Below are 55253 nucleotides of genomic sequence, written 5' to 3'. Positions count from 1 at the left end.
TTCGCTGGTCACCGACCGCCAGCGGGTCGAGCAGATCCTGAAGAACCTGCTGTCGAACGCGCTCAAGTTCACCGACCAGGGCGAGGTGGCGCTGGTGGTCTCCGCCACGGCCGATGGCGGCGCGGCCTTCGCGGTGTCCGACTCGGGCATCGGCATCGACCCGCAGCAGCACGACCTCATCTTCGAGGCCTTCCGCCAGGCCGACGGCACCACCAGCCGGCGCTATGGCGGCACGGGTTTGGGGCTGTCGATCTCGCGCGACCTCACGCACCTCCTGGGCGGCACGCTCACCGTGCAGAGCGAGCCGGGCAAGGGCAGCACCTTCATCCTGCAGTTGCCGGCCCTGGCACCGCAGGCTTCGGCGCAGCAGGCCGCCGCGCCGCGGACCATGCCAACCTATGCGCCCGGCAACCGAAGCCCGGCGGCTGCGGCCGTGCCCGTTGCACCGCAGGCGCCGGCGCCGCGTGCGGTGGTGCCGGCGCCGCAGTTCGACGACGACCGCGCGCTGCCGCGCGACCAGGTGCGCCGCGTGCTGGTGATCGAGGACGAGCCGCAGTTCGCGCACATCCTCTACGACCTGGCGCACGAGCTGGGCTACCGGTGCCTGGTGGCGCACGGCGCGGCAGACGGCTTCGAGCTGGCCACGCAGTTCGTGCCCGACGCCATCCTGCTGGACATGCGCCTGCCCGACAGCACCGGCCTGGACGTGCTGCAGAAGCTCAAGGATTCGCCGCACACGCGCCACATTCCCATCCACGTGGTCTCGGCCGCCGACAACGCGCAGGCAGCGGCGCTGCACATGGGCGCCATCGGCTTCGCGCTGAAGCCGGCCACGCGCGACGAACTCATGAAGGTGTTCGGCCGGCTCGAAGACAAGCTCACGCAGAAGGTCAAGGTCGTGCTGCTGGTGGAAGACGACGCGCTCCAACGCGAAGCCGTGATCAAGCTGATCGGCGACGACGACATCGAGATCGTCGCCGTCGGCTCCGGCGAAGAGGCGCTGGAGCTGCTGCGCACCCGCGTCTTCGACTGCATGATCACCGACCTGCGGCTGCCCGACATGCAGGGCAGCGACCTGCTCAAGGCGATGGCGGCCGAAGAGATCGTGTCGTTCCCTCCGGTCATCGTCTACACCGGGCGCAACCTCACGCGCGACGAGGAGACGGAACTGCAGCGCTACTCGCGCTCGATCATCATCAAGGGCGCCCGCTCGCCCGAGCGCCTGCTCGACGAGGTGACGCTCTTCCTGCACAAGGTGGAGGCCTCGCTCTCCACCGAGCGCCAGGGCATGCTGAAGACCGCCCGCGGGCGCGACCGCATCTTCGAGGGCCGCACCATCCTCCTGGTGGACGACGACGTGCGCAACATCTTCGCCCTCACCAGCGCGCTGGAGCAGCGCGGCGCCGAGGTGGAGATCGGCCGCAACGGCCGCGAGGCGCTCGAGAAGCTCGACCAGGTGCGCGAGATCGACCTGGTGCTGATGGACGTGATGATGCCGGAGATGGACGGCCTGGAAGCCACGCGGCGCCTGCGTGCCGACCCGCGCTTCGAGAAGATGCCGGTGATCGCCATCACCGCCAAGGCCATGAAGGACGACCGCGACCAGTGCCTGGCCGCCGGCGCCAACGACTACCTGGCCAAGCCCGTCGACCTGGAGCGGCTGTTCTCGCTCTTGCGCGTGTGGATGCCGAAGATGGAGCGCCTGTGACCGCCAAGCCGCCCTCCCCGCCGCCCCCGCCGCTGCAGCCGCTCAGCGATACGGAGATCGAGCTGCGCCTCCTGATGGAGGCCATTTATCTCAAGTACAGCTACGACTTCCGCAACTACACCACGGCCTCGCAGAAGCGGCGCGTGCTCTATGCGCTGGAGCAGCTCGGGCTGCCGAACATCTCGGCGCTGCAGGACAAGGTGCTGCGCGATGCGGCGCTGTTCGGCCGGCTGCTGCAGTTCCTCACGATCCCGGTGAGCGAGATGTTCCGCGACCCGTCGTACTTTCTGGCGCTGCGGGAGCACGTGGTGCCGATCCTGCACACCTATCCGTCGGTCAAGGTGTGGGTGGCGGGCTGCAGCACGGGCGAGGAAGTGTTTTCGCTCGCCATCCTGCTGCGCGAGGAAGGGCTGCTCGAGCGCACGCAGATCTATGCGACCGACATCAACCCGGCCTCGCTCGAGAAGGCGCGCCAGGGCATCTTTCCGCTGGAGGCGATTCGCGGCTACACCACCAACTACCAGCGCGCGGGCGGGCGCAGCTCGTTTTCCGACTACTACACCGCCGCCTACGATGCGGCCCGCTTCGACCCGACGCTCTGCGCCGACGTGATCTTCGCGGACCACAGCCTGGCGACCGACAGCGTGTTCGCCGAGACGCAACTGGTGTCGTGCCGCAACGTGCTCATCTACTTCAACCGGCTGCTGCAGGACCGCGCGCTCGGGCTCTTCCACGAGTCGCTGTCGCACCGCGGCTTTCTCGGGCTGGGGTCCAAGGAGAGCATCGATTTTTCCGCGTACGCGGACCGCTTTGCGCCGCACGCGCGCGCCGAGCGCATCTACCGCAAGGCGACATGACGGCACCTGTTTCCCCTGCACGCCCCCTCACCCGCAAGCGCGTGGACGCCATCGTGCTCGGCGCCTCGGCCGGGGGCATCGATGCGCTGCTGGCGCTGCTGGCGGACCTGCCCGCGAGCTGGCACATTCCGATGACGGTGGTGCTGCACCTGCCCGAGAACCACGACAGCCACCTGGCCGAAATCTTTGCTCAGCGCCTGCCGATCCACGTGCGGGAGGCTGCCGACAAGATGCCGCTCGCGGCCGGCACCCTCTATTTCGCGCCGCCGGGCTACCACCTGTCGGTCGAGCGCGAGCGCTGTTTCTCGCTCAGCTGCGAGGCGCCGGTGCTGTTCTCGCGGCCGTCCATCGACGTGCTGATGGCCTCGGCAGCCGATGCCTATGGCCCCGCGCTGGCCGGTTTCCTGTTGACCGGCGCCAACGACGACGGCGCGGAAGGCCTGTACCGCATCCACCTGGCCGGCGGCCTTACCGCCGTGCAGGACCCGAAAGAAGCCCTGATTTCCATCATGCCCAACGCCGCCATCGCGCGACACGCCCCCGACCACGTGCTACCCCTGCGCGAGCTTCGCGCCCTGCTTCTGCAACTGGAGGCCGCCCATGCTCATTGACGTGCAAAGCAAGCTGCTGATCGTCGATGACCTGCCGGAGAACCTGCTGGCGCTGGAGGCGTTGATCCGCGCACCCGACCGTGTCGTCTACCGCGCGGGCTCCGCCGAGGCGGCGCTCTCGCTGCTGCTGGAGCATGAATTCGCGCTCGCCATCGTCGATGTGCAGATGCCCGGCATGAACGGCTTCGAGCTGGCAGAGATGATGCGCGGCACCGAGCGCACGCGGCACATCCCGATCATCTTCGTGAGCGCGGCGGGGCGCGAGCTGAACTACGCCTTCCAGGGCTACGAGAGCGGCGCGGTCGATTTCCTGCACAAGCCGCTGGACCCCCACGCGGTGGTCAGCAAGGTGAACGTGTTCGTCGACCTGTACCAGCACAGGAAGGCGCTGCGCCACGAAATGGAACTGCTCGCCGCCGCGCACAGGAAGCAGGAAGAACTGGTGCAGCAGCTGCAGCACACCCAGCTCGAGCTGGAGCGCGCGGTGCGCATGCGCGACGACTTCATGTCGATGGTCTCGCACGAGCTGCGCACGCCGCTCAACACGCTCTACCTGGAGGCGCAGTTGCGCCAGCTTCACCTGTCCAAGGGCAACCTGGCCAATTTCTCTCCCGAGCGGCTGCCCGCGATGATCGAACGCGACCAGCGGCAGATCCGCAACATGGTCCGGCTGATCGACGACATGCTCGACGTGACGCGCATGCGGCGTGATGCGCTCTCGATCCAGACCAAGCCGGTCGACCTGGCGGTGCTTGCCCGCGCCGTGGTCGAAAACCTGCGCCAGCAGGCAGAGGCCGCGGGCTCGGTGATCACGCTCCAGGCGCCGGCCGAGTTGCGCGGCGTGTGGGACGAGTTCCGCATCGAACAGGTGCTCACCAACCTCCTGACCAACGCGCTGCGCTACGGCGGCGGCAAGTCGGTCGAGATGGTGGTCGAGCAAGTCGGCGGAAAGGCGCTGGTGAGCGTGCGCGACAACGGCATCGGCATCGCGCCCGAGGACCAGGCGCGCATCTTCGAGCAGTTCGAGCGCACCGAGCACAGCCGCCAGCACGCGGCGGGGCTGGGCCTCGGGCTCTACATCACGCGCAAGATCGTGGATTTGCACGCCGGGCAGATCGGCGTGGAGAGCGCGGCCGGCCAAGGCGCGCGATTCACGGTCGAGCTGCCACTGCAGCACGATGCTGCGGCCCCGGGTTCAGGCGTGGGCTTGGGCGCGTAGGAACACCCCTACGAAGCCCAGGACACAATCCGTTGATACTGCTTCTTTCGACTGACGAGAAAGAAAAATACCTGTGAACGTGCTGATCGTGGATGACAACGAAGCCGCTGCCGACCTGCTGCAGGAACTCCTCACGCTGCAGGACCACACCGCGCGCTGCACCTACACGGCGCAGCAGGCGATGGACGCGGCGGCCGCCGAGCACTTCGATGCCGCGCTGATCGACCTCACGCTGCCCGACTTTCCTGGCACCGAGGTGGCGCGGCGGCTGCGCGCCAGCACCGCCGAAGGCACGCCGCGGCTCCTGGTCGCGATCTCTGGCTTCTCCGCGCAGGACGCGGCGGGCGAATCGGCCAAGGGGCTGTTCGACCATCACCTGCAAAAGCCGATCGACATCGATCAACTTGATCGCATCCTGGCGCAGCCGTCGCGCTAGGCCAGCAGCGCAGCGGCCCAGCGGGCCGGGCGCGGGCCCTTCTTCAGGGCGTCCCGAGCACCATCGTCCAGTAGAACGGATAGGCGTTCCCCGCGCCGCCGCGCACGCAGGCGAGCGCCACGTGTTTGTAGTTCGCGCCAATCAGGTTGCGGCAGTGGCCCTCGCTGCCTTGCCACGAGTTCATGGCCGAGGCGACGCTGTTCTGCCCGGCCGCGATGTTCTCGCCGACACCCGACCACTTGTAGCCCGCGCCGGTCGCGCGGGTGCCCACGGTGCTGCCGTCCGAGCCGGTGTGGTCGAAGAAATTCTTGGCGACCATGTCCCGCGAATGGCGTGCGGCGGCCGCATCGAGTTGTCCGTCCCACGCGAGGGGCGCGGCGGCCGGGAACGAAGTGGCGCCGCAGGTCTGCGCCTGGCTGCGGAACTGGTTGACGCGCGTGAGCGTGTCCTGCACGAAGTCCGGCAGGCCGCAGCTTTCGAGGGCGACGGGGCCCGGCGCGGGAGCGGGTGCGGGCGGCGCGGCGGGTGCAGGGGCAGGCGCAGGCGGCACGCCCAACCCGATCGGTACGCCGCCTCCCCCGCCTCCTCCGCCACCACCCCCGCAGGATGCGAGCAGCAGCGTGGAGAGGATGCCGACACAGAGGCCGTGGCGTTTCGTTGTCATTTGCATCGTTTCCTGTCGTTCCAATGAAAAGAGCATCGACGCGCTGACCCTGGCCGATCCGCCCCGTCGCCGGCCGCCAGCCTAACGCATCGCCTTGAAGCGATAGCGCCGGAACCCGTTCTTCTGCATGAAGCTGATCGGCTCCCAGCCGCGCGCCAGCGCACGGTCGGTGATCTGCGCCATCTGCACGCCGAGGTAGTCCTGCAGCTCGTCGGACACCGAAAGCTCGAACTCCCGCAGCCTTCGGTCCAGCGCGTCGATGGCCGCGACGGCGCCTTCGACGCTGGAGTAAGGGTGCATGGGCGTGAGGTCCGTGCCGCGAACGCGCAACGATGTCTTCCTGGCGCCATCGGACGGAAAGGACACGCGCGTGCCGCCCTCGTTGCCGTTCAAGCCGTTCATCCCTTTCACCCCCTTCATGCCGCTCGCTTCGTTCATCCCATGAACCCCACGTTGCGTGGATACGCAATGCCGCTCGGTGCCGTCATGCCGAAGTTCTTGAGGTTCGGCAGGATGCCGTCGAGCTGGTCGTCCGGCACGCCGAACCAGCGCGCCAGCGTGCCCGCGTACTGGTCGACCGAGGTGGTGGGAATGAGCCGCCCCTGCCCCACGTGCCACTGGTCGATGTCGGAGGCGGTGTTGGTGATGCTCACCGGCGGCGCCGTGCCGTACAGCGCCTTGCCCTTCACCGCACCGCCGACCACGAAGTGGTGGCCGCCCCAGCCGTGGTCGGAGCCGTTGCTGTTGCTCGAGAGCGTGCGGCCGAAGTCGGACGCGGTGAATGCCGTGACCTTGTCGGCCACGCCGAGCACGCCCATCTGGTTGTGGAAGGCGACCAGCGCGTCGGACAGGTTCTTCATCAGCCCCGGCTGGCGCGCGATCAGGTCGTCATGCAGGTCGAAGCCTCCCATCGAGACGAAGAACACCTGCCGCTTGACGCCCAGCGCTTCGCGCCCGCGGATCAGGCGCGCCACCATCTTGAGCTGGTCGGCCAGGTTGTTCTGGGTCGGGAACGTGCCGGACGCGAAGTCGGACTGGATCGCTTCGGTGATCTTGCCCTCGGCCGAGACCGCGCGGCGGATGACTTTGGTGTATTCGTTCTCCAGCGTGTGGCCGCTCTCGCGCTGCGCGATCTGCTGCATCGCGGCCTTTACCGTGGCCGAGCCGTAAAGGTTGCCGCCGACGCCGCTCACCGCGCCGATGCGCACCGCGCCGCCCGTTCCCACCTGGTACTGCAGCGCCTGGTCGCCCGAGAGGAACACCGCATTGCCCGCGACCGACATGCAGGTGAAGAGCGAGCCCCCGTTCGGCGAGAGCGCCAGGTCGCCGAGGTTGCCGCCCCAGCCGACCGTCGAGCCTTCGGGCGAGGACGACTGCCACACCGATTGCTGGTCGTTGTGCGAGAAGAGCTTGGGCGGAACCGGGAAGTCGCGGCGGTTGCTGCTGTTGTATTGCGCGCGCGTCAGCGGCTTGATGAGCGGGCCGACGTTCAGCTGCACCGCCACCTTGCCCTGGTTGTTGAAGAGGTCCGCCAGCCCCGTCATCGACGGATGCAGCGCATACGCGCGCCCGCCGGGAAGTGCCTGCGTCGGCTTGAGCTCGGTCGCGGCGAGCGCGGCGCGCGCGATGGCGATGCCGCCGCCCGCCTCGCCGTTGCCGCCGCGGATCAGGCTGTACTGGCCGTAGCTGTCGGCGTCGTAGGTGACGACGGTGTTCGCATAGTCGTTGCCGCCGAAGAGAAACACGCACACCAGCGCGCGGTAGTCGTCGCCGGGCGCGGCTTGCGCGGCGGCCTCGCCCATGGCGGCAAGGTTGAGCGCGAACGGCAGCGCGGTGCCGGCCATCGCGAGCTGGCCCGTGCGGCGGAGGAACGCGCGGCGAGTGTGCCGCGCGGGATCGATCAGGTACATGGACGAAAGGCTCCCGCGTTGCTTATTTCTGGACGAGGTATTCGGGCGAACCCATCACCAGGAGGATGGCGGCGCAGATGCGATTGAGCTTCGCGCCGTCGTTGCTCGCCGCCGTGAGATTGGGCGTGGCGAGCGCGGTGGTGATGAGGGTGACGGTCGAGGGCAACAGCTGGTTGCCGGTCAACACGAGGTTCAGGCGCCGCACCAGCGCCGCGGGGTCGAGCACCAAGGCCTTCTCGGCCGCATAGCTGGCCATCACGTCCTTGCTGCTGAAGCCGTTGGGCAACACGCCCTGCATGAAGTTGAGATAGCCGCCCACGCTGCTTTCGTTGACCAGCTGGAACTCGGGAGCAACCATCTTGTTGCCGGCGATGGCGGTGGACGGCGGCACGTAGCCGGGCCGGAAGAAGTTGAAGACCGAGGGCGAGCGCAGCGGGCTCTGGCCGAGCCCGTTGCTAGCGTCCGTGAGGATGCCGATCTTCCAGGCATCGGAGGCCGAGGCGATGCCGCAGGTGCGGCCCCACTGCACGAAGCGCAGCATCGGTTCGCGCAGGCGCCCGAAGTTCGGGTCCGACAAGCCGCCCGGGCCGCGCGCGTCGTCGTCCAGCAGGATGGCTGCGAACACGCTCTTCATCTCGCCGCGCACGCCGGCGCCGTTGTTGGCGAAGACATCGGCCACGCGCTTGACGTAGCCCGGGCTCGGGTTGCTCGTCACCAGCCGCTGGATCAGCTGCTTGCCGATGAAGGGGCCGACGTTCGGGTGGTTGAAGAGCGCATCGAGCGCGATCTTCAGCGCCGCCGGGCCGGGCGTGCCCCCGGGCACGGTGGTGCCGAGGAACTTCGCCTCCTGCATGGAATGGTTCGCGGCCACGTAGGCCATGGGGCGCGTGGTCCAGTCCTTGGTGTCGAACGCGCCGCCGCCGTTGGGCGGGGTGAAACCGGTGCGTTCGGCGCCGCGGATGTCGAGCACGTAGCCGGTGAAGACGCGTGCCAGGTTCGTCACGTCGTCCTGCGTGTAGGTGTCCAGCGGCTGGCCGTCGGGGCCGGTCTTCACCGTGCCGTCGGCGTTGAGCTGCGACAGGCCGATCGTCATGAGCTGCATGACTTCGCGCGCGTAGTTCTCGTCGGGCTGGCGGCCCCGGCCGTCTTCCTTCCGGTTGTCGCGCGTATTCAGGTAGAAGCCCATCGCGGGGTTGAGCGTGATGTCTTCCAGCAGCGTGCGGAAGTTGCCGGTGGCGCCCGCGACGAGCGTGTCGAAGTACTGGGCCATCATGGCGTGCGGCCAGTTCGAGCCGATCTCGTTGGCCGAGACCACGAAGATCTCGCTGAGCGCGAGCGCCATGCGCTTGCGCACCGGATCGACCGACACCATCAGCTGGCGCCAGACGGCGGCGTCGATCGCGGTGCTGTCGTAGGGCTTGCTGTCGAGCCATTCCCAGGCCGACTGCGCGCGCGGTGCGCCGAACTGCTCGCTGAGCCAGGGCAGGTAGCCCTTGTTGCGCACGTCGGCGATCTCGGCTTCGGAGGCCGAGAACTGCGCCTGGAGCAAAAAGCGCGCGGCTTCGTCGTCGGTCTTGGCCTGCGGATAGCGGTACGGGCCGGCGTCGGCGCCGCTACCGGCGCCCGGCGGGAGAAAGCCGCCGGCGAATCCGCCTCCGCCCCCGCCGCTTCCGCCGCCGCCCCCGCCGCAGGCCGCAAGCGCGGCCGCGATGGAAAACGTCGCCAGGGCCTTCGCGGGCCCGGACGACGTTTCGCTTCCGGCTGGGTCTGTTGTCGGCGCATCGACGTACGCCAGTTCGTCGGCCACGCTCGCGCAACCGGCTTCGATCCGTTCCACCATGTTTCCTCGCTCCTGCGGCGTTCCGACGCCGGTAGAGCGGATCAAGGCAAGTGCCGTGCCCTGTGGATTTCGGTGGTAAGAATCTTTGACGAGAGTGTCGTCAAGCCCATATTTGTGACTTTATGTGACTTTTTCGTCACTTCAGAAACAAAATTGGCAACTCAAAAGACCTACTTTGGCAGGTCTTCAATTAAGCCGACTGTTAAAGACTTCAGTCCCGCTCGTCGTCCCATTCATCGCCATTGGGCGGACGGTACGGATAACCCGGGCCGTAATAAATGCGTCCGGGCGGCGGGCTGTAAATGGGTGCCGGACGGTAATACACCGGCGGCGGCGGCCGGTAATAGACGGGCGGTGCGGGCTGGTAGTAGATCGGTGCCGGGTAATAAACCGGCGGCGGCGCGTAATACGGCGCCGGATAACCGCCCCCCACATAACCGGGCGTGCCGATCTGCACCGACCAGCTGCCGCGCGCATCGGCGGCACCTGCGGCGAGCAATGCGCCGGCAGCGATCGCGCCGAGGGTTGCCCATTTGAAGACGGAAGGTTGTCGTTTGAAGTTCACAGCGGCTCCAGGGCCAAGGGCGAACAGCGCCCGGGTCGACAAGCAACGCCCGACGCGTCGCGCCGGTGTACTCAGGGGGCCACCTCGCGGCGAGAAAGCATCACCTCCCCGCCGGTCGTGTTGAAGGCGATGGTGGGTGCGCTGAAGTCGCTCAGCGGCGCGCCGAGGCCGATTTCGCCGCGGCCGTGCAGCACGCATTCCTCGCGGCGCAAGGCGATCTCGGTGCTCGGCCCGCCGTTGCCATGAAAGCGCACCCAAGTGCCGTAGGTGCTGATGTCGATGAGCACGCAACTGCCCTGCCGCATCTCGATGCGCGCATGCAGCCGCGAGACGCGCGGATCGTTGACCACGAACTGCGCGTCGTCCACGCGGCCCAGGTGGATCGGCAGTTGCTCACTGCTGAACATGGAGCGCACGTCGAGCCACGAGAGCTCGATCTGCCCGAACGACGAGTCCGGCATCCGCAGCGGCGCCAGCGCGGCCGGCACCGTGAGGAAGGAGGTCACGTCCTCCTGCCAGTCGATGCGATGCACCACCGACATCTCGCTGCGACCGCGGATGTTGATGAGCCCGAGGTCGCGGTGCTGCACCGCGCCTTCGCGCAGCTGCGAGATCACCGCGTCGGTGACCCATATCTGCCCCGGACCGGCCAAGTCGCTCAGCCGCGATGCGAGGTTGACCGCATCGCCGAAGCAGTCGCCTTCCAGCTCGACCACTTCGCCGCTGGCCACGCCGATCTGCAGCGCCATGCGCAACGGCGCGGGCCAGACCTGCAGGCGTTTCTGGTGGTAGCGCTGCAACTCGATCACCGCGTGCGTGGCGGCCGCGCCGCTCGAGAAGATGGCGAACACCCCGTCGCCCAGCGACTTCACCACGCGGCCACCGTGCGCCTGGCAGACGCCGCCGATCCATTGGGTCAGGCGCGTCACCGTTTCGGTGGCTCGCGCATTTCCCATGGCTTCGAAGACCCGGGTGCTCCCCGTGAGGTCCGCGAATACGACTGTGGCATTGACACCCATACTGTTCTGTATCTCGGTAGCGATCGCTGATGGATTATGGGCAGGAAGCCTTGCAGACTCAGGCCGGTGTTTTATTTGACATATGCCCAACCATTACGAGCTGGAAGATGTAGTACTTTTGATATCAAATATCAATACGTGCTTTAAGTGATACGTAAAGTTTGTTGTTTGCAAACAAGAAACAATGTTTCACACCTTGTGTATTGGTTAACTGCAGCTTAAGGTAGCGGCCGTCCTGGCTTCCGGCAATACGCTATTCGTCACATGGTGCTCCTCCGCCGCATTTTTCGTCTGCTGAACGTGCCTGGTTTTGGATCCCGCAAGGCGACTGAAAGCCAATTGGGGCGAATTCGCACGGCCATGCTGTCGGTGCTCCAGGCCCATGGCGGCCATTCCGTCCAGCGCGTCAGCCAGCGCGTTCGCTTCGCGGTCGACGTCGAAGCGCTCTGGTACCTGCGCCAGGACGTGATGACCGCGTTGAGCGCCATCGACGGCGAATCCGCCGCCCGCCGCCAGATGAAATCCATCAACAGCATGTTCAAGGGCGGCCTGCCCGGCTCGATGGGCCCGCGCGCCCATCAGCGCTTCACCAGCAACGACTGAAAGCGAAGCGGCCCGCGACGGCCCCCTCGCCCCTCTTTCCCACCGCTCATCTTTCGCCGGCACCGCGCTCAGTGCGCGTGGTCATGGTCATGATCGTGCGAATGGGCATGCCGGTGTCCCCACACGAGGAACACGTCGCGTCCTTCGGCGGCCATTGCCACCTTCGCGCCCACCGGCAGCAGGACCTTGGTCGGCACGTGGCCGAACGGCAGGCCCATGAGCACGGGCACTTTCTTCAGCGATGCGCGCAGCCGGTCGACCACCGTGTCCAGGCCGAACCCGCGGTCGTAGCCCGGCACCTTGCGAATGCCCGTGAACTGGCCGAACACGATCGCCTTCTGCCTGGCAAGCACGCCGACCATCTTCAACTGGTCGAGCATGCGTTCGATGCGGTAGGGATGCTCGTTGGTGTCCTCGATGAAGAGGATGCCCTTGTCGACTGCCGGAAAGTACGGCGTGCCGAGCAGGCTCGCCAGCACGCAAAGGTTGCCGCCCCAGAGCACGGCGTCTTCCACGGGCTTGAACTTCAGTTCGGCATCGCGCGCCGGCATGCGCCAGCCGGTGCCTTCGCCCTGCCCGCTCAACAGGTCGTCGAAGCAGGCTTCCATGATGTCGTCGGCACCGGCTTCGGCACCGAAGTCCTCGCCGACCGCCGGGCCCGACCAGGTGACGCCGCCGGTCTTGGCGAGCAGTGCGTTCTGCAGCGCGGTGAAGTCGCTGCAGCCTACGAACTCTGTGCCGTGGTTGATCGCCTTGGCCACGGCCTTGTACGGAATCTGGTCGAGGATGCGCGTGAGCCCGTAGCCGCCGCGCGCGATGAGCGCGACGTTCGCGCCGCTCGCAGCGGCCCGCGAAATGGCGGCGAGCCGCGTGGCGTCGTCGCCCGCAAAGCGCTGGTGCACCGAGAGCGCATCGGGGTCGATCTCGACTTCGTGGCCCAGGGCCTGGAGCCTCTTCACGCCGCGCCGGAAGGCGGCCTTGTCGCGGATCGCGCTGGAGGGAGAGTAGATGTAGATGTGTTTGGTCACGAGGCCGAGTATCCCATTGCGTTGCGCGCGAGCCGGCCGATCGCCAGTGCCTGCACGGCGCTCGGGCCGGAAGACGAAGCGATCGGCCCGAGCGCTCGCAGCGCGGCTTCGTAGCCACGGTCGGGGTACGGGGCGCGCCATGCGTCCTTGATGCGTGTCCCGCCATCGGTGGCAACGATCGCGGCCACGAAACGGCTGGCAGCCGAAGCCTGCAGCAACGATGCGAGTTCGGTGGCCGCAGCGCTGTGCACCAGCACCACGGGCTGCAACTGCAACCCTTCGAGCCATTCGAGCAACACATCGCGATGCCACTCGAGCTTGTGCGCAGCTTCGCGCTTGGGCTTGTCGCTCTTGCCGAAGCCGATGAGGTCGGGCACCAGCGTCCGCAATCCTTGTGCGCCGACCAGATGACGAAAGAAGTAGCCCCATTCGCCGGGGCCGTGCAGACAAACGCACGAGGCGATCTGGCCGTCTTCGCCGGGCGCGCGCTCTTCGTCCACGTAGTGCATGCGCCAGCCGTGCTGGCTCGGCAGGTCCTGCACGTAATGCGGGGCAAAGGCGTAGTCATCGAGTGCGGAGAAGCGATCGACTGGCGTGCGCAGCGCATCGTCTCGCAACGGCTCGGCCTGTTCGCGCGCCATGCTGCGCCGCTGCTGGAAGAAGCCCTGCAGCACCGCGGCGCACTCTTGCGCGAGCACGCCGCTCTGCACCTGCGTGCGGTGGTTCAACCTCGGCTCCGCGAAGAGATCGAGCACCGACCCCGCCGCGCCGGTCTTGGGATCGGCCGCGCCGAACACCACCCGCGCGAGCCGCGAATGCAGCATCGCGCCGGCGCACATCGCACAGGGTTCGAGCGTGACGAAGAGCTCGCAGCCATCGAGCCGGTAGTTGCCCAGCGCGGCGGCACCGGCGCGCAGGGCGTTGATCTCGGCGTGGGCGCTCGGGTCGTGCTGCGCCACGGGCGTGTTGCGGCCGGTTGCAATGACTTGGCCGTTCTTCACCAGCACCGCGCCCACCGGCACCTCGCCGGCCTCGGCCGCGTGGCGCGCCTCGGCCAGCGCGAGCGCCATCCAGTGCGCGTCGTCCGGCTTCAGAGGCAACTCAGTTTTCATCCGGCATCTTGCGGGCTTGCGCCGCGGCGTCGAGCGCGTCCTTGACCTGCTGCTGGACCTGCTGGCTCTGCGCGCGCATATCGGCCGGCGCCTCGCCCGGTGCAGGGGCCGCTGCGCCTGGCACCGATGGCAGCGGCGCCGTGGCCGTCGTCAATTGCTTCTTCGCGATCAGCCCAACGATCACGAGCGCCAGCACCAGGCCGAGCAATCCGAACACGCGCATCTCAGCTTCCTTCGGCCACGGGCGCCTCGGCGTTCATGCCGAGCCGGTCCATCCACGCGGCCAGTGCCTGTTCGTCCGGCGTGCCGGCGCCGTACATGGCGCGCATGGCCGCATGCGACTCCTTGCGATGCTGGTTGATCTTGACCTTGCACTGCAGCGCGGTCACTCGCAGTTCGAAGCCGACGATGCCGTTGAGCATCTTGAGCTGGAACTCCTCGCCCAGGTCGCGCCATTGCTGCGCGTAGGCGGGTTCGTGCTCGCCGATGAGCTTCTTGAGCAGCACGTCCTTCTCGGCCGGCTCCTCGATCAACCGGGCCTCGACTGTGCAGTGCACCGCGAGGTAGTTCCACGTCGGCACGCGTGCGAGATCGGGATAGACCTGCGGCGACAGGTACGAATGGGGACCCAGAAAAGTGACGACCGCCTGCGGCCGCGACTGCAGATAGCGCCAATGCGCGTTGGGCTTGGCGCAGTGCCCCCACAACACCAACTGGTCGCCCTCGCCCGCTTCCGCCACCAGCGGCAGGTGCGTGACGAATGGCAGGCCGTCGTTGTCGTTCGAGATCAGGCTGGCGAACGGGTGCGAGCGCATCAACTCCAGCGCGATGGCCGGGTCCTTGGCATTGAACTGCGGGGGCATGTACATAGGGTGTTTTCCTCGTGGCGAACCCCGATTGTCCCCGAGCCGGCCTATCTTGCGCGCGGTGCTTCCAGGAGCTTGACCATCGCGCCGTAGCCGCGCGCCTTGGCCAGTTGCAGCGGCGTGTTGCCCTGCCGGTCGGTGAGCTTCACGCTCGCGCCCGCATCGAGCAGCGCGGCCAGCGTGCGCTGGTGGCGCGGCCCGCCCTCGCCGAGCACGATCGATTCGATCACCGCCGTCCAGTGCAGGTTGTTCACGTGGTCGAGCGGCGCGCCGGCTGCGATCAGGCGGCGCACCACTTCGTCGTGGCCCAGGTGTGCCGCCGCAATGAGTGCGGTGCCGTCGTAGCGGCTGGTCACCTGCCCGGGCCTGGCGTCGAGCGACAGCAGCAGCGCGAGGGTGGCCGCATCGTCCGCGACCGAGGCGATCGTCACCGCGTCGTAGCGGTCGTCTTCGAGCAGGTCGATGTTCGCACCTGCCTTGGCGAGCAGCTTGATCGCCTCGCGTTGCCGCGCATAGGTGGCAACGTGCAGCGGCGTGCGGCCCTTCCCATCGCGGGCATCGAGGTTCGCGCCCGCGGCGACCAGCGCCTTCAACTTCGGCAGGTCGCCATGCCAGGCCGCCTTGTGCAGCCCCTCGTAGGCCAGAACCTCGGCCGCGAGCGGCGGCACCTGGGCCGACACGCCGGCCGATGCGCCCACGCCGAGCGCGCCTGCCAGGATGAGCGTCCAGATACCGCGCTTCATCTAGCTCAGCCCAGCAGGCCCTTGACCTTCTCGATCGCGGCGTTCGCGCACTGGTCGTCCAGGTGGCCGCCCGGCGCGCCGCCCACGCCCACGGCGCCGATCACTTCGTTGCCCGACTTCACCGGCACGCCGCCGCCCAGCAGCAGGAAGCCCGGCAGGTACACGAGGTTCGCGGCGCCGGGGTTTTTCTGCGCGCCTTCCATCATGGCCTGCGTCGCGTTCCTGGCCGATGCCGAGGTCCAGGCCTTGCGCTCGCTCGATGCCAGCGTGTGCGGGCCGGCGTTGTCGGCACGCAGCACGGCTCGCACGGTGCCGGCGCGATCGACCACGGTGGCGGCCACGTTGTAGCCGTTGGCGGCGCAGGCGGCCACGGCTTCGGCAGCGATCTGGTTGGCCAGCGCGAGCGAGATGTTCTTCTCGGTGCGCACTGCGGGCGCGGGCGTCTGGGCTTGAGCGGCCGATGCGGCGAGCAGGACGGCGAGGCAAAGGGTGGAACGCATTTCTTGTTTCTCCAGTGGATGCAGGGTGACTGCGCCGGCCAACACCTGTTGTTGCCGACGGCTGCGCCACTGTAGAAAAAACCGGCCGCCGGAACCATTCGTACGGCTACGTCCGCCGCTCCGTAGAACTACGGAGCGCACCGCTCACGCGTCCGAAGCCACGAGCACCGCATACCGCCGGATCAACTGCGCGAGCGAATCGCAGTCCAGCTTCGCGAACAGGTTGGCCCGGTGCGTCTCCACCGTGCGCGGCGAGAGCGCCAGCGTGCGCGCGATCTCCTTGTTGGTGAGCCCCTGCACGATGAACGCGAGCACCTCGCGCTCGCGCTCCGACAGCTGCGCGACGCGTTCGCGCGCGGCGTTGTCGGCCTGCGAGCGTTCGCGCGTGCGCACATGCTGGCGCACCGCGTGCTGCAGCGCCTCCAGCAACTGCTCGTCATCCACGGGCTTTTCGAGAAACTCGGCCGCGCCGGCCTTGAAGGCGCGGCGGCACATCTCGACCGTGCCGTGGCCGGTCAGCATGATCACCGGCTGGTCCACGCCCTGCGCCATGAGCCGGTCGAGCACGGTGAGCCCGCTGATGCCGGGCATGCGCACGTCCAGCACGATCGCACCGACGCTCGCGCGGTCGAAGCCGTCGATGAAGGCCTGCGGATCGGACCAGCCCTGCACGCGCAGGCCGACCGTGCCGATCAGGAGCGACAGGCTGTCTCGCACGGCCTGGTCGTCGTCGATCAGGTGGATCAGCGGCGACTGCGGTTGATGGGTGGCGGAGAAATTCATGTCGATGTCGCCACCAGCGGCAGCAGCAAGGTGAAGCGCGCGCCGCGCGGTGCCGCATTGGCGGCTGTCAGGCTGCCACCCATGCCGCTCGCCAGCGTCTCGCTGAGGCTCAGGCCCAAGCCCAGTCCACCTTCGCGCGTGCTGAAGAACGGCTCGAAGAGCCGCGGCATCGCCTCGGGCGAAATGCCGCGGCCGTTGTCGGTCACGGTCAGCACGCCCTCCTGCCCATTGCGTCCGACAGACACCACGAGCCGGCGCTCGGCCGCGGGCACGAGGTCCAGCGCCTGGAGCGCGTTCATCAGCAGGTTGTGCACGATCTGCTCCAACGCCACCGCCTCGGCCTGCACGCGCACCGGCGCCTGCGCGCCCGCATCGAACTGCGCGGCGACGCCGCGCTGCGCGAACTCGGGCGCGAGCAGATGCATCGCGCTGCGCACCACCTCCTGCAGCACCAGCGGCTTGACGTCGCCGCCAGCCTCGGGCCGCTCGATCACGCGGCGCAAACGGCCGACCACGCCAGCCGCACGGCGGGCCTGCTCCACGGCCTGCCCCATGGCATCGCGCGCGGTGGCGAGGTCAGGCGGATCGTCGTCGAGCAACCGGCGCGCCGCCTGCGCGTTGGCCAGCACCGCCGTGAGCGGCTGGTTGAGTTCATGCGCCAGCCCCGCCGACAGCTCGCCCAGTGCATTGAGCCGCGCGACCTGGCCGAGCCGCAGCAGCTCCTCGGCACGCCGGCGTGCAACGCGCTGGCGCTGCGCCATCCAGAGGCCGGCCAGCAGCAGCGCCATCGCCGCGGCCCATCCGGCGATGCTGCGCCATGGCAGCTCGCCCCACCCGACCTGGCGCTCGGCCACCAGATCGAACGGCTGGCTCGGCGAGGCCAGCGCCTTGGTGAGACCGAAGCGCCAACCGCCCTCGCCCAGCCGGCCGGGCTGCAGCACCAGTTGCTGCCCGTCGCGCTGCAGGCTCACGCGCACCGGGCTGTGCTGCGGATTCATCGGCCAGTCGCGCCACGGCACGGAGCCGGCCAGGTCGATTTCGAGCGCGTAGCTGGAAGGCGTGGCGCCCATCACGAGCCAGTAGCGGCCCGCGCCAAGGTCGAGCGATGCGAGCTCGGCGCGCTGCTGGCTGCGCGATCGCGCCTCGGCTGCAACCAATGCGCCCGCCGGTTTTTCATCGGGCCACGGCTCGTCGCGCGCGCGGCGCTGCACCTTCAGGATCGACGAATACACGGAGGGCAGACGCTGTTCCGGCTGCCCCGCATCGGCGCCGGGCTCCAGCAGTGCGAGTGTGGCCAGCACCGCGTCGTACTGCACCACCTGCTGGCTCATGAGCCGGTGCGCGATGCGCGCATCGGTCTCGAAGTCCTGGTGCAGTTGCGCAAGCTCCGCGCGTGCCAGCCACACCGCGCCCACGGCCGTGAGGGCCAGCCATGCCAGCCACCAGCCACCCTGCGAGCGCAACCACTGTTTCATGGCGCGGATTGTGCCCGCCGCTGCGACGCGCCTCGATGTTGGTCCAGAATGCGGCCCCAGCATGAGCGAAGTACAGGACTCCCTTTTCCCCGATCTTTCACCCCCGCCGGAGGCGCCCACGGCCCCGCCACCGCCCGAGGCCGAAGCGCCTGCCAAGAAGAAATCCCGTGGCGCCACCGTGGCCCCGATGCCCGCCGATCCGGCGCTCGTCGAACTGGCCGCAGCCCTTCCGCAAGGACTGCGCCTGGGCACCTCGTCGTGGAGCTACCCCGGCTGGGCCAACCTCGTGTGGGACGGCGAATACGCCGAGACCGTGCTCTCGAAGAACGGCCTCCCGGCCCTCGCGCAGCACCCGCTCTTTCGCACCGTGAGCCTGGACCGCAACTTCTACCGCGCCCTCACCGCAAGCCAGTACGCCCGCTACGCGGCCATGGTGCCTGCCGATTTCCGCTTCGTGGTGAAGGCGCCGAGCCTCGTGACCGACGCGACCGTGCGCGATGAAAGCGGCCGAGGCACGCAGGTCAACCCGGTGTTCCTCAACAGCGAGATCGCGATCCAGGAGTTCGTGCAGCCCGCGCTCGACGGCCTGGGCGACCGCATCGGCGCGCTGGTGTTCCAGCTGAGTCCGATTCCGTCGCAGCTGCTGGCCGACCAGCCCGCCCTCCTCACGCGCATCGGCGAAATGCTCGAAGCGCTGCCGGGCCTCAAGCAAGTGGCGCCCGACGCCGTCATCGCCGTCGAGGTGCGCGACCCGCAACTGCTGTGCCCCGCGTTCGCCGAAATGTTGCGCAGCGTGGGCGCGACCTTCTGCATGGGCCTGCACGCGAAGATGCCGCCGATCGAAGACCAGCTGCCGATGCTGCGTGCCCTGTGGCCCGGGCCGCTCGTGTGCCGATGGAACCTGCACCGCCGGCACGGCCGCTTCGGCTATGAGGATGCGGAAAAGCTCTACGGGCCGTTCGACAGGATCGTGGACCCCGATCCCGAGACGCGCGCGGCGCTTGCCAAGGTGATCGCCGGCACCACGCGCGCGGGCCAGAACGCCTTCGTCACCGTGAGCAACAACGCCGAGGGCTGCGCGCCGCTCACGATCGCCTCGCTCGCGCGGGACATCGTCGAGCTTCAGCCGCGATAGGCCTCAGGCGTTGTCGCCCTTGGCGGCGACCGTCATCTCCAGTTCGACGCTCGCGTTCTTGGGCAACTGATACACGCCCACCGCCGTGCGCACATGCACGCCGGCATCGCCGAACACGCGATGCAGCAGGTCGGACGCCGCATCGGCCACTTCGCTCTGCTGCGTGAAATCGGCCGTGCACTGGATGAAGACGCCCACGCGCAGCACCTTCTCCACGCCATCGAGCGAACCGAGTTCGCGGCGCAGCAGCGTGAGGCAGCGCAGTGCGCAGATCTGCGCACCCTCGCGCGCCTTCTCGAGCGACACCGCATCGCCCACGCGGCCGGTGACCACCACCGTGGTGCCCACGCGCGGCACCTGCCCGCTGGTGTAGAGCGTTCGGCCGTCACGCACGATGGGCACGTAGTGCCCGCCCGCAAGCATTTCGCCCGCGAAGCTGTGGCCCAACTCTGCGGCAATCTGATCGGCAATCTGGTCTCGGCTTTGCGCTGTCGTCATATCTGTTCCATGAAACGGGGGGGGCCATTGTCGCCAACCGCGTGCGGAGAAAACAGAAGCAGATCGCCCGATCTCGATGCAGAACAGATGGCCGCTACGCCTCGATCGCCAGGAACACCCGTCCGCCCTCGATCTTCACCGGATAGCTGCGCAGGTCTTCGTTAAGCGGCGCGCACATCGCCTTGCCGGTGCGCACATCGAAGCGCCCCTGGTGCAGCGGGCACTCGATCTCGTGGCCTTCGAGAAACCCGTCGCACAGCCGCGCATGCCCATGCGTGCAGATGTTGTCGGTCGCGTGGATGCCGTCCTCGGTGCCGTAGAGCGCGATGTCGCGGCCCTGCACCTCGATGCCCACCACGTCGTCGGCGGGAACGTCGTCGACCGCCGCGGCGTCGATCCATGTCATCGTGCTCATGTCTTGTTTTCCTTCGCTCGTCAGTTGTCGGGCTTGAGGCCGGCGCGCTGGATCACCGGCTTCCAGCGCACCAGTTCCTCGCCCATGAACTTCGCCAGCGCCTCGGGCGTGCTGCCCACGGGGTCGAAATACGCGGTCTGCAGGCGCTTGACCGTCTCGGGGTCTTTCAGCACCGCGGCAATCTCGCGGCTCATGCGCTGCACCACCTCATTGGGCGTTCCCTTGGGCGCCATGTAGGCGAACCACGGCACGGCCTGGATGTCGGGCAGGCCCGATTCGCGCAGCGTGGGCAGCTCGGGCAACAGCGCCGAGCGTTCGGCCGACGTCACGGCCAGCGCCTTCAGGCGGCCGGCCTTGGCCTGCGGCATCACGGTGACGGGCGGCAGGCAGGCGTACTGCACATCGCCCTGGATGATCGCGGTGACCGCCTGTCCCGAGGATGCATACGGAATGTGCACCGCGAACGAATTCGTCTTGAGCTTGATGAGCTCCACGCCCAGGTGCGAGATCGACCCGTTGCCCGTGGAGGCGAAGTTGAACTTGCCCGGGTTCTGCTTCATCGCCGCGAGCCAGCCCTTGACCGAATCGACGTTCATCGAATTGGAGACCGCGCACACGTTCGGCGTGGTCGCCGCGAGCGAGACCGGCACGAGGTCCTTGAACGGGTCGTACGGCAGGTTCCTGTAGAGCACCGTGTTGTAGACGAGTGGCGCATTCACCGAGAGCAGGAAGGTGTAGCCATCGGGCTGCGACTTGCTCGCCTGGTCGGTACCGGTGTTGCCGCCCGCGCCCGGCTTGTTGTCGACGATGAGCGGCTGGCCGATACGCGCCGCGAGCTTGTCGTTGACGATGCGCGCGAGGATGTCGGGCGACGAGCCGGCCGCGAACGGCACGACGATGCGTACCGGGCGCTGCGGCCACTCCTGCGCATGGGCGCCGGCTGCCAGGGCCACGACCGCGAGAACGATGGCGCGCTTCACGGCTTCGCCTCCACGTCGACCATGCCCTGATGGTCCCGCTGCTCGCGCGCGATGAACCCCGCGATGAGCGCGCGGTACGCCGCCTCGACCACCTCGGGATAGGCCCCCTCCTTCTCGGCCAGCGCCCGCACCTTGTCGATCACCTCCTGCTGGCGCTGCGGCGCCGACACCTGGAAGGCATCGCGCTTGAAACGCGCCGCATCCTTCACGTAGCGGCCGCGCTCGGCCAGGAGCGCGACGATGTTGCGGTCGAGCCGGTCGATGTTCTCGCGCACCTCGGCGAGGTTCTCGCACAGCGGCTGGTAGGTGGGATCTGTGAAGCGGCGCAGCGGGGCGCCGTGTGTCTCGGGTTCTTTTTGCATGTTCGTTGTCTCTCGTTGCTCGATGCTCTGTTCAGGGAATACCGCGGAACCGGCTTTGCCGGCCCGCTGGTATTGCCCCCGGTAGGGGGTTGGAGGCCACACGAAGTGGGCAGCCTGGGGGTGAGCCCTATATCGGGTAAATGATGGAGTTCGGGATCATTTCGCTGTCGAACACGCACAGGCGCGAAGCGAACTTCAGGCCTTCGGGCGTGGGCACGACCCTGTCGATGTAGCGGCCGACGTTGAACACGGTCGAAGGGCCGTCGAGCTTGGTGCGGAACACCGCGTAGTTCGCTTCGCTGTGGATCGCGCCGTCGTCATCGACCGTGTGCACCACCGGCAGCCCGACCACATGCCGCTGGTAATACGGGTCGTGGAACAGCGTCTCCTGGATGCCGTAGACGCGGTCTTCCAGCATGCCGCGGCTCTCGAACGACAGCGTGGCCAGCGGCAGGTTGCGCTCGTGGTTCTCGCGCGGCTGCAGGCGGTAGCTGCATTCCTCGATGAAGAACGCGGGCCACAAATCCCACTTGCCCGAATCGACCGCATGCGCATAGGCCGCATAGAGGCCTGCCAGTTCGAGATAGGCGTCGGCGTCGAGCTTCCTGGTCATGCCGCCTCCATCACTTCGCGCCAGTAGCGGTACATGCCTCGGATCAGCGTCTCGGTCACCATGTGGTCGGTGTTCTCGACCTCCCGGCCACCCAGTTCGGCGAGCGTGCGGTGGTAGGGCTTCTGCTCGAAGCCTTCCTGCGAGAACTCGATCACTTCGCCGTCGTCGGCCGAGACGAAGCCCGCCGGGCCGAACAGGTTGGCCTGCCGCAGGCGGCGCTGCGTCATTTCCTCGGAGTCGTCCTCGAAGCCGAAATGCGTCCACACGAAATCGAAGGCGTCGTGCCCCACCGGCTGGATGTGCCGCGTCGACACGCTGTTGACCTGTTGCTGCAGGATGAGGCTCGGGAACAGCGTCATCATCACGGCGGTCGGTCCGCCCCACCAGGGCTCGGGCACGATGTCCAGGAAGCGCGGGTCTTTCAGTTGCATGCTCTCCTTGAAGCTCGAGACCTGCGTCACCTGCGCGGCCTTGCCCGCGTTGCCGCGCGTGGAAATCATCGCGGCATGGCGGCTGCGCGCATCCATCTTCAGCTCCGACTTGTTGTCGGCGCGCCAGAGCCCGAAGGTCACGAACCAGGTGTGCAGGAGGCCCGGGTGGTACGGGTCCTTGATGTTCTCCTGCATGAGCTTCCAGTTGCCCGGAATGCGCTGCCGGCTGTAGCCGAGGATGGTGAGCTTGCGGCCGTCGAAGAGGCGGTCGAAGTAATGAAGGATGTCAGGGCCGAGAAAATCTTCGAACGATTCGACGTCATGATCGAACGACGCGAACACCACGCCGCCGCGCGAGGCCACCTTGAGCTTGTTGAGCCCGTTCTCCTCGGTCTTGAAGTCCGCGGGCATGCCGCCGTGGACCTTGCCGTCCTGCTTCACGCCGCGGCGGAACGGCACGCCCTGCAGGTCGCCCTTGAGCGTGTAGTTCCACTGGTGATAGGGGCAGACGAATTCCTTCCTGTTGCCATGGCGCTCGCGGCAGAACTGCATGCCGCGGTGCGCGCACACGTTCTCGAACACGTGGATCGCGCCCTTTTCGTCGCGCGACATGACGACCGAGCGCTCGCCGATGGCCGTGCGCTTGAAGTCGCCCGGGTTCGGGATCTCGGCTTCCAGGCCGACGTAGCACCAGTGCTTTTCGTAGAAGAAGCGCTGCAGCTCCTTCTTGTGCAGCGCCTCGTCGGTGTAGGCCATGAAGGGAATGCGGCCGGTCTTGTCGCTTTCCCAGTGCAGTTCGATGGGGAACACGGGTGGCGTGGTCATCGCGGGTCTCCTTTTTTCTTCAGCATTCTTCAGGTGCCTTGCAGGTAGAAGGCATCGGCATGGGTCTCTTCGGGCGCAAGGCCGCGGGCGCGCACGAGCTGCGTGACGGCCTCGACCATCGGCGGCGAACCGCAGAGATAGGCGCGCCAGCCGTCGAGGGGGCCGGGCCAGTCGGCGCGGATGGCGTCGGTGATAAGGCCCAGGCGCTGGCCTTCTCGCGCGGTGCCCGAGACGACCACCACGTGCACCTTCAGGCCCGGGTGCTGCGCCTGCAATTCGCGCAATTCGGCAAGGCCGTACACGTCGGCATCGGAGCGCACGCCCAGGTACAGATGGATCGGCTGCATCAGCCCGCCCGCAATGGCGCCGCGCACGATCGAGAGAATCGGCGCGAGCCCGGTGCCACCCGCCGCGCAAAGCATCGGCCCGCGGTGCCTGGTGCGCAGGTACGCCGTGCCCAGCGGTCCGCTCACGCGTACCGAATCGCCGACGCGCAACTGCTCGAAGACGTGCGCCGTGACCCGCCCGCCCGGCACCCTGCGCACATGGAATTCGAGCTCCGCATCGCGGCTCAATCCGGCCATCGAATACGGCCGTGCGAGATCGGGTGCGAACTGCAGTTGCGCGTACTGCCCGGGGGAGAATTCGAGCGGCTTGTTCGGCTTGAGCCGCAGGCGCCGGATGTCGTGCGTTAGCACGTCGATGCCCGTCACCGTCGCCTTCAGGATGCGCGCCGGGTGCACCACCACCTCGTCGGGCTCGGGGATCTCGATGGCGCAGCTTTCGGTCAGCGTGCTCTGGCAGGCCAGGACGTAGCGCTCGCCCTGCCCGTCGGGCCGGATCGCGTCCTGCCCGCCATCGAGCACCTGGCCAGACACCACCTTGCAGCGGCAGGTGCCGCAGCGCCCCGACATGCAGCTGTACGACACCGGCACATGGTGCTCGCGCAGCACCTCCAGCAGGTTCGCGCCGGGGCGGACCTCGAGGGTGCGGGCAAGGGGGTGAATGTGCAGGTCCATCGTGGGGCTCTCTTTGCACCGGCGTCGTGGCCGGCTTGTCTCTGACGCGGATGATGCGCGGCCGCCGCAGATTGACCAATAGAATCTCGTGAATCGACTCCATCACGGATGTGAATAAAGGTCCGACCCATGCACCTGAAGGACATCGACCTCAACCTGCTCCTGGTGTTCGACCGCATGCTGGCCGAGAAGCGCGTCTCGGCCGTGGCCGAATCGCTCGGGCTCTCGCAGCCCGCCATCAGCAACGCGCTGGCTCGCCTGCGAAAGCTGCTGGGCGATGAACTCTTCCTGCGCACCGCGCGCGGCATGGAGCCCACTCCCTTCGCGCTGCAGCTGGCCGAGCCGGTCGCCTACGCGATGGGTGCGCTGCACACCGCGCTCAACCAGCAGGTGGTGTTCGACCCCGCCACCAGCACCCGCAGCTTCACGCTCGCGATGACCGACATCGGCGAGATCTACTTCACGCCCCGGCTGATGGAGGCGCTGTCGGTCGCCGCGCCGGGCGTGACGATCAGCACGCTGCGCAACAACACCGCGACCAACCTGCGCGACGAGCTGGAGGCCGGGCATGTCGACATCGCCATCGGCCTCCTGCCGCAGCTGAAGGCGGGCGTGTTCCAGCGGCGGCTCTTCCTGCAGCGCTACGTGTGCCTGTTTGCCGGCACGCACCCGCTCGCGCGCAAGCGCAGCGTGTCATTGAAGGACTTCAGCGCCGCCGACCATGTGCTGGTACAGGCCGCCGGCACGGGCCACGGCAAGGCCGACGACGTGATGGCCGCGCAGGGCATCCACCGGCGCATACGCCTGAAGGTGCCGCACTTCGTGGCGATCGGCCACATCCTGCGTTCGAGCGGAATGATCGCGACAGTGCCCGAGCGGCTCGCACAAAGCATTGCCGAGCCCTTCGGCCTTGTGTGGCGCCCTCACCCGGTGGCGCTGCCGCAGATCGCGATCAACCTGTTCTGGCACGCGAAGGTGCACCGCGATCCGGGCAACCAGTGGCTGCGCGGGTTGCTGTTCGACAGCTTCGCGGACAAGGACTGACGGCAGTCTCGCGGTCGCGCGGCCCCGTCAGGCCGCAGCACGCGCGCTCACGCGCACCTTGTCGCGGCGAATGTCGACGCTCCAGTGGTCGTCGCAGCCGTGGATGCCATACATCGCGCGCGGCGGGGAGTTTTTCTAGTCGCTGGCCCTCGTGCGATCGGGCATTTCGGAGCGGCGCGCGAGTTGGTCGACCGCACGCAGCAAGGTCGGCACGCGGTGCTCGCCGTGCATGCGCCAGACCTCGGCGGCTGCGGTGGCGAGTTCGATGCCCACGGCCGTCACGAAGAGCGGCGACGTGCTCCGGCCGCGCAGCACCTCGACCACGTCGCTCGCGCTGCGATACGCCGTTTTTGCAACCCCGACGACGGGCACCTTGCGATCGAGCGCGCCGTGCAGGTGCGCCCCCAGGCCCGGATGCCCCGGCTCCAGCGAGACGTAGCCGTCGACGATGACGATGTCCGCCGGCGGCCCCTCGCGCAGCACGCCGAGCAGGCACGGCAGTTCGCGGCGATAGAACGCGCCGGGCTCGTACCCGGCCACCGCGCGAAAGCCCGCGACGGCCTGCGCTTCCTCGTGTGCCGCCGTCCATCCGCGAAACCAGAGGCCCGCAGCCACGGCGGTGTCGGCGCGGTAGTCGACGTCCAGGCAGACGATCAGCGGCTCGCTCATGCGGGCCACCGCCCGAGCACTTCGTGCACGCCCTCCCCGACGTGGCTGTCGATGAGCGCAAAGGAGCCCGCAGTCCAGCGCACCGGTTCGATCGCATGCTTCCCGATCTTTCGCCGGGTGTACGCGAGGGTCATGTGGGGCGTGAAGCTGCGCTCGGGCTTGAAGCCCGCGTCGGCCAGCGCTTCACCCAGGTGCTGCCTGAAGTCGGCGAGCGCATCGGTGCCCTCTTGGCCGCACAGCACAAAGGCCTTGCTGCTCGCGCAGGTCATGGCGTGATCGAAGACGACCTCGAACGAAGGCGGCGCGACCGCGGCAGCGGCATCGAGCGCGGCCTGCACCTTCTTGCGCGGCACCGTGTCGTAGCCTCCGAGATCGTGCAGCGTGACGTGCAGGCGATGCGGCTCCGCCGGCGTGCCCTTGAGGGCGTGGCGCTCATCGAATTGCGCACCGAGCGCAGCAAGCGAGGCGGCGTCTTCGGCACTCGGAAAGATCGCGAGGAAGAGCGCGTGCGACAGCGGCTCCTTTCGGCGCGCCTTGGTTCGGGGTCGCCGCAGGGGCGGCGGCGGAGGGTCGATTCCGGGAAGAAAAAGCTGTTCTGGCATGCGTCGATCATCGCGCATGCCCTGCCTTCTTGAAGAGCCCGAAGCAAGCGACTCCAGCCCGTTTCAGTTCACGGAGATGTCGTTCAGGTTCACGGTGATGTTGACCAGCGCGACGTTGCCGTACACCTCCACCGTGATGCCGATTTGCGTGGGAACGGACGTCTTGTAGACGGTGAGAGCCCATGTCCCCTCGGCCATGATCTGCGCGCTCCCCAGTGGCGCGGTGCCGTTGAGCCCCCATCGGACGGCGCCGATGGTCACGGCGGTCGTGTTTTCTCGTTCGCTGCCTCCGACGATATTGACGGTCACGCTGGTCATGTCGCTCTCCACAGTGTTCGAAGTGATGGGCTTCCTTGAATCGGCCGGCTGGCCGATCTAGGGAAATCACTGTAGGGACGCACCCGCCCGAAAACCATTACGGGCGATTACAGCGCCTGCACGACGTGGCTGGAGGCGCGCAACGCCACACGCGAGCGACGCTTGGTGGGTGCGCGTCAGGGACTGGACCTGAGCGCACCCGCCGGATCACTCCCACTCGATCGTCGCCGGCGGCTTGCTCGACACGTCGTAGGTCACGCGGTTGATGCCGCGCACCTCGTTGATGATGCGGCCCGACACCTTCTTGAGCAGCGCGTACGGCAGCTCCGCCCAGTCGGCGGTCATGAAGTCGCTGGTCTGCACGGCACGCAGCGCGACGACGTAGTCGTAGGTGCGGCCGTCGCCCATCACGCCGACGCTCTTGACCGGCAGGAACACGGTGAAGGCCTGGCTCGTGAGGTCGTACCAGGTCTTGCCGCTCTCGTCCTTGAAGTTGCGCAGTTCCTCGATGAAGATCGCGTCGGCGCGGCGCAGCAGGTCGGCGTATTCTTTCTTCACTTCTCCCAGGATGCGCACGCCCAGACCCGGGCCGGGGAACGGATGGCGGTACACCATCTCGGGCGGTAGGCCCAGCGCCACGCCGAGTTCGCGTACTTCGTCCTTGAAGAGATCGCGCAGCGGCTCCAGCAGCTTGAGGCCCAGTTGCTCGGGCAGGCCACCCACGTTGTGGTGGCTCTTGATGGTGACGGCCTTCTTGCTCTTGGCGCCGCCCGACTCGATGACGTCGGGGTAGATCGTGCCTTGCGCGAGGAAGGTCGCGCCCTTGTGGCCGCCATCGCCGGCCTTGAGCTTGGCTGCTTCCTGCTTGAACACGGTGACGAATTCGCCGCCGATGATCTTGCGCTTGGCCTCGGGGTCGCTCACGCCGGCGAGCTTGCCGAGGAACAGGTCGCTGGCATCGACGCGAATGACCTTCGCGTGCAGCTTGCCTTCGAACATCTCCATGACCATGTCGCCTTCGTTCAGGCGCAGGAGGCCGTGGTCGACGAACACGCAGGTCAGTTGGTCGCCGATGGCGCGGTGGATGAGCGCGGCGGCCACGCTCGAATCGACACCGCCCGAGAGGCCGAGGATGACCTCTTCGTCGCCCACCTGCTCGCGGATCTTCTCGACGGCTTCGGCGATGTGGTCGCGCATGACCCAGTCGGGCTTCGCCTCGCAGATGCCGAGCACGAAGCGCTCGATGATCGCCTTGCCCTGCACCGTGTGCGTGACTTCGGGGTGGAACTGCAGCGCGTAGTAGCGGCGCGCCTCGTCGGCCATGCCGGCGATGGGGCAGCTGTCGGTACTCGCCATGAGCTTGAAGCCCGGAGGCAATTCGGTGACCTTGTCGCCGTGGCTCATCCACACGTTGAGCATGCCGTGGCCTTCGGGCGTGGTGAAGTCGGCGATGTCCTTCAGGAGCGCCGTGTGGCCATGCGCGCGCACGGCCGCAAAACCGAACTCGCGCTTGTGGCCGCCCTCGACCTTGCCGCCGAGTTGGTGCGCCATGGTCTGCATGCCGTAGCAGATGCCCAGCACCGGCACGCCGAGGTCGAACACGGCCTGCGGGGCCTTGTCGGTGGTTTCTTCGTACACGCTCGCGTGGCTGCCCGAAAGGATCACGCCCTTCAGGTGGCCGTCGGCCGCGTATTCGCGCACCCATTCGTCGGTGACGTCGCAGGGATGCACTTCGCTCAGCACATGGGCCTCCCGCACGCGCCGTGCGATGAGCTGCGTGACTTGCGAGCCGAAGTCGAGGATGAGGATCTTGTCGTGTTGCATGGCGAGAGGACTCAGAGCGTTGATATGTCGAACAGCTTCACGCCCGCCTTGGGCGCTGCCTGGATGAGGTGCTCGTCGAAGGTGGCGAGCGGGAGATTGAGCGACTTGGCGAGCCAGAGATAGCCCGCGTCGTAGATCGAGATGCCGGCGTCGATGGCGACCGCGAGCACGGCCTTGTGCTGGGCGGGCGCGAGTTCGTGCAGCTCGACGCGGTGGCGGATGGCGTCGAGCACGCTCCACAACCCTTCGACCGCGGAAGTCGGAATGCGACCGCTGCGCACGCCGTTGGCCAGGATGTTGGCGCACTCCCATTGCCAGGCGTTGGGCGCCTGCGGCTCGACCTCGTCGCGACGGATCGCGGCATAGAGCTTGCGGGTGTGTTCGCTGGCCTGGTCGGGCAAGAGCCAGGCGGCGGTGACCGAGGCATCCATGACGAAGGCTGTCACGATTGGCGCCCTTCGCTGCGCAATGCCGGAAGAGATAGGCCCGGCTGGATGGTGGCATGCAGCGCGTCGATCTGGCCGAGTTCGCGTGCGATCTGCTCGTCGGTGATGACGGGCTTGCGGCGCACCGGCAGCATGCGCACGACTTCCTTGCCGTGGCGGGTGATGCGAACCTCCTCGCCCTTTTCGACCGAGTCGATCAGGGCAGAGAAGTTGTTCTTGGCTTCAGCGATGCCGATGAATTGCATTTGGGCCAGAAAAATTGAATCTGGCCCGAATTTTAAGCTGAGTCTGGCCCGACTTTCAAGGTCTGGCCAGATTGGGCTTACTCAGCGCGGTAGTTCGGCGCTTCCTTCGTGATCTGCACGTCGTGCACGTGGCTCTCGCGAATGCCGGCCGTGGTGATCTCGACGAACTCGGCCTTGTTCTTCATGTCCTCGATGGTCGCGCAACCGCAGTAGCCCATGCTGGCGCGCACGCCGCCGGCCATCTGGTAGACGATCGAGACAATCGAGCCCTTGTAGGGCACGCGGCCTTCGATGCCCTCGGGCACGAGCTTGTCGGTGTTGGGGTTGCCGGTGGTCGATTCCTGGAAGTACCGGTCGGCGCTGCCCTGTTGCATCGCACCGATGGAGCCCATGCCGCGGTAACTCTTGTAGCTGCGACCCTGGTACAGCACGATTTCGCCTGGCGCCTCTTCGGTGCCGGCGAACATGCTGCCCATCATCACGGTGCTGGCGCCTGCGGCGATGGCCTTGGCGATGTCGCCCGAGTAGCGCACGCCGCCGTCGGAAATCAGCGGAATGCCCGTGCCCTGCAGCGCGGTGGCCACGCTGTCGACCGCCATGATCTGCGGCACGCCCACGCCGGCCACGATGCGGGTGGTGCAGATGGAGCCCGGGCCGATGCCGACCTTGACCGCATCGGCGCCGACGTCGGCCAGCGCACGCGCCGCGTCGCCGGTGGCGATGTTGCCGCCGATCACGTCGACCTGCGGATAGTTCTTCTTGACCCAGCGCACACGCTCGATCACGCCGGCGCTGTGGCCGTGGGCCGTGTCGACCACGATGGCATCGACGCCGGCCTTCACCAGCGCCTCGACGCGCTCCTCGGTGCCGTCGCCCACGCCGACCGCCGCGCCCACGCGCAGGCGCCCGCTCGCGTCGCGCGCGGCGTTGGGGAAGCTGGTCTGCTTGGTGATGTCCTTGACGGTGATGAGGCCCTTGAGCTCCCAGTCGTTGTTGATGACCAGGAGGCGCTCGAGCTTGTACTTGTTGAGCAGCGCCTTGGCATCGGCCAGCGTGGTGCCGTCGGGCACGGTGATGAGCTTGTCGCGCTGCGTCATGATTTCGCTCACGGGCACGTCGTAGCGGGTCTCGAAGCGCAGGTCGCGCCCGGTCACGATGCCCACGACCTTGCCGCCATCGACCACCGGGAAGCCGGAGATGCCCAGCTGGTCGGAGAGCGCCATCACCTGGCGCACCGAGTGCGTCGGCGTGATCACCACCGGGTCGCGCAGAACGCCCGATTCGTAGCGCTTCACGCGGGCCACTTCGGCGGCCTGCTGTTGCGCGGTGAGGTTCTTGTGAACGATCCCGATGCCGCCCTCCTGCGCGATGGCGATCGCGAGGCGGGCTTCCGTCACGGTGTCCATCGCCGCCGAGACGAGCGGCAGGTTCAGCGTGATGTTGCGGGAGAGTTTGGTGGCGAGGGAGGTGTCCTTGGGCAGGACCTGGGAGAACGCTGGCACCAACAACACGTCGTCGAAGGTGAGCGCTTTGCCGAGAAGGCGCATGGGTGAAGCTCCAAAAGACGGATTGTAACGAGGCTCCCAAGGCGTTCGCCGGCCCAGGCTTTTGCGGACCGTTGCAAAAGCACCGAATGAGGATGTTGCAAGAAGTAAGGCGCGGCTAAACTTCGGGCATGAAATTCATGCACTGGCTGCTGGTGGGATGTGTCGTGGCGCTGCCGCTTTCTGCGAGCGCGCAATGGCAATGGATCGACAAGAACGGCAAGAAGGTCTTCAGCGACCAGGCGCCGCCGCCTGACATTCCCGAGAAGAACATCCTGCGCCGCTCGGGCACACCGCCGCCGCGGCCAGGCACTGGCGTTTCTTTGCCGGAAGCTCCCGCTGCCGAGGGGACCGAAGCAGCCGCTGCCAAGCCGCGCGAAAGCGCCGCGGCGCCCAAGCCGAGCGGCGTCGACAAGGAACTCGAAGAAAAAACCAAGAAGGCCGAGGCCGAAGAGAAAGCCAAGCGCGCCGCCGAAGAGGCGAAGGTCGCCAAGGCCAAGGCCGACAACTGCGCCCGTGCCCGCGAAGGCAAGTCCACGCTCGACAGCGGCATCCGCATTGCGAAGGTCAATGCCAAGGGCGAGCGCGAGATCATGGACGACGGCGCCCGCGCCGCCGAACAGAAACGCGTCCAGTCGGTCATCGACAGCGACTGCAAGTAAAACTGGCCGGCGAGCTCAGTAGCCGGCCTTCCCGCCCTTGCGGCGGTTCGCGAAAAGGCCGGCGCCCCGCGCGCCCTGGCGCTTGAATCGCTCGCGGCGCGCGACCTTCGGATCCACCGTTAGCGGGCGGCACAGCTCGATGCGGTCGCCGTCCTTCAGCTCCTGGCTCCACTCGACCGCCCTGCCCCAGATGCCCGGCGTCATGGCATGCCGCCAATCGAGATCGGGAAAGCACTGCGACAACCCGCTCGCCCGCACCGCTTCGCTCAGGGCAATGCCTTCCTCGAGCTGCAGGACCTGCTCGAACACCTCGCGCGCCGCGGGCGAGCAGCTCAGCGTGACCTCGATCATCAGGGGCTGCCGTAGACCTGCTCGGCGCGCTTGACGAAGGCCTCGACCAGGCTCGATGCGATGGTGTCGAACACCGGGCCGACGAGCGCCTGCAACGCGAAGTTGCTGAAGCCGTAGCTCATGTGCAGCTCGACGCGGCAGGCGCGTTCGCCCGCTTCGCCCACGGGAACGAACTTCCAGTTGCCGTCGAGGTTGGAGAAGGGCCCATCGACCAGCTTGAGTTGCACCTCGCGCCCCGGTACATGGGTGTTGCGGGTGGTGAAGCTCTGGTGAAAGCCGCCGAAGGCGAGGCCCACTTCGGCGGTCATTCCCGCCTCGCTCTCTTCGATGACACGGGCCTTGTCGCACCACGGAAGGAACTGCGGATACTTCGCCACATCGGTGACGAGCGCGTACATCTCTTCGGCGCTGTACCAGATGAGGACGGACTTGTTGACTGTTTTCATAGAATCGGTGCAGCGTGCGCGACGGATTGTATTGAAGCCATGCGCCCCCACCTTCCCGAGCCATGGCCACAAAGAAACAAGATACCTCCTCCCGCATCGCCGACAACAAGAAGGCCGCGTACAACTATTTCTTCGAAGAACGCTTCGAGGCCGGCATGGTGCTCGAAGGCTGGGAAGTCAAGTCGCTGCGCGAAGGCAAGGTGCAGCTGACCGACGGCTACGTCGTGATCCGCGACGGCGAACTCTACGTCGTGGGCCTGCAGATCAACCCGCTCAAGAGCGCCTCGACGCACGTCAACCCCGACTCCATCCGAACCAAGAAGCTGCTGCTGCACAAGGAAGAAATCCGCCGGCTGGTGGGGAAGGTCGAGCAAAAGGGCTACACGCTGGTGCCGCTCAACCTGCACTGGAAGGCCGGCAAGGTCAAATGCGACATCGCGCTTGCCAAGGGCAAGGCCGAGCACGACAAGCGCGACACCATCAAGGACCGCGAAGGCAAGCGCGAGGTCGAGCGCGCGATGAAGAGCCGCAGCCGCTAGTTATTTTTTTGCGCGGCATGGAATAAAACGCGCTCTGCAGGCGTTTGTGCGGTGTCATCGGATTTCCGGTGCCATCCAACCTCAGGAGTCTTCCATGTCGCCATTTCGCGCTTCTCGCATTTCCTCCGTCGGCATCGCCGCCGCGCTGCTCGGCAGCCTGCTCGCCCTCCCCGCATTCGCCCAGCCCAAGACTGCCGACGGCGCGCTGGTCGGCGCGAACGGCATGACGCTCTACACCTTCGAGAAAGACACTGCCGGCAACGGCAAGTCGGCCTGCAACGGCGGCTGCGCCACCAACTGGCCGCCCTTCATGGCGGCCGACAGCGACAAGCCGAGCGGCGACTTCACCATCGTCACGCGCGACGACGGCAAGAAGCAATGGGCCGCCAAGGGCTGGCCGCTGTACTACTGGGTGAAGGACACCAAGCCGGGCGACAAGACCGGCGACGGCGTGGGCGGCAACTGGAAGACCGCCAAGCCCTGACCCTGCACGCGCCCTCCATCGATTCATGGACGCCCGCCTGCTGGTCGATCACATCCCGAGCCTGCGCCGCTATGCGCGCGCGCTCACGGGCAACACGTGGGCGGCCGACGACCTGGTGCAGGACACCCTCGAGCGGGCCTGCAGCAAGTGGCGGCTCTGGGTGGTGGGGAGCGACCTGCGCGCATGGCTCTTCACGGTCATGCACAACATCTTCGCGAGCCAGGTGCGGCGCACCCCGCCACCGCACAGCGTGGTGCCGCTCGACGATGCCACGCACGAGCTGCAAGGCGGCATCGACCCGGGGCGCGACCAGGGCGCGAGCCTCGACCTGCAGCGCTGCCTCATGCAACTGCCCGAGGAGCAGCGCGCCGTGCTGCTCCTCGTGACGCTCGAAGACCTGTCCTACGCCGAAGTCGCGAAGGTGCTGGGCATTCCCGCAGGCACCGTGATGTCGCGCCTCTCGCGCGCCCGCGTGCGGCTGCAGGAGCTGCTGGACGGCGCCGCCGCCCCGAACCGCCCCGGCCTGCGCCGCCTGAAGTGAAACCCGCCGCCGCACCATGAACCGCCCCGCCCCGCCCTCCACCGACGTCACCGACGACGAACTGCACGCCCTGGTCGACGGCCAGCTTGCGCCGGACCGCCGCACCGCCGTCGAAGAGGCCCTGGCGCGCGACCCGGCCATGGCCGCAAAGGTGGCGGCCTGGCACACGCAGCGCGATGCCCTGCGCCGCCTGCACGGCGAGTTGCTGGACGAACCCATTCCGGCGCCGCTGACGAGCGCGCTCGAGCGCCATCTGCCCCGGCAGGCGCAGCGCGGCAACTGGGTGCGCTGGAGCGGCATCGCGGCCGGCGTGCTCGTCGCCTTTGCGGCGGGCTGGCTCGGCAACGCGCAATGGTCGGCATCGCGCACGCCATCGACTCAATTGGCCAAGGCACCTGCGATGCGCGAATTCGTGCACGACGCGTCGATCGCCCATGTCGTCTACGCACCCGAGAAAAGGCACCCGGTCGAAGTGGCCGCCTCCGAACAGCAGCACCTCGTGCAGTGGCTCTCGAAGCGCCTGGACCGGCCGCTCAAGGTGCCCGACCTGAGCACCCTGGGCTACACGCTCGTGGGCGGCCGCCTGCTGCCTGGGGAAACCGGTGCGCGTGCCCAGTTCATGTTCGAGGACACCGCGGGCGAGCGCGTCACCCTCTACATCGGCACCCTCGACGCTCGCGCCCCGGATTCGCCGGCCGCGCGCGAAACCGCCTTCCGGTTCACCTCGGAGGGCCCGGTGCCCAGCTTCTACTGGGTCGACCAAGGCTTCGGCTATGCCGTTGCAGGCAGGTTGCCGCGTGATGTTTTGCTGAAACTCGCGACCCTTGCCTACCGCGATTTGTCGTAAGCCCGGCATAAACTGCCGGGTCGCGCAACCACTTGCCTGTTTTCGCGATTTTTCAACTGAAGGAGAAACTGCATGAAATTGCTCAGCGCCTCGATCCTCGCGGCGGCCCTGCTCGCCGGCTGCGGCGGCATGTCCAACAAGACCGCCAGCGCGCCCGACACGCCTACCCGCACTGCCGACGGCGTGCTGGTCGGACCGAACGGCATGACGCTCTACACCTTCACCAAGGACACGTCCGGCGCCGGCACCTCCGCCTGCAACGCCCAGTGCGCTGCCAACTGGCCGCCGCTCCCCGTGGCCGCGACCGCCAAGCCTATCGGCGGCTACACCATCATCATTCGCGAAGACGGCAAGCGCCAATGGGCCTACAAGGGCTGGCCGCTGTACTACTGGGCCAAGGATGCCAAGCCGGGCGACAAGACCGGCGACGGCGTCGGCGGCAACTGGAAGATCGCCCGCCCCTGACCGGCACGATGGTCAGCTGATCGCAAAGGCTCCGGCTCACGCCGGGGCCTTTTTTGTTGGTGCGTGCGCCACGGCAGAATCGCCGCATGAATCCTGCAGCTGCGAATCCGGATGCGTTCCTCGCCCTTCTCTCCCACGGCCTGATCACCGACGCGCAGCACGACGCCGTGCTTGCCCATCCCGAAGCCGCCACGCTTCCGCCGATTCCCGGCCCCGCGCACGCGCTGGCATGGATGTGCGTCAAGGGCCTCGTCACCCAGGAAGAAATCGACGCAGCCGTCGAACGGCTCGAGGAAGCCTCGCCGCCCGTCGCCACCGCCGACGATGCAGCGGACATCGCTTACGACGCCGAGGATCTCGTCGAGATTGGCGACCGCGGCATCACGCAAGAGGCAGTGAACGCGCTCTTCAACTACGGCCTTGTCGATGCCGAGACGCGGGACATGTCCTTCGAGGAAACCCCGCTCGTCGGCAGCGTGCCCGCCGCACCGGCCGCCACGCTGGCCTGGATGGTGATCGACGGCCCGCTCGAGAAGGAATTGTTCGAGGCAACGCGCGCCGAGGTCGCGGCCGAGCCGGCCTTTGCCATGGCGGCAGACCGCGCCCGCATCGTGGCCGAGGCGCAGGAGGAAATCGAGGCCGACGAAAAATCGACCGGTGCGTGGCAGGCTGCTGCGCAGGGAAAGCGCCGCCGTGGCACCTGGCTTTCCCGGCTGGTCACGCTGGCGGTCGTGGGCGGTTTCGGCTGGTACTTCTTCGCACCGGAGGGCGTGCCGGCCTGCAACGCCGACGCCACCCGCAAGACGCTGCAGGGGCTGATGCTCCGCGCGTCGATCGATGCGCGCACCCAGGGCCTGCGCGAAGTCGGCATCCCCACCCTGAGCGGGTTGCGCGAAATCGGCTACCGCAAGGACGAGCGCATCCGTGGCTGCATGGCGACGATGGCCCGGGGCGACGAGACCAAGTCGATCGCGTACACGATCGGCCCGGCCTCTGCCAACGACGACAAGATGACGGTGCGCGGCGCCAACCCGGCCATCGTGGAGGCCCGCTTCGGCAACCTGGATGCCAAAGGCAAGCCGCTCTACAACGCCGAGCCCATCGGGCGCGCGGCCGCGGAGAAGGCCTTCCGCGACGGCGTGACCGCCGTGCAGTCGAGTTCTCCAGCCGCAGCGATGCTTCAGCGCCAGCTCGAACGCCAGCGCGCCCGCCAGCGTTCCACAGCGGGGCTCGTGGTCACCGACGCCGACCGCGAGCGCGAGATCGCCGACTTCGAGCCCGCCGGCCCCTGCCGCGTGCATGAAGACGGTGCGGGCCGGGTCTGTCCGCTGGTCGTCGAATACACCGACAGCCTGCTGGCCACCATCGGCCGCGCGCAGTCGCTGCCGCTGACCGGCGAGTTCACCTTCGTGCAGGACAACGGCACCTGGCGCATGAGCGACGACTTTGCCAAGCGCTTTACCCAAGCGGTGACGGAAGCCCGGCTGATCAGCCTGGGCGTGACGGACGCCGTTGCGGTGCCCGAATAGGTCTTGGGGCGCCTAGTGCGCGCCCGGCACTGCGGTGTCGGCCACCGTCGTGCGGCGCCCGCGCAGCGCGAGCAGCTCGTTGAACACCAGCGCGCCGATGACCAGCGCACCGCCGGTCAACACGCTCGCGGCGGGATCCTCGCCTGCGCCGATCCAGGCCAGCGCGATGCCGAAGATCACTTCGAGCAAGGCCAGCAGGGCCACTTCGGGCGCTTTCAGCACCTGCGCGCACAGCACGGACAGCACGCACGGAATCGCGAGCTGGAACACACCCAGGAAGGCCAACAACCCAAGATCGTGCGCGCTCGCCTGGAACGGCAAGGCAAAAGGCAAGGTGAACAAGACGGTGAGCACGGCGCCGATCAGCACCGCGGGAACCAGGTCGATGTCATGCCCCTTGGCGTGCGCGTGCTGCACGACGGTCCAGTTGGTCGCCCCGGCAATCGGCACGCACAGCGCAACGAGGGTTCCGAGCACGGAGCCGCCCGCGCCACCCTGCATCAGCTGCGTGCCGTACATCCAGCCGATGCCCAACCCGGCCACCACGATGGCCGCCCAGGTGCGGACAGGAAGACGGTGACCGATGAAGACGCGCGCCGCGAGCGCGGTGAGCAGCGGCCCGAGCGACATCGTGACCAGCACGCTCGCCGTCGAGGCCATCGTGAGCGCCACCATGAAGGCCGTGAACATCACGGCCCAGCAGACGCCCGAGATCCACAGTTCGCGCCCGCCGCTGCGCAGCTGCGAGAACACGGCGCGCCCGCGCCAAAGCGGCAAGATCACCAGCAGCGCCAGCGTCGTGAAGAGGCTGCGCCAGAAGGTGATCTCGAAGCTGTGCGCCTCTGCAAGGTGCCGTGTGACGACGCCCGCCGTGGCCCACATCAGGGTCACGACGACCATCAGCCACACAGCCCCGCCGTGCGTCAGGCGCATGAAATGCCGTGCCTCAGCCGGGCAACGCGCGAGTCACCCCGCCACGGCCCCGCTGGAGATGCACGTTCAGGCGGATTGCGTTTCGCGGCCGGCGCGCTTGCGCTCGTTTTCCTTCAGGAAGCGCTTGCGCAGGCGCACGCTCTTGGGCGTGATTTCGACCAGCTCGTCGTCCTCGATGAACTCGACGCCGTATTCCAGCGTGAGGTCGATCGGGGGCGTGATCTTGATCGCGTCTTCCTTGCCGCTCACGCGGAAGTTGGTCAGCTGCTTGGTACGCGTGGCGTTCACGACCAGGTCGTTGTCGCGGCTGTGGATGCCCACGATCATGCCTTCGTACACCGGATCGTTCGCCTTCACGAACATGCGGCCGCGGTCGTCCAGCTTGCCCAGGGCATAGGTGAAGATTTCACCGTCGTCCATCGAGATCAGCACGCCGTTCTTGCGGCCGCCGATGTCGCCCTTGTGCGCCTCGTAGCTGTCGAAGATGTTGCTGATGAGGCCCGAACCGCGCGTCAGGTTCAGGAATTCGTTGGTGAAGCCGATCAGGCCACGCGCCGGAATGCGGTACTCCAGGCGCACGCGGCCGCGGCCGTCCGGTTCCATGTTGACCAGTTCGCCCTTGCGCTCGCCGAGGGCCTGCATCACGCCGCCCTGGTGGCCTTCTTCGATGTCGGCCGTGACCATTTCGATGGGCTCGTGCTTCTCGCCGTTCACGGTGCGGAACACCACGCGCGGCTTCGAGACGGCCATTTCATAGCCTTCGCGGCGCATGTTTTCCAAGAGGATGGTCAGGTGCAGTTCGCCGCGGCCCATGACTTCGAAGATGCCTTCTTCGTCGGTCTCGCTCACGCGCAGGGCCACGTTGTGCTGCAGTTCCTTTTGCAGGCGGTCCCAGATCTGGCGGCTGGTCACGAACTTGCCTTCGCGGCCGGCCAGCGGGCTGGTGTTCACGCAGAAGTTCATGGTCAGGGTCGGTTCGTCGACCTTGAGCATGGGCAGCGGCGCTGGGTTGTCCTTGTCGGTCACGGTGACGCCGATGCCGATGTCGGCGATGCCGTTGATCAGCACGATTTCGCCCGGGCCGGCTTCGGTCGATTGCACGCGGTCCAGGCCCTGGAAGGTCAGCACCTGGTTGACGCGACCCTTGACGGCCTTGCCGTCCGGGCCTTCCATGACCAGCACGTCGGTCATTGGACGCAGCGTGCCCTGGCTGATGCGGCCCACGCCGATGCGGCCGACGAAGGTCGAGAAGTCGAGTGCGGAAATCTGCAGTTGCAGCGGCGCGTTCGGGTCACCCTTTTGCGAAGGCACGTGCTTCAGGATGGTGTTGAACAGGGCCGACATGTCGGGGCCCCACTGCTCGCCAGGCGCGCCTTCTTCGAGCGACGACCAGCCGTTGATGCCCGAGGCATACACCACGGGGAAGTCGAGTTGTTCGTCGGTCGCGCCGAGCTTGTCGAACAGGTCGAAGGCGGCATTGACCACCTTGTCGGGGTTCGCGCCGGGCTTGTCGACCTTGTTCACGACCAGGATGGGCTTGAGGCCTAGGGCCAGCGCCTTCTTGGTCACGAAGCGCGTCTGCGGCATCGGGCCTTCCTGCGCGTCGATCAGCAGCACCACGCCGTCGACCATCGACAGGGCGCGCTCCACTTCTCCGCCGAAGTCCGCGTGGCCCGGGGTGTCGACGATGTTGATGTGCGTGCCTTCCCAAGTCACGGCGCAGTTCTTGGCCAGGATCGTGATGCCACGTTCCTTTTCGATGGCGTTGTTGTCCATCACCGTGTCGACGACCTTCTCGTGCTCGGCGAAGGTGCCGGACTGGCGCAGCAGCTGGTCGACCATGGTGGTCTTGCCATGGTCCACGTGGGCAATGATGGCGATATTGCGGATTTGCTTGGTACTCATGGTGTCGCTTCTGTCTGTTGTGCGTTCAAAAGAATTTGCTGAATTTCGATGGGGTTCAGCAAGCGCCCCGGGATCAGTTCGTTGGCGGCGATGTGCGCCGTACCGAGAAAGGCAGGCGGCGTGTCGCCGAACACCGCCACGTGGTCCGCATCGGCCCACTGGCCACGGCGGCGCAGGCCGGACAAAAAGCGCCCCGCATCTTCGCTGCCGAGCGTGACGATCGTGTGGCCTTCGACCAGGGATTCGGCAGGCAACAACTGGGCCAGCCGCTCATCCTCGTCCATGGCTTCGAGCGCCTCGAGCGTTATGCACTGCGCCACGCCGAAACCGCCGGTGGCCGTGCGGCGCAGCGACGTGAGGTGGGCGCCGCAGCCCAGCGCCTCGCCGAGGTCTTCGCCCAGCGTGCGGATGTAGGTGCCCTTGCTCACGGAAGCCACGATGCGGATCGCATTGCCCGCAGATTCGGAAGCGGCCTGGGTGATCTTCAGTGCGTGGATCACCACGTCGCGCGGCGCACGTTCGATCTCGATGCCTTCGCGGGCGTATTCGTAGAGCGCCTTGCCGTCCTTCTTGAGCGCGCTGTGCATCGGCGGAACCTGGCGGATCGGGCCGGTGAACTGCGCCTCGGCGCGGACGAGGTCTTCGGCAGTGACTTGCACCGGGCGCTCGGCAATCACCTCGCCTTCGGCATCGCCGGTCGAGGTCTTGATGCCCAGGCGGGCCGTGGCTTCGTAGGTCTTGTCGGCGTCCAGGTGCAGCTGGCTGAACTTGGTGGCCGCACCGAAGCACAACGGCAGCACGCCGGTGGCCAGTGGATCGAGCGTGCCGGTATGGCCCGCTTTTTCGGCGCGCAGCAACCACTTGGCCTTCTGCAAGGCCTGGTTGCTGGAGAGTCCCAGCGGTTTGTCGAGCAACAACACCCCATGCACAGGGCGCCGCTGCACCCGTGTGCGTGGCGCATTCATCGCTATTCGTCTTTCGAGCGGGAAGCGACAGCCTGCGCGATGAGCGCGTTCATGTCGGCCGCACGCTCGGTGGTGCGGTCGAACAGGAAGTGCAGCGTCGGCACGGTGTGGATATGAAGGCGCTTGAAAAGGCCGTTGCGCAGGAACCCTGCGGCCTGGTTCAGCGCAGCGGTGGTCTCGTCGACGTCGCCCGTGAGCATGCTGAAGTAGATCTTCGCGTGCGCATAGTCGGGCGTGACCTCGACCGCCTGGATCGTGACCATGCCCACGCGCGGGTCCTTCAACTCGCGCGCGATCAACTCCGTCAGATCCCGCTGGATCTGATCGGCGACCTTGAAGGCGCGGTTCGGGGCTGCTGCTTTTCTTTTGGGCATTTGATCGATCGCTGGCGTCGCGAGATCGAGCTCAGTGCAAGGCGCGCCGTCGAAGGCAGTACATCAGTACGGCAAGACGGCTGCGACGCGGCATGAGTTCGATATCGCGGCGCGCGTTACAACGTACGCGCAATCTCCTTGATTTCGAAGAATTCGAGCTGATCGCCTTCTTTGATGTCGTTGTAGTTCTTGAGCTTGATACCGCACTCGAAACCTTCGCGGACTTCGCGGACATCGTCCTTCATGCGCTTGATCGAGTCGACTTCGCCGGTGTAGATCACCACGTTGTCGCGCAGCAGGCGGAAATGCGCACTGCGGTTGACCGAGCCCGAGGTGATGTACGAACCTGCGACCGTACCGATCTTCGAAGCCACGAACACCGTGCGGATCTCGGCCGAACCGATGATCTCTTCGCGGCGCTCCGGTGCCAGCATGCCCGACATCGCAACCTTGATCTCGTCCACGGCGTCGTAAATGATGCTGTAGTAGTTCAGTTGCACGCCGTTGTTCTCGGCCAGCTTGCGCGCACCGGCATCGGCACGCACGTTGAAACCGATCACGATGGCCTTGGAGGCGATGGCGAGGTTGATGTCGCTTTCGCTGATGCCGCCGACGCCGGCGTACACCATCTGCACCTTGACTTCCTCGGTCGCCAGCTTGAGCAGCGACTGGGCCAGCGCTTCCTGCGAGCCCTGCACGTCGGCCTTGATGATGATCCGCAGCGTCTGCACTTCGCCGGCCGAGAGGTCGGTGAACATGTTCTGCAGGTTCGCGGCCTGGGCCTTCGCCAGCTTCGTGTTGCGGAACTTGCCGGCACGGTAGGTGGCGATTTCGCGCGCACGGCGCTCGTCGGCCATCACCATGAATTCGTCGCCCGCTTGCGGCACTTCGGTCAGACCTTGAATTTCGACCGGGATCGACGGACCCGCGGTCTTGATGGTCTTGCCGTCTTCGTCCAGCATGGCGCGCACGCGGCCATAGGTGGAACCTGCCAGCACCACGTCGCCGGTCTTGAGCGTGCCCGATTGCACCAGCACGGTGGCGACCGGGCCGCGGCCCTTGTCCAGCTGCGCTTCGATAACCAGGCCCTTGGCCGCGGCATCCACCGGCGCCTTCAGTTCCAGCACTTCGGCTTGCAGCAGCACCTGTTCGAGCAGGTCGTCGATGCCCTGGCCGGTCTTGGCCGACACCGGCACGAACGGCACGTCGCCGCCGTACTCTTCGGGCACCACCTCTTCGGCCACCAGTTCCTGCTTCACGCGGTCCAGGTTGGCGTCGGGCTTGTCGACCTTGTTGATCGCGACCACGATCGGCACACCCGCCGCCTTCGCGTGCTTGATGGCTTCCTTGGTCTGGGGCATGACGCCGTCGTCGGCCGCCACCACCAGGATCACGATGTCGGTGGCCTGCGCACCGCGGGCACGCATGGCGGTGAACGCCTCGTGGCCCGGGGTGTCGAGGAACGACACCATGCCGCGTTCGGTTTCGACGTGGTACGCACCGATGTGCTGCGTGATGCCGCCGGCTTCGCCCGCTGCAACCTTGGCGCGGCGGATGTAGTCCAGCAGCGAGGTCTTGCCGTGGTCGACGTGACCCATGACGGTCACGACCGGTGCGCGCGGCAGGGCTTCCGCCGTTTGCGCCGACACGTCCTCGTCGGTGAAGGCTTCCGGATCGTCCAGCGCGGCAACCACCGCGTTGTGACCCATTTCCTCCACCAGGATCATGGCCGTGTCCTGGTCCAGCGACTGGTTGATGGTCGCCATCTGGCCCAGCTTCATCAATTGCTTGATGACTTCGCCGGCCTTGACGGCCATCTTGTGCGCGAGCTCGGCCACCGTGATGGTTTCGGGCACGTGCACTTCCAGGATGCGCGCCTCGACCGGTGCGGCCGGTGCGTGTTCCTCGTGACCGCCGCGATCATTGCCGCGACGGCCGCGCGGGCCTCCGCGCCAGTTACCGCGACCGACGCCACCGCTGGCATCGCCGCGGGTCTTGATTTCCTTCTTCTTGGCAGGATCGCCCGCCCAGCTCGAGGAGAGCTTGGCCGACTTGACTTCCTTGCCTGCGCCGGCTGCGGCGCCAGGGGCTGCAGCAGCACCCGGAGCGGCCGGCGCACCGGAACGCGCCGCCGGCGTGGCCGGCTTGTGCAGCGTGCCCTTGACCGCGGCCTTTTCGGGCTGCGGCTTCTCGGGCGCCTTGTGCGGCACCAGCACGCGGGCTGGTGCGTTCATCATGGCGCGGATGGCTTCGGCCTCGGCGAGCGCCTTGCGGCGACGTTCGTCCAGGTCCTTGGCACGAGCGGCTTCCTCGTCGGCACGGGCCTTCGATTCGGCGGCGGCCTTGGCCTTCGCGTCTTCCTTGGCTTGCGTGGCGGCGTTCTGGGCAGCCAGCTTGGTGTCGGCGGCTTGCTGTTCGGCGGCAGCAGCAGCGGCGGCCGCGGCGACTGCAGCAGGTGCTTCGACCGGCTTGGCGGCTTCCTTCGCAGGCGCAGCGGCGGCTTCGGAGGCAGCCTTGGCAGCCTTCTGCTCGGCGGCGACGCGTGCGGCTTCCTGCTCGGCCTGTTCGGCGCGCTCGGCCTTTTCGGCCTGCTCGCGTTCGCGCGCTTCGGCTTCTTCGCGCAGGCGGCGCTTCTCGGCCAGTTCTTCTTCCTGGCGGCGGATCAGTTCGGCCTGTCGGCGCGCTTCTTCCTCGCGGCGGGCCAGTTCGGCCTCGTCGACGCGGGGTGCGGCCGGCGCGGCAGCGGGCGCCTCGGCGGCTTGCTGCACCGGCTCGGCCGGGTGGCCTTCGTCGCGCTGGATGAAGGTGCGCTTCTTGCGCACTTCCACCTGGATGGTGCGGGCGCGGCCGGTGGCATCGGCCTGCTTGATCTCGCTGGTCGACTTCTTGGTCAGCGTGATCTTCTTGCGCTCGGGCTCGGCAGTGCCGTGGCTGGCTTTGAGAAAGCCGAGCAGGCGCTGCTTGTCAGCCTCGGTGAGTGCATCGGTGGGTGCCGCTTTGGGCACGCCTGCGCTCTTGAGCTGGTCAAGCAAGGTTTCGGGAGTCTTCTTGAGCTCGTTCGCGAACTCGGCGACAGTGGTACTGGACATATTGGTTTCGTGCCTCCATGACCATCACTCTTGGCCGGCGAACCAATGTTCGCGGGCTTTCAAGATGAGGGCTTTGGCGTCATCGGCGCTGTGGCCGGTGATCTCGGTGAGTTCATCGACCGCGAGGTCGGCGAGGTCGTCACGGGTATTCACACCCGCTTCGGCCAACTTGGGAATCAGCTCGGGGTCCAGGCCTTCGAGGTCGCGCAGGTTCTGCGATACCGACGACTGGGTCTCGACGCCCTCCTCCTTGGCGATTTCCATGGTCAGCAGCGCATCCTTGGCACGCGAGCGCAGCTCATTGATGGTGTCTTCGTCGAACGCTTCGATCTCGAGCATTTCGGAAATCGGCACATAGGCGACTTCTTCCAGGCTGTTGAAGCCTTCGGAGATCAGGATGTCGGCGATTTCTTCGTCCACATCGAGCTTTTCCATGAAGAGCTTGCGGCTGGCATCCGTTTCGGTCGCCTGCTTCTGGGCCGACTCGTTGGCGTCCATGATGTTGATCTTCCAACCGGTGAGGTCGGAAGCCAGGCGCACGTTCTGGCCGCCGCGGCCGATGGCGATGGCGAGGTTTTCCTCGTCGACCACCACGTCCATGGCGTGCTTTTCTTCGTCCACCACGATCGAGGACACGTTGGCCGGGGCCAAGGCGCCGATCACGAACTGGGCCGGATCTTCGCTCCACAGCACGATGTCGACGCGCTCGCCGGCGAGTTCATTCGTGACGGCGTTGACACGGGTGCCGCGCACCCCGACGCAGGTGCCGATCGGGTCGACCCGCTTGTCGTGCGAGAGCACGGCGATCTTGGCGCGCGAACCCGGGTCACGGGCGCAGCTCTTGATTTCGAGGAGGCCTTGTTCGATTTCGGGCACTTCCTGACGGAACAGCTCGATCATGAACTCGGGCGCCGAGCGCGACAGGATGATCGGCGCGCCGCGCAGGGTCAGGTCGACTTCCATGATCATGGCGCGCACGCGGTCGCCGTTGCGCAGGTTCTCCTTGGCGATCATCTCGCTGCGGCGCAGGCGCCCTTCGACGCGGCCGGCCTCCACGATGATGTCGCCCTTGTCCAGGCGCTTGACGGTGCCCACGAAGATCTTGTCGCCGCGCGACATGAAGTCGTTGAGCAGCATCTCGCGCTCGGCATCGCGGATCTTCTGCAGGATCACCTGCTTGGCGGCCATGGCGCCGATGCGGCCGATCGGCACCGAGTCCACCGCTTCTTCGATGTACTCGCCGACTTCGATGTCCGACATTTCTTCCTTGGCTTCGAACAGGAGGATTTCCTGGTCGGGCAACTGCAGGCCGGCCTCGTCCGGAACGACGTGCCAGCGGCGGAAGGTTTCGTAGTCGCCGCTGTCGCGATCGACCGCCACGCGGATGTCCACGTCGCCCTGATGGAGCTTCTTGGTGGCTTGCGCCAGTGCGGATTCGACCGCGCCGAAGACCACGTCACGTTCGACGTTCTTCTCGCGCGAGATCGCATCCACCAACATCAACATTTCGCGATTCATGCCACCACTCCTCTGGTCAGTCCGGAACATTCGTTCCGTCGTCAATATCCGAAAAACCCGGTTGGGTTTTGGCCTTTCGGCCCTTGAAATCCACAATGGGTGCGAGCCGCGCATCGCGCAGCTCGTCAAGCACGAAGCCCAACGCCCGCAGCGGTGCAGGCGCGCGCTTCTTGCTCACTTTTTGACCCGGCTTGGGCTCGGGCGCATCGCTCCAGACGATCTGCCAGCCCGGGGCTACATCAGCCCCCTCTGCCTTTTCAGCACGCTCCAGCGTGCCGCGAAATTTCTTGCGGGTGGCCGACACTTGGCCCGCCGCCGCCGCGCCCATGGGCGCCTTGAGCGTGATGTCGATCACCGCACCGACGAAACGCTCGAAATCCTGCTCGTTGCGCAACGGCCTGTCGATACCGGGCGAGGACACCTCGAGCCGCTTGTAGTCGACACCATCGACCTCGAGCGCGAACTGCAGTTGCCGCGTCACCTTCTCGCAGTCTTCGACCGTCACGAACGGCTCCGGCACGCCTGCGGCCACAGCGTCAGAAGTGGGGGCCGTCCAGGGCAAATCAATCGTCACGCGCAGCAGTCCGCCGGCCGACCGTTCGATCTCGACCAGGTCGTAGCCAAGACCGGCCACGGTTTGTTCCACTATTTGCTGCAATGCCACGTGTTCGAAAGTGCCTTTTAAATACTCAATTCGCCGAATTCGCGATATGCGCCACTGCAATACCGGAACCTCAGCGAACGCAACGAATGATCAAGAATGCATAGACCAAAAAAAACGGGCGGTTGGTACCCGCCCGTTTGGTCGTGAGCCTCGAATTATATGCTATTCGTGTGATAAATGAAGGGGCATTGCAGCTCAGACGGTCATTGGACGACGAGATTTCGACCAGACCACCGCAAACAGCACCGCGCCGAGCGCCAATGCCGCCGCCGCAACCAGCAGCGGTTGCTCGAACGAGCCGGTGCGCTGCGCCAGGGGTGCCGCGAACAACGGGCCGATGATCTGCCCCACTCCGTAGGACGCCGTGGCATAGCCGATCAGCCCGGCAGCCGCATTGCCGCGCAGCCGGCGCGCTTCCCGCATTGCGAAAAGGGTGATTGCGGTGAACGGCATCCCTAGCAGGAGGCTGCCCAGCGCAAACCCAATGATCGTGGGCCATGCCACGGAAAGCACCACGCCCAGCGCCTGCAATGCATAGGCGGCTGCCAGCAGGAGCCGGTTGTCCCAATGGGTGGGCGCGCGGGCGCCGATCAACGCGCCCGGAATGATCGCCGCACCGAACAGGGGCCAGAAGAAATCAGGCCAGGACGATCCTGGCAGCGCCTGGCGCGCAATCACCGGCAGGAAGGTCGCCGTGATGATGTACCCAAATCCTGCCAGCCCATACAGCGCGACCAGCCAGATCGCATCGCTGCGATCCGCACCGGATGCCGTCACTGTGCCAGCGGCCACAGGGCCTTTCGTGCCGCTGCCTTGCGCGGCCTCACCGTCGTCGAACACGCGCCAGATGATTGCGATGAGCACGACCGCCAGCAGCCCCAGGCCGATCCACCCCACCTCGGAACCCCAGCGTCCCAGTGCGCCGCCGAGGAGTCCGGTCATGGCAATCCCGATGCCCGGCCCCGTGTAGATCACCCCGGCCAGCGTTGGCGAATTCGTTTCAGCCAGCCGCCGCAACCCCCAGCCCGAAGCAAAGACGAAGACCCAGGCGCTCATCACGCCAGCCGCACCGCGCAGGATTCCCCACCCCGCAAAGCTGTGGAGCAGCCCCATGCCGACCAGCAATGCCGCGGTCGCCGCCAAGCCACCCCGGACCATGCTAGAGGCCTTGATCCCGATGGCCGCGCAGCTCACCGCGCCGAAGAAATAGCCCAGGTAATTGAGAGACGCGAGCACCCCGCCCCCGGCCAGCTCCAGTTTTCCCTCTCCCAGCATGATGGGCAACATGGGCGTGAAGGCGAAGCGCCCCAGGCCCATCGCCACAGCCAGCGTGACCATGCAGGCCAGCGCAGCGCGCCAGGCGCCGCGGCGGGCCTGTCCGTTTACCGACATTTCTTCGTCTCTTTTCGTTCTATTCCAGCAGCGCCGCGGCCACGAGCTTCTGCGTATAGGGGTGCACCGGCGCATCGAGCACGCGCTCGACCGACCCGGTCTCCAGGATGGCCCCGTCCTTCATCACGATGACCTGGTGCGCCATGGCACGGATCACCTCGACGTCGTGGGTGATCAAGAGGTAGCTCAACCCGCGCTCGCGCTGCAGGCGCTGCAGGAGGCCCAGCACCTGCTTCTGGATCGTGACGTCGAGCGCGCTCGTCGGCTCGTCGAGCACCAGCAGTTGCGGATCGACGATCAAGGCGCGCGCGATTGCAAGGCGCTGCCGCTGCCCACCGGAAAACTCGTGCGGATAGCGGTCGAGCAGCGCGGGAAACTGCGCCTCGGTCAACCCCACGTCCGCCAGCGCCGCGAGCGAACGGGCCCGGCGAGCCTTCGTATCGAGTTCCGGCGCGTGGACTCGCAGCCCCTCCCCCACGATCTGCTCGACCGTCATGCGCGGCGAGAGCGAGGAAAACGGGTCCTGGAACACCACCTGCATCGTGCGGCGCAGGGCCAGGTCCGATGCGCGATCGACCGCCCAGCCCTTGCCGTCCACCTTCAGCTCGCCCTGGTGCTTCAGGAGCCCGAGCGCCGCGAGCGCCAGGGTCGACTTGCCCGAGCCCGATTCGCCGACCACGCCCAGCGTCTCGCCCGGCACGATGCGGAAATCGGCGCCCTGCACCGCGATGAATTCTCCCTTGCGGAACCAGCCCGCAAAGCCTGGCCTGGCCACCGGATAGCTCACGCGCAGGGCCTTGGCTTCGAGCACCGGCGCAGCATCGGCGCGTGCCGCCACCGCCGCCACGTCGCGCTCCGGATGGCTGTCGATCAGCTTGCGGGTGTAGGCGTGCTGCGGCGCGTCGAACACGGTGGCCACGCCGCCGTGTTCGACGATGTGGCCGTTTTCCATCACCGCCACACGGTCGGCGAAGCGGCGCACGAGGTTCAGGTCGTGGGTGATCAGCAGCACGGCCATGCCGTACTTGCGCTGCAGATCGGCCAGCAGCTCCAGGATCTGCGCGCGGACGGTGACGTCGAGCGCGGTGGTCGGCTCGTCGGCCAGCAAAAGGCGCGGCTTGCATGCGAGTGCCATGGCGATCATGGCGCGCTGGCGCTGGCCGCCCGACAGCTGGTGCGGGAACGAACGCGCCCGCCGCGCCGGCTCCGGAATGCCGGTGTCGGCCAGCAATTGGACGGCCGCCGCCTGCGCCGCGCGGGCGGACAGACCTTCGTGCAGCTCAAGCACCTCGGAGATCTGGTCGCCCACGCTGTAGAGCGCGTTGAGCGCAGTCATCGGCTCCTGGAAGATCATCGCGATCTCCTTGCCGCGGATGCCGCGCAGGTCGCGCTCGGGAATCGCCAGCAGGTCGCGCGCGCCCTGCGAAGGTTCTGGGCCGAAGAGCCTCGCGACCCCGGCCAGGTGGGCGTTCTGCACCAGACGCAGCAACGACAGCGCCGTGACAGTCTTGCCCGAGCCCGACTCTCCCACCAGCGCGAGCTTTTCGCCAGCGCCGACCTGGAAGTCGACGCCATGCACAACCTCCTTGCCGCTGAAGGAAACCCGCAGGCCCTTCACATCGAGCAGGGGCTGTTTCGTCGTTGGATTCATGGCGCTCACTTGTCGGCCTTCCGCGGATCGAGCGCATCGCGCAGTGCGTCGCCCATGAAGGTCAGCAGCATGAGCGTGACGACCAGCACGCCAAAGGTGGAGAGCGAGATCCACCAGGCGTCGATGCTCGACTTGCCCTGGTTGAGCAACTCGCCCAGCGACGGCGTGCCCGGCGGCACCCCGAGGCCAAGGAAGTCGAGCGAAGTCAGCGCGAGGATCGCCGCGCTCATGCGAAACGGCAGGAAGGTGACGACCGGCACCATGCTGTTGGGGAGGATGTGACGCCACATGATCTGCAGGTTGCTCACGCCCAGGGCGCGGGCGGCGCGCACGTAGTCCATCTGGCGGTTGCGCAGGAACTCGGCGCGCACGTAGTCGGACAGCGCCATCCAGCCGAACAGGCTCAGCAGGAGCAGGAGCAGGGTCACGCTCGGCTTGAAGATGGCGCTGAAGATGATGAGCAGATAGAGCTCCGGCATCGAGCCCCAGATCTCGATGAAGCGCTGGAACGCCAGGTCGATCCGGCCCGCGAAGTAGCCCTGCACCGCGCCGGCCGCTACGCCCAGCACCGTGCCGATGACCGTGAGCGCGAGCGCGAACAGCACGCTCACCCGAAAGCCGTAGATGAGTTGGGCCAGCAGGTCGCGGCCGCGATCGTCGGTGCCTAGCCAGTTGTCGGCCGAGGGCGCCGCAGGGCTCGGCGCCTTGGCGAAGTAGTTCAGCGTCTTGGCGCCGTAGGTGTTCGGCGCGAACACCGCCCAGTTGTCGCCCGCGGTGATCCGCTCGCGGATGAAGGGGTCGAGGTAGTCGGCCGGCGTCTCGAAGTCGCCACCGAACGTTTTCTCGGAGTAGTCGCGTAGCACGGGGAAATAAGTCTGGCCCTGGTAGCGCACGACGAGCGGCTTGTCGGTGGACAGCACCTCGGCAAAGAGGCTCAGCACCACCATCAGCGTGAAGAGCACCAGGCTCCAATAACCGAGCCGGTTGCGCTTGAAGCGCATCCAGGCACGGCGGCCGGGCGAGATGTGCGGGGCCGTCTCAGTCGAATTTGACACGCGGGTCCACCCAGACGTAGCAGAGATCGGAGATCAGCTTGGTCACCAGGCCGATCAGCGTAAAGATGTAGAGCGTGCCCAGCACCACGGGGTAGTCGCGTCGGATCACGCTTTCATAGCCCAGCAGGCCCAACCCGTCGAGCGAGAACAACGTCTCGATGAGCAGCGACCCCGCGAAGAAGGAGCCGATGAAAGCAGCGGGCAGCCCCGTGATGATGGGAATGAGCGCATTGCGGAACACATGCTTCCAGAGCACCTGGCGCTCGCCGAGCCCCTTGGCGCGCGCAGTCAGCACATATTGCTTGCGGATCTCTTCGAGGAACGAGTTCTTGGTCAGCATGGCCGTCACCGCGAAGCTCCCGAGCACCATGGCCGTGACCGGCAACGTGATGTGCCAGAAGTAATCGACGATGCGGGCGCCCCAGCTGAGCTCGTCCCAGTTCGAGGAAGTCAACCCGCGCAGCGGGAACCACTGCAACTGCCCTCCGAAGATCACCAGCAGCGCCACGCCCAGCACGAAACCCGGAATCGCATAGCCGATCAACACGATCAGCGTGGTGACGAGGTCGAAGCGAGAGCCCGCGCGCACCGCCTTGGCCACGCCCAAGGGCACCGCCACGCCGTAACTGATGAAGAAGGTCCAGAGGCCAAGGCTGATCGACACGGGCAGCTTCTCCAGGATCAGCGTCCACACGTCCTTGTTCTGGAAGAAGCTCTTGCCAAGGTCGAAGCGCGCGAACTGCCCGAGCATCTGCCAGAGACGCTCGTGCGGCGGCTTGTCGAAGCCGTAGAGCGCCTTGATCTGCTCCAGGCGCTTGGGGTCGACCCCCTGATTGCCCCGATAGGAGCCGCCACCCGACTCGAAGCCCCCGCCCCCGCCGCCGACGCCCGCGGTCTTCGCCTCGGCCAGGTACTGCTCCACCGGCCCACCCGGCACGAACTGCACCACCACGAAGGTGACCAACAGCACGCCCAGCAACGTGGGAATGAACAGCAGGAGCCGCTTGAGGACATAGGAGAGCATCGACGGGTTCCTTCTCTTCTATGGCTTGGGCGGCTTGGCCCACCAGGTACCCATGATCCAGCCCTCGGCGGCGGCGTAGGGCGGCATCGGCGCCTTGAACGCCAGCCGCCAATCGTCGTACACGACGCGGTGCGAACTCAGCGTCCACTGGGGAATCAGGTAGTGGCTGTGCATGATGACCCGGTCGAGTGCCCGGCAGGCAGGCAGCAGCTCGGCCTTGGTGTCGGCATCGACGATGTCCTTGAGCAAGGCATCGACAGCCGGCGTGGACACGCCCATGTAGTTGCCCGAGCTCTCCGTCTTGGCGGCCTTGCTGCCGAAGATTTCGAGCAGTTGCTGGCCGGGGTTGTTGGTGCCGGTGAAGTTGATGGTGGTGATGTCGAACTGGAACCGGTCCAGGCGTTCCTGGTAGAGCGCGAAATCGACGGACGAGAAATTAAGCGCAATGCCGAGCTTCTCGAGGTTCCGGACCCACGGCGACACCGTGCGCACGCCGCCTTCCTTGCTGTCCAGGTACTCCAGCGTCATGGCCTCGCCCTTGGCGTTGCGCAGCGCGCCGTCGCGGTACTCCCAGCCGGCCTCCTTGAGCAGTTCGCGCGCCCGGCGCAGGTTGTTGCGCAGGGACTGGCCTTCGCCCTCGGTCGTGGGCGGGACGTACATCGGGCCGAAGCTGGCGTCGGGAATCTTGCCGCGCCAGCGTTCGAGCAGCGCCTTTTCCTCGGCCGACGGCAGGCCTTGCGCTTCGCAGTCGGTGTTTCCGAACAGGTCCTTCACGCGCGGATAGCCGCCGTAGAACATCTGGCGGTTCATCCACTCGTAGTCCAGCGCGAGCCCGAGTGCCTCGCGCACGCGCGGGTCCTTGAGCTTGTCGCGGCGGCTGTTGAGCACGTAGCTCTGAAAGCCCGCGGGCTTCTTGTGCTGGAACTCGCGCTTGATGAGCTCCCCGGTGTCGAAGCGCTTGCCGGTCACCCGCCGCGCCCAGTCGCCGGCCGAGTAGAAACTCATCATGTCGAATTCGCCGGCCTTGAGCGCTTCGAGGCGGGCCGTGTTGTCCTTGTAGATCTTGACGGTGATGCGGTCGAAGTTCTGGCTGCCACGGTTCACTGCGAGGTTGCGGCCCCAGTAGCCGGGGTCACGTACGTACGTGATGTCCTTGCCGAAGCGCACCGGCCCGATCTTGTAGGCACCGCTGCCGATCGGAATGTCCATCACCACCTGGTCGAAGGGTTTGGCCTTCCCGTTTTCCACGCCCCAGTCGCGGCTGAAGACCGGCAAGCTGCCTACGGTGAGCGGCAGCTCGCGATTCGGGGTCTTGAAGCGGAAGCGGATGGTGCGCGCATCGATCACGTCGGCGCCGTCCACTTCCTGCAGCAGCGTCTTGTAGCCCGGCGAGGTGAAGGGGCCGATCAACGTGTCGTAGCTGTGCTTTACGTCGGCCGCCTCGACCGGCTTGCCGTTGTGGAACTTCGCCTCGGGCCTGAGGCGGAAGGTGACGCTGCGCCGGTCGGGGGCGACCGTCACGTCTTCTGCCAGCAGGCCGTAGCCCGAGGCGGTTTCGTCCATCGAACCGGCCAGCAGCGACTCGAAGATCAGGCCGTCCAGGTAGGCCGGCGCCGTGCCCTTGATGGTGAACGGGTTGTACTTGTCGAAGGTGGAAACGCGCAGGTTGCTCACCAGGCGCAGCTCGCCGCCCTTGGGTGCGTCGGGGTTGACGTAGTCGAAAGCGGTGAAGCCGGGGGCGTACTTCAGGTCGTCCCAGAGCGCATATCCATGCGCCGCCCACACGGGAGCCGCACACACCAACAACCACCAGACCCGAAGAAACCGCATGCGAGAATTCTGCCCAAGATTTTCACGAGGCAATTTCATGGGCTTTCTTTCCGGCAAAAAACTGTTGATCACCGGTGTGTTGAGCAATCGCTCGATCGCTTACGGCATCGCCAAGGCGTGTCACGAACAAGGTGCGGAGCTCGCCTTCAGTTATGTCGGCGAACGATTCAAGGACCGTATCACCGAATATGCCGCAGACTTCGGCTCGAGCCTGATTTTTGATTGCGACGTGGGCGACGACGCCCAGATCGACAAGCTCTTCGCCGACCTCGCCCAGACCTGGCCCAGGTTCGACGGCTTCGTCCACAGCATCGGCTTCGCCCCGCGCGAGGCCATCGCGGGCGATTTCCTGGACGGCCTCTCGCGCGAAGGCTTCAAGATCGCGCACGACATCAGCGCCTACAGCTTCCCGGCCATGGCCAAGGCGGCCCTGCCCTACCTCAACGACAAGTCGGCGCTGCTCACGCTCACCTACTTGGGCGCCGAGCGCGCGCTGCCCAACTACAACACCATGGGCCTGGCCAAGGCTTCGCTCGAAGCCTCGGTGCGCTACACCGCCTCGTCGCTGGGCCCGAAGGGCATGCGCGTGAACGGCATCAGCGCCGGTCCCATCAAGACGCTGGCCGCGAGCGGCATCAAGGGCTTCGGCAAGATGCTGGCGGCTGTGGCCGACGCCTCTCCGATCCGCCGCAACGTGACGATCGAGGAAGTGGGCAACGTCGCCGCCTTCCTGCTGAGCGACCTGGCCAGCGGCGTGACCGCCGAGATCACCTACGTGGACGGCGGCTTCAGCAACGTCGTCGGGGGCATGGCGGAGTAAGCCGACCCTCTTCCCGAAGCCTCGCAGCGACCGTCGCACGGTCGCTGCCCGCTCCCCATTGATCGCATCGTGCTGAATCGACGTTCCCTCCTGCTCGCCGTCCTGGGCGTGGCCCTGGCCACCCCGGCGCTCGCGCGCAATGCGGCGCCCTCGCTGATGCTGGCCGACGTCTATCGTCCCGGCATGTCTCTGGCCGACTACTGGGTCAGCGAAAAATACGACGGCGTGCGGGGCTACTGGGACGGCAAGCAGTTGTGGACGCGCGGCGGCGAACCCGTCGCGGCGCCCGCCTGGTTCATCGCGTCGCTGCCCAGGCAGCCGCTCGATGGCGAGTTGTGGGCGGGACGCGGGCGCTTCGCGCATGCGGTATCCACCGCGCGCAGCCAGACGCCGAACGACGTCGCCTGGCGCGAAATGCGCTTCATGGTGTTCGACATGCCGGCCCAGCCCGGCGACTTCACGACGCGGCTGGCGGCACTGCGCAAGCTGCTGCCGATCACCGATGCGCCGTGGGTCATCCTCGTGCCGCAGGAGCGCGCCACCACGCACGCCGAACTTCAGGCGCTGCTCGACAAGACGGTGAAGATGGGCGGCGAAGGCCTGATGCTGCATCGGGGTAGCTCACCCTATCGGGGCGAGCGCAACAACGACCTGCTGAAGGTCAAGCCCCACGACGACGCTGAAGCCCGGGTGGTCGGCCACGTGACGGGCAAGGGGCGCAACAGCAACCGGCTCGGCGCCCTGGTCGTCGAGACGCCCGAGGGCAAGCGCTTCAAGCTCGGCTCCGGCCTGACCGATGCCGAACGGGAAAACCCGCCAGCGATCGGCACCTGGGTCACCTACCGCTTCAACGGCACGAATGCCAGCGGCCTCCCCAGGTTCGCGCGCTTCATGCGGGTGCGCGACGACGCCCCGCACTCCTGAGCACGATCAGCCGGCCCTGCGCACGCAGTCGGCGTAGTAGCGCTTCTTGCCCGTCTCGTCGATGCGCGCCACCAGGCCGTGGATGTCGGTCTCGAAGCCCGGACACTGCAGGTTGAATTCGCGCGAGAACTTCAGGTAGTCGACGATCTTCTTGTTGAACACTTCGCCCGGAATCAGGAGCGGAATGCCCGGCGGGTACGGCGTGATCAGGCTGGTCGTGATGCGGCCCTCGAGCTCATCGATTTCCACGCGCTCGGTCTTCCTGTGCGCGATGTGGGCGAAGGCGTCGCTTGGCTTCATGGCCGGCGTCAGGTCGCTCAGGTACATCTCGGTGGT

Annotated in this window: 59 protein-coding genes and 1 pseudogene (1 of these 60 running past the window's edge); 17 read left to right on the top strand and 43 right to left on the bottom strand. The window is 66.8% G+C overall.

Translation table 11 applies throughout. The annotated features are described in order from the left end of the window. The 5 genes from RT97_RS00665 to RT97_RS00645 form a co-directional block, all read left to right on the top strand. Positions 1-1708: the 3' end of a response regulator gene (locus tag RT97_RS00665; RefSeq protein WP_042576854.1), read on the top strand. The gene continues 1790 nt to the left of window position 1, outside the view; 1708 of the gene's 3498 nt are visible here — the last part of the coding sequence; its start codon lies off the left edge, out of view; its stop codon occupies positions 1706-1708. 74 nt (positions 1709-1782) lie between these two features. Beyond that, the gene (locus RT97_RS00660) at positions 1783-2565 is read left to right on the top strand and encodes a CheR family methyltransferase (protein WP_042576889.1); all 783 of its coding nucleotides are present in this window, start codon (positions 1783-1785) and stop codon (positions 2563-2565) included. Next, entirely contained in the window at positions 2562-3176 is a 615-nt protein-coding gene (locus RT97_RS00655; RefSeq protein ID WP_042576853.1) for a chemotaxis protein CheB, read from the top strand. Before RT97_RS00660 ends, RT97_RS00655 begins: the two co-directional genes overlap by 4 nt. Beyond that, the gene (locus tag RT97_RS00650; RefSeq protein ID WP_042576852.1) at positions 3166-4395 is read left to right on the top strand and encodes a hybrid sensor histidine kinase/response regulator; all 1230 of its coding nucleotides are present in this window, start codon (positions 3166-3168) and stop codon (positions 4393-4395) included. Before RT97_RS00655 ends, RT97_RS00650 begins: the two co-directional genes overlap by 11 nt. A 73-nt stretch (positions 4396-4468) precedes the next feature. Then, positions 4469-4831 (top strand): response regulator, encoded by a 363-nt coding sequence (locus RT97_RS00645; protein WP_172672134.1) that lies wholly within the window; start codon positions 4469-4471, stop codon positions 4829-4831. Positions 4832-4874: 43 nt separating this feature from the next. Here RT97_RS00645 and RT97_RS00640 read toward each other — a convergent pair whose 3' ends face one another. The 6 genes from RT97_RS00640 to RT97_RS00620 all read right to left on the bottom strand — a co-directional run bounded on the left by RT97_RS00640 (position 4875) and on the right by RT97_RS00620 (position 10829). Next, the gene (locus tag RT97_RS00640; RefSeq protein WP_080898114.1) at positions 4875-5495 is read right to left on the bottom strand and encodes a CAP domain-containing protein; all 621 of its coding nucleotides are present in this window, start codon (positions 5493-5495) and stop codon (positions 4875-4877) included. 81 nt (positions 5496-5576) lie between these two features. Then, positions 5577-5915: a hypothetical protein gene (locus tag RT97_RS31970; RefSeq protein ID WP_253278094.1), complete on the bottom strand. Its 339-nt coding sequence runs from the start codon at positions 5913-5915 to the stop codon at positions 5577-5579. 14 nt (positions 5916-5929) lie between these two features. Further along, a complete protein-coding gene (locus RT97_RS00630; protein WP_042576850.1) occupies positions 5930-7405 on the bottom strand; it encodes a DUF1501 domain-containing protein in 1476 nt (491 codons plus the stop codon). Between the two features lie 22 nt (positions 7406-7427). Next, positions 7428-9245 carry a DUF1800 domain-containing protein gene (locus tag RT97_RS00625; protein ID WP_042576849.1) on the bottom strand — a complete coding sequence of 606 codons (1818 nt, stop codon included), beginning with the start codon at positions 9243-9245 and terminating at the stop codon, positions 7428-7430. A 211-nt stretch (positions 9246-9456) separates the two neighbouring features. Next, on the bottom strand, positions 9457-9810 hold the full coding sequence (locus RT97_RS32275) for a hypothetical protein (protein WP_080898113.1): 354 nt from the start codon (positions 9808-9810) through the stop codon (positions 9457-9459). Positions 9811-9881: 71 nt separating this feature from the next. Next, positions 9882-10829 (bottom strand): adenylate/guanylate cyclase domain-containing protein, encoded by a 948-nt coding sequence (locus RT97_RS00620; protein WP_042576848.1) that lies wholly within the window; start codon positions 10827-10829, stop codon positions 9882-9884. A 264-nt stretch (positions 10830-11093) separates the two neighbouring features. Here RT97_RS00620 and RT97_RS00615 point away from each other — a divergent pair, with 264 nt between their 5' ends. Next, on the top strand, positions 11094-11432 hold the full coding sequence (locus tag RT97_RS00615; protein WP_042576847.1) for a hypothetical protein: 339 nt from the start codon (positions 11094-11096) through the stop codon (positions 11430-11432). Between the two features lie 68 nt (positions 11433-11500). Here RT97_RS00615 and RT97_RS00610 read toward each other — a convergent pair whose 3' ends face one another. The 8 genes from RT97_RS00610 to RT97_RS00575 all read right to left on the bottom strand — a co-directional run bounded on the left by RT97_RS00610 (position 11501) and on the right by RT97_RS00575 (position 17939). Continuing rightward, entirely contained in the window at positions 11501-12460 is a 960-nt protein-coding gene (locus tag RT97_RS00610; RefSeq protein ID WP_042576846.1) for an LD-carboxypeptidase, read from the bottom strand. Then, positions 12457-13572, bottom strand: a complete 1116-nt coding sequence (gene tadA, locus RT97_RS00605) for a tRNA adenosine(34) deaminase TadA (RefSeq protein WP_042576845.1) — start codon at positions 13570-13572, stop codon at positions 12457-12459. The genes RT97_RS00610 and tadA overlap by 4 nt, the downstream gene beginning before the upstream one ends. Further along, positions 13562-13795, bottom strand: a complete 234-nt coding sequence (locus RT97_RS00600) for a hypothetical protein (RefSeq protein ID WP_042576844.1) — start codon at positions 13793-13795, stop codon at positions 13562-13564. The genes tadA and RT97_RS00600 overlap by 11 nt, the downstream gene beginning before the upstream one ends. Position 13796: 1 nt before the next feature. Beyond that, entirely contained in the window at positions 13797-14441 is a 645-nt protein-coding gene (locus RT97_RS00595) for an FMN-binding negative transcriptional regulator (protein WP_042576843.1), read from the bottom strand. Between the two features lie 44 nt (positions 14442-14485). Next, entirely contained in the window at positions 14486-15181 is a 696-nt protein-coding gene (locus tag RT97_RS00590; protein ID WP_042576842.1) for an ankyrin repeat domain-containing protein, read from the bottom strand. A 5-nt stretch (positions 15182-15186) separates the two neighbouring features. Beyond that, on the bottom strand, positions 15187-15681 hold the full coding sequence (locus RT97_RS00585; protein WP_042576841.1) for a GlcG/HbpS family heme-binding protein: 495 nt from the start codon (positions 15679-15681) through the stop codon (positions 15187-15189). Between the two features lie 144 nt (positions 15682-15825). Next, positions 15826-16464 (bottom strand): response regulator transcription factor, encoded by a 639-nt coding sequence (locus RT97_RS00580; protein ID WP_042576840.1) that lies wholly within the window; start codon positions 16462-16464, stop codon positions 15826-15828. Further along, on the bottom strand, positions 16461-17939 hold the full coding sequence (locus RT97_RS00575; protein WP_042576839.1) for a sensor histidine kinase: 1479 nt from the start codon (positions 17937-17939) through the stop codon (positions 16461-16463). The genes RT97_RS00580 and RT97_RS00575 overlap by 4 nt, the downstream gene beginning before the upstream one ends. Before the next feature lie 61 nt (positions 17940-18000). Here RT97_RS00575 and RT97_RS00570 point away from each other — a divergent pair, with 61 nt between their 5' ends. After that, on the top strand, positions 18001-19074 hold the full coding sequence (locus RT97_RS00570) for a DUF72 domain-containing protein (RefSeq protein WP_042576838.1): 1074 nt from the start codon (positions 18001-18003) through the stop codon (positions 19072-19074). A 3-nt stretch (positions 19075-19077) separates the two neighbouring features. Here the strand turns inward: RT97_RS00570 and RT97_RS00565 are convergent, their stop codons facing one another. From RT97_RS00565 to RT97_RS00535, 7 genes are all read right to left on the bottom strand, one after another. Further along, positions 19078-19572 (bottom strand): RidA family protein, encoded by a 495-nt coding sequence (locus tag RT97_RS00565; protein WP_042576837.1) that lies wholly within the window; start codon positions 19570-19572, stop codon positions 19078-19080. Positions 19573-19666: 94 nt separating this feature from the next. Then, on the bottom strand, positions 19667-19987 hold the full coding sequence (locus RT97_RS00560; RefSeq protein WP_042576836.1) for a non-heme iron oxygenase ferredoxin subunit: 321 nt from the start codon (positions 19985-19987) through the stop codon (positions 19667-19669). A 20-nt stretch (positions 19988-20007) separates the two neighbouring features. After that, complete coding sequence (locus RT97_RS00555) at positions 20008-20967, bottom strand: Bug family tripartite tricarboxylate transporter substrate binding protein (protein WP_042576835.1); 960 nt, start codon at positions 20965-20967, stop codon at positions 20008-20010. Continuing rightward, complete coding sequence (locus tag RT97_RS00550; protein WP_042576834.1) at positions 20964-21329, bottom strand: chorismate mutase; 366 nt, start codon at positions 21327-21329, stop codon at positions 20964-20966. Before RT97_RS00550 ends, RT97_RS00555 begins: the two co-directional genes overlap by 4 nt. 127 nt (positions 21330-21456) lie before the next feature. Then, positions 21457-21942, bottom strand: coding sequence for an aromatic-ring-hydroxylating dioxygenase subunit beta (locus tag RT97_RS00545; protein WP_042576833.1), 486 nt, complete (start codon positions 21940-21942; stop codon positions 21457-21459). Continuing rightward, positions 21939-23198: an aromatic ring-hydroxylating dioxygenase subunit alpha gene (locus tag RT97_RS00540; protein ID WP_042576832.1), complete on the bottom strand. Its 1260-nt coding sequence runs from the start codon at positions 23196-23198 to the stop codon at positions 21939-21941. The genes RT97_RS00545 and RT97_RS00540 overlap by 4 nt, the downstream gene beginning before the upstream one ends. 29 nt (positions 23199-23227) lie before the next feature. After that, entirely contained in the window at positions 23228-24217 is a 990-nt protein-coding gene (locus RT97_RS00535; protein WP_042576831.1) for a 2Fe-2S iron-sulfur cluster-binding protein, read from the bottom strand. A 129-nt stretch (positions 24218-24346) separates the two neighbouring features. Between RT97_RS00535 and RT97_RS00530 the strand changes: the two genes are divergently transcribed. Beyond that, a complete protein-coding gene (locus tag RT97_RS00530) occupies positions 24347-25261 on the top strand; it encodes a LysR family transcriptional regulator (RefSeq protein WP_042576830.1) in 915 nt (304 codons plus the stop codon). A 135-nt stretch (positions 25262-25396) separates the two neighbouring features. On the opposite strand, the gene RT97_RS00525 is transcribed toward RT97_RS00530, so the two are convergent. From RT97_RS00525 to guaB, 7 genes are all read right to left on the bottom strand, one after another. Next, the gene (locus tag RT97_RS00525) at positions 25397-25930 is read right to left on the bottom strand and encodes an endonuclease V (RefSeq protein ID WP_216595149.1); all 534 of its coding nucleotides are present in this window, start codon (positions 25928-25930) and stop codon (positions 25397-25399) included. Continuing rightward, on the bottom strand, positions 25927-26532 hold the full coding sequence (locus RT97_RS00520; RefSeq protein WP_042576885.1) for a 2'-5' RNA ligase family protein: 606 nt from the start codon (positions 26530-26532) through the stop codon (positions 25927-25929). Before RT97_RS00520 ends, RT97_RS00525 begins: the two co-directional genes overlap by 4 nt. A gap of 63 nt (positions 26533-26595) precedes the next feature. Beyond that, positions 26596-26850, bottom strand: a complete 255-nt coding sequence (locus tag RT97_RS00515) for a hypothetical protein (RefSeq protein WP_042576829.1) — start codon at positions 26848-26850, stop codon at positions 26596-26598. Between the two features lie 207 nt (positions 26851-27057). Continuing rightward, on the bottom strand, positions 27058-28674 hold the full coding sequence (guaA, locus tag RT97_RS00510) for a glutamine-hydrolyzing GMP synthase (protein ID WP_042576828.1): 1617 nt from the start codon (positions 28672-28674) through the stop codon (positions 27058-27060). A gap of 11 nt (positions 28675-28685) precedes the next feature. Continuing rightward, positions 28686-29105 carry a type II toxin-antitoxin system VapC family toxin gene (locus RT97_RS00505; protein WP_042576827.1) on the bottom strand — a complete coding sequence of 140 codons (420 nt, stop codon included), beginning with the start codon at positions 29103-29105 and terminating at the stop codon, positions 28686-28688. 11 nt (positions 29106-29116) lie between these two features. Further along, positions 29117-29365 carry a type II toxin-antitoxin system Phd/YefM family antitoxin gene (locus RT97_RS00500; protein WP_042576826.1) on the bottom strand — a complete coding sequence of 83 codons (249 nt, stop codon included), beginning with the start codon at positions 29363-29365 and terminating at the stop codon, positions 29117-29119. 77 nt (positions 29366-29442) lie between these two features. After that, entirely contained in the window at positions 29443-30912 is a 1470-nt protein-coding gene (gene guaB / locus RT97_RS00495) for an IMP dehydrogenase (RefSeq protein ID WP_042576825.1), read from the bottom strand. A gap of 128 nt (positions 30913-31040) precedes the next feature. On the opposite strand from guaB, the gene RT97_RS00490 reads away from it, so the two are divergent. After that, a complete protein-coding gene (locus tag RT97_RS00490) occupies positions 31041-31571 on the top strand; it encodes a DUF4124 domain-containing protein (protein ID WP_042576824.1) in 531 nt (176 codons plus the stop codon). A gap of 15 nt (positions 31572-31586) precedes the next feature. On the opposite strand, the gene RT97_RS00485 is transcribed toward RT97_RS00490, so the two are convergent. Together RT97_RS00485 and RT97_RS00480 are read right to left on the bottom strand one after the other, a co-directional pair. Then, a complete protein-coding gene (locus RT97_RS00485) occupies positions 31587-31922 on the bottom strand; it encodes an RnfH family protein (RefSeq protein WP_042576823.1) in 336 nt (111 codons plus the stop codon). Beyond that, on the bottom strand, positions 31922-32368 hold the full coding sequence (locus RT97_RS00480) for a type II toxin-antitoxin system RatA family toxin (RefSeq protein WP_042576822.1): 447 nt from the start codon (positions 32366-32368) through the stop codon (positions 31922-31924). The genes RT97_RS00485 and RT97_RS00480 overlap by 1 nt, the downstream gene beginning before the upstream one ends. A 62-nt stretch (positions 32369-32430) precedes the next feature. On the opposite strand from RT97_RS00480, the gene smpB reads away from it, so the two are divergent. The 6 genes from smpB (at position 32431) to RT97_RS00450 (ending at position 36773) form a co-directional block, all read left to right on the top strand. Then, entirely contained in the window at positions 32431-32907 is a 477-nt protein-coding gene (gene smpB / locus RT97_RS00475) for an SsrA-binding protein SmpB (protein WP_042576821.1), read from the top strand. Positions 32908-33001: 94 nt separating this feature from the next. Next, on the top strand, positions 33002-33391 hold the full coding sequence (locus tag RT97_RS00470; protein WP_042576820.1) for a COG4315 family predicted lipoprotein: 390 nt from the start codon (positions 33002-33004) through the stop codon (positions 33389-33391). Between the two features lie 25 nt (positions 33392-33416). Beyond that, on the top strand, positions 33417-33932 hold the full coding sequence (locus RT97_RS00465; RefSeq protein ID WP_042576819.1) for a sigma-70 family RNA polymerase sigma factor: 516 nt from the start codon (positions 33417-33419) through the stop codon (positions 33930-33932). 16 nt (positions 33933-33948) lie between these two features. Further along, complete coding sequence (locus RT97_RS00460) at positions 33949-34779, top strand: anti-sigma factor family protein (RefSeq protein WP_042576818.1); 831 nt, start codon at positions 33949-33951, stop codon at positions 34777-34779. A 72-nt stretch (positions 34780-34851) separates the two neighbouring features. Beyond that, positions 34852-35244, top strand: coding sequence for a COG4315 family predicted lipoprotein (locus RT97_RS00455; RefSeq protein ID WP_042576817.1), 393 nt, complete (start codon positions 34852-34854; stop codon positions 35242-35244). Positions 35245-35330: 86 nt separating this feature from the next. Beyond that, entirely contained in the window at positions 35331-36773 is a 1443-nt protein-coding gene (locus RT97_RS00450) for a hypothetical protein (protein ID WP_042576816.1), read from the top strand. A gap of 12 nt (positions 36774-36785) precedes the next feature. Here RT97_RS00450 and RT97_RS00445 read toward each other — a convergent pair whose 3' ends face one another. The 12 genes from RT97_RS00445 to RT97_RS00390 all read right to left on the bottom strand — a co-directional run bounded on the left by RT97_RS00445 (position 36786) and on the right by RT97_RS00390 (position 53173). Then, a complete protein-coding gene (locus RT97_RS00445; RefSeq protein WP_042576815.1) occupies positions 36786-37706 on the bottom strand; it encodes a DMT family transporter in 921 nt (306 codons plus the stop codon). Positions 37707-37772: 66 nt separating this feature from the next. Then, entirely contained in the window at positions 37773-39611 is a 1839-nt protein-coding gene (gene typA / locus RT97_RS00440; RefSeq protein ID WP_042576814.1) for a translational GTPase TypA, read from the bottom strand. Next, positions 39608-40576, bottom strand: a complete 969-nt coding sequence (gene truB, locus RT97_RS00435) for a tRNA pseudouridine(55) synthase TruB (RefSeq protein WP_042576813.1) — start codon at positions 40574-40576, stop codon at positions 39608-39610. Before truB ends, typA begins: the two co-directional genes overlap by 4 nt. A 2-nt stretch (positions 40577-40578) precedes the next feature. Beyond that, positions 40579-40950 carry a 30S ribosome-binding factor RbfA gene (gene rbfA / locus RT97_RS00430; RefSeq protein WP_042576812.1) on the bottom strand — a complete coding sequence of 124 codons (372 nt, stop codon included), beginning with the start codon at positions 40948-40950 and terminating at the stop codon, positions 40579-40581. A 116-nt stretch (positions 40951-41066) separates the two neighbouring features. Next, positions 41067-44039 carry a translation initiation factor IF-2 gene (infB, locus tag RT97_RS00425; protein WP_042576811.1) on the bottom strand — a complete coding sequence of 991 codons (2973 nt, stop codon included), beginning with the start codon at positions 44037-44039 and terminating at the stop codon, positions 41067-41069. Positions 44040-44063: 24 nt separating this feature from the next. After that, positions 44064-45557, bottom strand: coding sequence for a transcription termination factor NusA (gene nusA, locus RT97_RS00420; RefSeq protein ID WP_042576810.1), 1494 nt, complete (start codon positions 45555-45557; stop codon positions 44064-44066). Positions 45558-45573: 16 nt separating this feature from the next. Further along, positions 45574-46221: a ribosome maturation factor RimP gene (gene rimP, locus RT97_RS00415; RefSeq protein ID WP_042576809.1), complete on the bottom strand. Its 648-nt coding sequence runs from the start codon at positions 46219-46221 to the stop codon at positions 45574-45576. A gap of 195 nt (positions 46222-46416) precedes the next feature. Further along, positions 46417-47613, bottom strand: coding sequence for a YbfB/YjiJ family MFS transporter (locus tag RT97_RS00410; protein WP_042576808.1), 1197 nt, complete (start codon positions 47611-47613; stop codon positions 46417-46419). Positions 47614-47632: 19 nt separating this feature from the next. Then, entirely contained in the window at positions 47633-49264 is a 1632-nt protein-coding gene (locus tag RT97_RS00405; RefSeq protein WP_042576884.1) for an ABC transporter ATP-binding protein, read from the bottom strand. A 5-nt stretch (positions 49265-49269) separates the two neighbouring features. Further along, positions 49270-50319 (bottom strand): ABC transporter permease, encoded by a 1050-nt coding sequence (locus RT97_RS00400; RefSeq protein WP_080898112.1) that lies wholly within the window; start codon positions 50317-50319, stop codon positions 49270-49272. Next, positions 50303-51343 carry a microcin C ABC transporter permease YejB gene (locus tag RT97_RS00395; protein WP_042576806.1) on the bottom strand — a complete coding sequence of 347 codons (1041 nt, stop codon included), beginning with the start codon at positions 51341-51343 and terminating at the stop codon, positions 50303-50305. The genes RT97_RS00400 and RT97_RS00395 overlap by 17 nt, the downstream gene beginning before the upstream one ends. Positions 51344-51361: 18 nt before the next feature. Then, positions 51362-53173, bottom strand: a complete 1812-nt coding sequence (locus RT97_RS00390; protein ID WP_042576805.1) for an extracellular solute-binding protein — start codon at positions 53171-53173, stop codon at positions 51362-51364. 37 nt (positions 53174-53210) lie between these two features. On the opposite strand from RT97_RS00390, the gene fabI reads away from it, so the two are divergent. Further along, positions 53211-53993, top strand: coding sequence for an enoyl-ACP reductase FabI (gene fabI / locus RT97_RS00385; RefSeq protein ID WP_042576804.1), 783 nt, complete (start codon positions 53211-53213; stop codon positions 53991-53993). 69 nt (positions 53994-54062) lie between these two features. Further along, positions 54063-54917: a DNA ligase gene (locus RT97_RS00380; RefSeq protein WP_042576803.1), complete on the top strand. Its 855-nt coding sequence runs from the start codon at positions 54063-54065 to the stop codon at positions 54915-54917. A 6-nt stretch (positions 54918-54923) separates the two neighbouring features. On the opposite strand, the pseudogene RT97_RS00375 reads toward RT97_RS00380, so the two are convergent. Then, a pseudogene (locus RT97_RS00375) lies at positions 54924-55253 on the bottom strand (lysine decarboxylase); the annotation flags it as partial.

The organism is Variovorax paradoxus (assembly GCF_000834655.1).
GTDB classification, from domain to species: domain Bacteria; phylum Pseudomonadota; class Gammaproteobacteria; order Burkholderiales; family Burkholderiaceae_C; genus Variovorax; species Variovorax paradoxus_F.
This window is presented reverse-complemented; position numbering and strand designations above follow the sequence as displayed.

Excerpts from the sequence above, each read along its gene's own strand:
- RT97_RS00660 (WP_042576889.1), top strand. The coding sequence starts at position 1,783 with ATGGAGGCCATTTATCTCAAGTACAGCTACGACTTCCGCAACTACACC.
- RT97_RS00655 (WP_042576853.1), top strand. The coding sequence starts at position 2,562 with ATGACGGCACCTGTTTCCCCTGCACGCCCCCTCACCCGCAAGCGCGTG.
- RT97_RS00650 (WP_042576852.1), top strand. The coding sequence starts at position 3,166 with ATGCTCATTGACGTGCAAAGCAAGCTGCTGATCGTCGATGACCTGCCG.
- RT97_RS00640 (WP_080898114.1), bottom strand. The coding sequence starts at position 5,495 with ATGACAACGAAACGCCACGGCCTCTGTGTCGGCATCCTCTCCACGCTG.
- RT97_RS31970 (WP_253278094.1), bottom strand. The coding sequence starts at position 5,915 with ATGAAGGGGGTGAAAGGGATGAACGGCTTGAACGGCAACGAGGGCGGC.
- RT97_RS00630 (WP_042576850.1), bottom strand. The coding sequence starts at position 7,405 with ATGTACCTGATCGATCCCGCGCGGCACACTCGCCGCGCGTTCCTCCGC.
- RT97_RS00625 (WP_042576849.1), bottom strand. The coding sequence starts at position 9,245 with ATGGTGGAACGGATCGAAGCCGGTTGCGCGAGCGTGGCCGACGAACTG.
- RT97_RS00620 (WP_042576848.1), bottom strand. The coding sequence starts at position 10,829 with ATGGGTGTCAATGCCACAGTCGTATTCGCGGACCTCACGGGGAGCACC.
- RT97_RS00615 (WP_042576847.1), top strand. The coding sequence starts at position 11,094 with ATGGTGCTCCTCCGCCGCATTTTTCGTCTGCTGAACGTGCCTGGTTTT.
- tadA (WP_042576845.1), bottom strand. The coding sequence starts at position 13,572 with ATGAAAACTGAGTTGCCTCTGAAGCCGGACGACGCGCACTGGATGGCG.
- RT97_RS00600 (WP_042576844.1), bottom strand. The coding sequence starts at position 13,795 with ATGCGCGTGTTCGGATTGCTCGGCCTGGTGCTGGCGCTCGTGATCGTT.
- RT97_RS00595 (WP_042576843.1), bottom strand. The coding sequence starts at position 14,441 with ATGTACATGCCCCCGCAGTTCAATGCCAAGGACCCGGCCATCGCGCTG.
- RT97_RS00590 (WP_042576842.1), bottom strand. The coding sequence starts at position 15,181 with ATGAAGCGCGGTATCTGGACGCTCATCCTGGCAGGCGCGCTCGGCGTG.
- RT97_RS00585 (WP_042576841.1), bottom strand. The coding sequence starts at position 15,681 with ATGCGTTCCACCCTTTGCCTCGCCGTCCTGCTCGCCGCATCGGCCGCT.
- RT97_RS00580 (WP_042576840.1), bottom strand. The coding sequence starts at position 16,464 with ATGAATTTCTCCGCCACCCATCAACCGCAGTCGCCGCTGATCCACCTG.
- RT97_RS00575 (WP_042576839.1), bottom strand. The coding sequence starts at position 17,939 with ATGAAACAGTGGTTGCGCTCGCAGGGTGGCTGGTGGCTGGCATGGCTG.
- RT97_RS00570 (WP_042576838.1), top strand. The coding sequence starts at position 18,001 with ATGAGCGAAGTACAGGACTCCCTTTTCCCCGATCTTTCACCCCCGCCG.
- RT97_RS00565 (WP_042576837.1), bottom strand. The coding sequence starts at position 19,572 with ATGACGACAGCGCAAAGCCGAGACCAGATTGCCGATCAGATTGCCGCA.
- RT97_RS00560 (WP_042576836.1), bottom strand. The coding sequence starts at position 19,987 with ATGAGCACGATGACATGGATCGACGCCGCGGCGGTCGACGACGTTCCC.
- RT97_RS00550 (WP_042576834.1), bottom strand. The coding sequence starts at position 21,329 with ATGCAAAAAGAACCCGAGACACACGGCGCCCCGCTGCGCCGCTTCACA.
- RT97_RS00545 (WP_042576833.1), bottom strand. The coding sequence starts at position 21,942 with ATGACCAGGAAGCTCGACGCCGACGCCTATCTCGAACTGGCAGGCCTC.
- RT97_RS00540 (WP_042576832.1), bottom strand. The coding sequence starts at position 23,198 with ATGACCACGCCACCCGTGTTCCCCATCGAACTGCACTGGGAAAGCGAC.
- RT97_RS00535 (WP_042576831.1), bottom strand. The coding sequence starts at position 24,217 with ATGGACCTGCACATTCACCCCCTTGCCCGCACCCTCGAGGTCCGCCCC.
- RT97_RS00530 (WP_042576830.1), top strand. The coding sequence starts at position 24,347 with ATGCACCTGAAGGACATCGACCTCAACCTGCTCCTGGTGTTCGACCGC.
- RT97_RS00525 (WP_216595149.1), bottom strand. The coding sequence starts at position 25,930 with ATGAGCGAGCCGCTGATCGTCTGCCTGGACGTCGACTACCGCGCCGAC.
- RT97_RS00520 (WP_042576885.1), bottom strand. The coding sequence starts at position 26,532 with ATGCCAGAACAGCTTTTTCTTCCCGGAATCGACCCTCCGCCGCCGCCC.
- RT97_RS00515 (WP_042576829.1), bottom strand. The coding sequence starts at position 26,850 with ATGACCAGCGTGACCGTCAATATCGTCGGAGGCAGCGAACGAGAAAAC.
- guaA (WP_042576828.1), bottom strand. The coding sequence starts at position 28,674 with ATGCAACACGACAAGATCCTCATCCTCGACTTCGGCTCGCAAGTCACG.
- RT97_RS00505 (WP_042576827.1), bottom strand. The coding sequence starts at position 29,105 with ATGGATGCCTCGGTCACCGCCGCCTGGCTCTTGCCCGACCAGGCCAGC.
- RT97_RS00500 (WP_042576826.1), bottom strand. The coding sequence starts at position 29,365 with ATGCAATTCATCGGCATCGCTGAAGCCAAGAACAACTTCTCTGCCCTG.
- guaB (WP_042576825.1), bottom strand. The coding sequence starts at position 30,912 with ATGCGCCTTCTCGGCAAAGCGCTCACCTTCGACGACGTGTTGTTGGTG.
- RT97_RS00490 (WP_042576824.1), top strand. The coding sequence starts at position 31,041 with ATGAAATTCATGCACTGGCTGCTGGTGGGATGTGTCGTGGCGCTGCCG.
- RT97_RS00485 (WP_042576823.1), bottom strand. The coding sequence starts at position 31,922 with ATGATCGAGGTCACGCTGAGCTGCTCGCCCGCGGCGCGCGAGGTGTTC.
- RT97_RS00480 (WP_042576822.1), bottom strand. The coding sequence starts at position 32,368 with ATGAAAACAGTCAACAAGTCCGTCCTCATCTGGTACAGCGCCGAAGAG.
- smpB (WP_042576821.1), top strand. The coding sequence starts at position 32,431 with ATGGCCACAAAGAAACAAGATACCTCCTCCCGCATCGCCGACAACAAG.
- RT97_RS00470 (WP_042576820.1), top strand. The coding sequence starts at position 33,002 with ATGTCGCCATTTCGCGCTTCTCGCATTTCCTCCGTCGGCATCGCCGCC.
- RT97_RS00465 (WP_042576819.1), top strand. The coding sequence starts at position 33,417 with ATGGACGCCCGCCTGCTGGTCGATCACATCCCGAGCCTGCGCCGCTAT.
- RT97_RS00460 (WP_042576818.1), top strand. The coding sequence starts at position 33,949 with ATGAACCGCCCCGCCCCGCCCTCCACCGACGTCACCGACGACGAACTG.
- RT97_RS00455 (WP_042576817.1), top strand. The coding sequence starts at position 34,852 with ATGAAATTGCTCAGCGCCTCGATCCTCGCGGCGGCCCTGCTCGCCGGC.
- RT97_RS00450 (WP_042576816.1), top strand. The coding sequence starts at position 35,331 with ATGAATCCTGCAGCTGCGAATCCGGATGCGTTCCTCGCCCTTCTCTCC.
- RT97_RS00445 (WP_042576815.1), bottom strand. The coding sequence starts at position 37,706 with ATGCGCCTGACGCACGGCGGGGCTGTGTGGCTGATGGTCGTCGTGACC.
- typA (WP_042576814.1), bottom strand. The coding sequence starts at position 39,611 with ATGAGTACCAAGCAAATCCGCAATATCGCCATCATTGCCCACGTGGAC.
- truB (WP_042576813.1), bottom strand. The coding sequence starts at position 40,576 with ATGAATGCGCCACGCACACGGGTGCAGCGGCGCCCTGTGCATGGGGTG.
- rbfA (WP_042576812.1), bottom strand. The coding sequence starts at position 40,950 with ATGCCCAAAAGAAAAGCAGCAGCCCCGAACCGCGCCTTCAAGGTCGCC.
- infB (WP_042576811.1), bottom strand. The coding sequence starts at position 44,039 with ATGTCCAGTACCACTGTCGCCGAGTTCGCGAACGAGCTCAAGAAGACT.
- nusA (WP_042576810.1), bottom strand. The coding sequence starts at position 45,557 with ATGAATCGCGAAATGTTGATGTTGGTGGATGCGATCTCGCGCGAGAAG.
- RT97_RS00410 (WP_042576808.1), bottom strand. The coding sequence starts at position 47,613 with ATGTCGGTAAACGGACAGGCCCGCCGCGGCGCCTGGCGCGCTGCGCTG.
- RT97_RS00405 (WP_042576884.1), bottom strand. The coding sequence starts at position 49,264 with ATGAATCCAACGACGAAACAGCCCCTGCTCGATGTGAAGGGCCTGCGG.
- RT97_RS00395 (WP_042576806.1), bottom strand. The coding sequence starts at position 51,343 with ATGCTCTCCTATGTCCTCAAGCGGCTCCTGCTGTTCATTCCCACGTTG.
- RT97_RS00390 (WP_042576805.1), bottom strand. The coding sequence starts at position 53,173 with ATGCGGTTTCTTCGGGTCTGGTGGTTGTTGGTGTGTGCGGCTCCCGTG.
- fabI (WP_042576804.1), top strand. The coding sequence starts at position 53,211 with ATGGGCTTTCTTTCCGGCAAAAAACTGTTGATCACCGGTGTGTTGAGC.